This is a genomic window from Terriglobia bacterium (genome assembly GCA_020072815.1).
Classification (GTDB): Bacteria; Acidobacteriota; Terriglobia; order Terriglobales; family Acidobacteriaceae; genus Angelobacter.
Genome location: JAIQGE010000022.1, coordinates 1 through 57,671 on the forward strand (window position 1 = coordinate 1; position 57,671 = coordinate 57,671).

Annotated in this window: 50 protein-coding genes (1 of these 50 running past the window's edge); 17 read left to right on the top strand and 33 right to left on the bottom strand. The window is 58.5% G+C overall.

What is annotated here, in order from left to right:
- Positions 1 to 467: copper oxidase (locus LAO20_21120; protein ID MBZ5533939.1), on the bottom strand; the 467-nt coding region annotated here is incomplete at its 3' end.
- A gap of 772 nt (positions 468 to 1,239) precedes the next feature.
- On the bottom strand, positions 1,240 to 3,558 hold the full coding sequence (locus LAO20_21125; GenBank protein MBZ5533940.1) for a multicopper oxidase domain-containing protein: 2,319 nt from the start codon (positions 3,556 to 3,558) through the stop codon (positions 1,240 to 1,242).
- Between the two features lie 570 nt (positions 3,559 to 4,128).
- Here LAO20_21125 and LAO20_21130 point away from each other — a divergent pair.
- A complete protein-coding gene (locus LAO20_21130; GenBank protein MBZ5533941.1) occupies positions 4,129 to 5,355 on the top strand; it encodes an MFS transporter in 1,227 nt (408 codons plus the stop codon).
- Between the two features lie 94 nt (positions 5,356 to 5,449).
- Here LAO20_21130 and LAO20_21135 read toward each other — a convergent pair whose 3' ends face one another.
- Complete coding sequence (locus LAO20_21135; GenBank protein MBZ5533942.1) at positions 5,450 to 5,698, bottom strand: hypothetical protein; 249 nt, start codon at positions 5,696 to 5,698, stop codon at positions 5,450 to 5,452.
- Between the two features lie 182 nt (positions 5,699 to 5,880).
- Between LAO20_21135 and LAO20_21140 the strand changes: the two genes are divergently transcribed.
- Complete coding sequence (locus LAO20_21140) at positions 5,881 to 6,861, top strand: VWA domain-containing protein (protein MBZ5533943.1); 981 nt, start codon at positions 5,881 to 5,883, stop codon at positions 6,859 to 6,861.
- A gap of 139 nt (positions 6,862 to 7,000) precedes the next feature.
- Here LAO20_21140 and aqpZ read toward each other — a convergent pair whose 3' ends face one another.
- On the bottom strand, positions 7,001 to 7,687 hold the full coding sequence (gene aqpZ, locus LAO20_21145; protein MBZ5533944.1) for an aquaporin Z: 687 nt from the start codon (positions 7,685 to 7,687) through the stop codon (positions 7,001 to 7,003).
- A 465-nt stretch (positions 7,688 to 8,152) separates the two neighbouring features.
- Between aqpZ and LAO20_21150 the strand changes: the two genes are divergently transcribed.
- Complete coding sequence (locus LAO20_21150) at positions 8,153 to 9,424, top strand: GGDEF domain-containing protein (GenBank protein MBZ5533945.1); 1,272 nt, start codon at positions 8,153 to 8,155, stop codon at positions 9,422 to 9,424.
- Positions 9,425 to 9,514: 90 nt separating this feature from the next.
- Here the strand turns inward: LAO20_21150 and LAO20_21155 are convergent, their stop codons facing one another.
- From LAO20_21155 to LAO20_21165, 3 genes are read right to left on the bottom strand one after another with little or no spacing between them, the layout of a single operon-like run.
- Entirely contained in the window at positions 9,515 to 10,264 is a 750-nt protein-coding gene (locus tag LAO20_21155; protein ID MBZ5533946.1) for an acyltransferase, read from the bottom strand.
- Positions 10,265 to 10,280: 16 nt separating this feature from the next.
- Positions 10,281 to 11,195: a glycosyltransferase family 2 protein gene (locus LAO20_21160; GenBank protein ID MBZ5533947.1), complete on the bottom strand. Its 915-nt coding sequence runs from the start codon at positions 11,193 to 11,195 to the stop codon at positions 10,281 to 10,283.
- Between the two features lie 12 nt (positions 11,196 to 11,207).
- The gene (locus LAO20_21165; GenBank protein MBZ5533948.1) at positions 11,208 to 12,020 is read right to left on the bottom strand and encodes a ribonucleotide-diphosphate reductase subunit beta; all 813 of its coding nucleotides are present in this window, start codon (positions 12,018 to 12,020) and stop codon (positions 11,208 to 11,210) included.
- 192 nt (positions 12,021 to 12,212) lie between these two features.
- Here LAO20_21165 and LAO20_21170 point away from each other — a divergent pair, with 192 nt between their 5' ends.
- Positions 12,213 to 12,710 (top strand): DinB family protein, encoded by a 498-nt coding sequence (locus LAO20_21170; protein MBZ5533949.1) that lies wholly within the window; start codon positions 12,213 to 12,215, stop codon positions 12,708 to 12,710.
- Between the two features lie 382 nt (positions 12,711 to 13,092).
- On the opposite strand, the gene LAO20_21175 is transcribed toward LAO20_21170, so the two are convergent.
- Positions 13,093 to 14,625 carry a leucyl aminopeptidase gene (locus LAO20_21175; GenBank protein MBZ5533950.1) on the bottom strand — a complete coding sequence of 511 codons (1,533 nt, stop codon included), beginning with the start codon at positions 14,623 to 14,625 and terminating at the stop codon, positions 13,093 to 13,095.
- A gap of 44 nt (positions 14,626 to 14,669) precedes the next feature.
- A complete protein-coding gene (gene smpB, locus LAO20_21180) occupies positions 14,670 to 15,197 on the bottom strand; it encodes an SsrA-binding protein SmpB (GenBank protein ID MBZ5533951.1) in 528 nt (175 codons plus the stop codon).
- A gap of 208 nt (positions 15,198 to 15,405) precedes the next feature.
- Between smpB and LAO20_21185 the strand changes: the two genes are divergently transcribed.
- The 7 genes from LAO20_21185 (at position 15,406) to LAO20_21215 (ending at position 26,211) form a co-directional block, all read left to right on the top strand.
- Positions 15,406 to 17,739, top strand: a complete 2,334-nt coding sequence (locus LAO20_21185) for a type II and III secretion system protein (GenBank protein ID MBZ5533952.1) — start codon at positions 15,406 to 15,408, stop codon at positions 17,737 to 17,739.
- A 109-nt stretch (positions 17,740 to 17,848) separates the two neighbouring features.
- A complete protein-coding gene (locus LAO20_21190) occupies positions 17,849 to 18,271 on the top strand; it encodes a type II secretion system GspH family protein (protein MBZ5533953.1) in 423 nt (140 codons plus the stop codon).
- Between the two features lie 5 nt (positions 18,272 to 18,276).
- Positions 18,277 to 18,684: a type II secretion system GspH family protein gene (locus LAO20_21195; GenBank protein ID MBZ5533954.1), complete on the top strand. Its 408-nt coding sequence runs from the start codon at positions 18,277 to 18,279 to the stop codon at positions 18,682 to 18,684.
- A 144-nt stretch (positions 18,685 to 18,828) separates the two neighbouring features.
- Positions 18,829 to 20,511, top strand: coding sequence for a urocanate hydratase (gene hutU / locus LAO20_21200; protein MBZ5533955.1), 1,683 nt, complete (start codon positions 18,829 to 18,831; stop codon positions 20,509 to 20,511).
- A gap of 174 nt (positions 20,512 to 20,685) precedes the next feature.
- Entirely contained in the window at positions 20,686 to 21,987 is a 1,302-nt protein-coding gene (gene hutI / locus LAO20_21205) for an imidazolonepropionase (GenBank protein MBZ5533956.1), read from the top strand.
- 224 nt (positions 21,988 to 22,211) lie between these two features.
- The gene (locus LAO20_21210) at positions 22,212 to 23,462 is read left to right on the top strand and encodes a CapA family protein (protein MBZ5533957.1); all 1,251 of its coding nucleotides are present in this window, start codon (positions 22,212 to 22,214) and stop codon (positions 23,460 to 23,462) included.
- A 70-nt stretch (positions 23,463 to 23,532) separates the two neighbouring features.
- A complete protein-coding gene (locus LAO20_21215; GenBank protein ID MBZ5533958.1) occupies positions 23,533 to 26,211 on the top strand; it encodes a M1 family metallopeptidase in 2,679 nt (892 codons plus the stop codon).
- Here the strand turns inward: LAO20_21215 and LAO20_21220 are convergent.
- From LAO20_21220 to LAO20_21235, 4 genes are all read right to left on the bottom strand, one after another.
- A complete protein-coding gene (locus LAO20_21220; protein MBZ5533959.1) occupies positions 26,208 to 26,651 on the bottom strand; it encodes a hypothetical protein in 444 nt (147 codons plus the stop codon). The genes LAO20_21215 and LAO20_21220 overlap by 4 nt on opposite strands.
- Before the next feature lie 4 nt (positions 26,652 to 26,655).
- Positions 26,656 to 27,279, bottom strand: coding sequence for a ribosome biogenesis GTP-binding protein YihA/YsxC (gene yihA, locus LAO20_21225; protein ID MBZ5533960.1), 624 nt, complete (start codon positions 27,277 to 27,279; stop codon positions 26,656 to 26,658).
- A 221-nt stretch (positions 27,280 to 27,500) separates the two neighbouring features.
- Positions 27,501 to 27,869, bottom strand: a complete 369-nt coding sequence (locus LAO20_21230; protein ID MBZ5533961.1) for a phage terminase large subunit family protein — start codon at positions 27,867 to 27,869, stop codon at positions 27,501 to 27,503.
- Positions 27,820 to 28,002, bottom strand: a complete 183-nt coding sequence (locus LAO20_21235) for a hypothetical protein (protein ID MBZ5533962.1) — start codon at positions 28,000 to 28,002, stop codon at positions 27,820 to 27,822. Before LAO20_21235 ends, LAO20_21230 begins: the two co-directional genes overlap by 50 nt.
- A gap of 430 nt (positions 28,003 to 28,432) precedes the next feature.
- On the opposite strand from LAO20_21235, the gene LAO20_21240 reads away from it, so the two are divergent.
- Entirely contained in the window at positions 28,433 to 29,386 is a 954-nt protein-coding gene (locus tag LAO20_21240) for a hypothetical protein (GenBank protein MBZ5533963.1), read from the top strand.
- A 184-nt stretch (positions 29,387 to 29,570) separates the two neighbouring features.
- Positions 29,571 to 30,347, top strand: a complete 777-nt coding sequence (locus LAO20_21245) for a SpoIIE family protein phosphatase (GenBank protein ID MBZ5533964.1) — start codon at positions 29,571 to 29,573, stop codon at positions 30,345 to 30,347.
- Between the two features lie 119 nt (positions 30,348 to 30,466).
- On the opposite strand, the gene LAO20_21250 is transcribed toward LAO20_21245, so the two are convergent.
- The 4 genes from LAO20_21250 to LAO20_21265 all read right to left on the bottom strand — a co-directional run bounded on the left by LAO20_21250 (position 30,467) and on the right by LAO20_21265 (position 33,636).
- Complete coding sequence (locus LAO20_21250) at positions 30,467 to 31,051, bottom strand: hypothetical protein (protein ID MBZ5533965.1); 585 nt, start codon at positions 31,049 to 31,051, stop codon at positions 30,467 to 30,469.
- Between the two features lie 629 nt (positions 31,052 to 31,680).
- A complete protein-coding gene (locus LAO20_21255) occupies positions 31,681 to 32,463 on the bottom strand; it encodes a hypothetical protein (GenBank protein MBZ5533966.1) in 783 nt (260 codons plus the stop codon).
- 43 nt (positions 32,464 to 32,506) lie between these two features.
- Positions 32,507 to 32,950 carry a hypothetical protein gene (locus LAO20_21260; protein MBZ5533967.1) on the bottom strand — a complete coding sequence of 148 codons (444 nt, stop codon included), beginning with the start codon at positions 32,948 to 32,950 and terminating at the stop codon, positions 32,507 to 32,509.
- A gap of 377 nt (positions 32,951 to 33,327) precedes the next feature.
- Positions 33,328 to 33,636, bottom strand: coding sequence for a hypothetical protein (locus LAO20_21265; protein ID MBZ5533968.1), 309 nt, complete (start codon positions 33,634 to 33,636; stop codon positions 33,328 to 33,330).
- Between the two features lie 22 nt (positions 33,637 to 33,658).
- Here LAO20_21265 and LAO20_21270 point away from each other — a divergent pair, with 22 nt between their 5' ends.
- The gene (locus tag LAO20_21270) at positions 33,659 to 33,940 is read left to right on the top strand and encodes a hypothetical protein (protein MBZ5533969.1); all 282 of its coding nucleotides are present in this window, start codon (positions 33,659 to 33,661) and stop codon (positions 33,938 to 33,940) included.
- 245 nt (positions 33,941 to 34,185) lie between these two features.
- On the opposite strand, the gene lon is transcribed toward LAO20_21270, so the two are convergent.
- From lon to tig, 4 genes are all read right to left on the bottom strand, one after another.
- Positions 34,186 to 36,606, bottom strand: a complete 2,421-nt coding sequence (gene lon, locus LAO20_21275) for an endopeptidase La (GenBank protein MBZ5533970.1) — start codon at positions 36,604 to 36,606, stop codon at positions 34,186 to 34,188.
- A 148-nt stretch (positions 36,607 to 36,754) separates the two neighbouring features.
- A complete protein-coding gene (clpX, locus tag LAO20_21280) occupies positions 36,755 to 38,023 on the bottom strand; it encodes an ATP-dependent Clp protease ATP-binding subunit ClpX (GenBank protein ID MBZ5533971.1) in 1,269 nt (422 codons plus the stop codon).
- Between the two features lie 65 nt (positions 38,024 to 38,088).
- Positions 38,089 to 38,676, bottom strand: coding sequence for an ATP-dependent Clp endopeptidase proteolytic subunit ClpP (gene clpP, locus LAO20_21285; protein MBZ5533972.1), 588 nt, complete (start codon positions 38,674 to 38,676; stop codon positions 38,089 to 38,091).
- Between the two features lie 30 nt (positions 38,677 to 38,706).
- Positions 38,707 to 40,107, bottom strand: a complete 1,401-nt coding sequence (tig, locus tag LAO20_21290) for a trigger factor (protein MBZ5533973.1) — start codon at positions 40,105 to 40,107, stop codon at positions 38,707 to 38,709.
- A gap of 289 nt (positions 40,108 to 40,396) precedes the next feature.
- Here tig and LAO20_21295 point away from each other — a divergent pair, with 289 nt between their 5' ends.
- Both LAO20_21295 and LAO20_21300 read left to right on the top strand, forming a co-directional pair.
- The gene (locus tag LAO20_21295; protein ID MBZ5533974.1) at positions 40,397 to 40,768 is read left to right on the top strand and encodes a hypothetical protein; all 372 of its coding nucleotides are present in this window, start codon (positions 40,397 to 40,399) and stop codon (positions 40,766 to 40,768) included.
- A 137-nt stretch (positions 40,769 to 40,905) separates the two neighbouring features.
- A complete protein-coding gene (locus tag LAO20_21300; protein ID MBZ5533975.1) occupies positions 40,906 to 41,592 on the top strand; it encodes a uracil-DNA glycosylase in 687 nt (228 codons plus the stop codon).
- A gap of 22 nt (positions 41,593 to 41,614) precedes the next feature.
- Here the strand turns inward: LAO20_21300 and LAO20_21305 are convergent, their stop codons facing one another.
- From LAO20_21305 to LAO20_21350, 10 genes are all read right to left on the bottom strand, one after another.
- Positions 41,615 to 42,871: a metallophosphoesterase gene (locus tag LAO20_21305; GenBank protein ID MBZ5533976.1), complete on the bottom strand. Its 1,257-nt coding sequence runs from the start codon at positions 42,869 to 42,871 to the stop codon at positions 41,615 to 41,617.
- Between the two features lie 208 nt (positions 42,872 to 43,079).
- Positions 43,080 to 44,018: a hypothetical protein gene (locus LAO20_21310; protein ID MBZ5533977.1), complete on the bottom strand. Its 939-nt coding sequence runs from the start codon at positions 44,016 to 44,018 to the stop codon at positions 43,080 to 43,082.
- A 26-nt stretch (positions 44,019 to 44,044) separates the two neighbouring features.
- Positions 44,045 to 44,986 carry a hypothetical protein gene (locus tag LAO20_21315; GenBank protein ID MBZ5533978.1) on the bottom strand — a complete coding sequence of 314 codons (942 nt, stop codon included), beginning with the start codon at positions 44,984 to 44,986 and terminating at the stop codon, positions 44,045 to 44,047.
- 106 nt (positions 44,987 to 45,092) lie between these two features.
- On the bottom strand, positions 45,093 to 45,821 hold the full coding sequence (locus LAO20_21320; protein MBZ5533979.1) for a hypothetical protein: 729 nt from the start codon (positions 45,819 to 45,821) through the stop codon (positions 45,093 to 45,095).
- A gap of 26 nt (positions 45,822 to 45,847) precedes the next feature.
- Positions 45,848 to 47,461: a tetratricopeptide repeat protein gene (locus LAO20_21325; GenBank protein MBZ5533980.1), complete on the bottom strand. Its 1,614-nt coding sequence runs from the start codon at positions 47,459 to 47,461 to the stop codon at positions 45,848 to 45,850.
- A gap of 60 nt (positions 47,462 to 47,521) precedes the next feature.
- Positions 47,522 to 47,809, bottom strand: a complete 288-nt coding sequence (locus LAO20_21330; GenBank protein ID MBZ5533981.1) for a hypothetical protein — start codon at positions 47,807 to 47,809, stop codon at positions 47,522 to 47,524.
- Positions 47,810 to 47,855: 46 nt separating this feature from the next.
- On the bottom strand, positions 47,856 to 51,047 hold the full coding sequence (locus LAO20_21335) for a glycoside hydrolase (protein MBZ5533982.1): 3,192 nt from the start codon (positions 51,045 to 51,047) through the stop codon (positions 47,856 to 47,858).
- Positions 51,048 to 51,300: 253 nt separating this feature from the next.
- Positions 51,301 to 52,005, bottom strand: a complete 705-nt coding sequence (locus LAO20_21340) for a sigma-70 family RNA polymerase sigma factor (GenBank protein MBZ5533983.1) — start codon at positions 52,003 to 52,005, stop codon at positions 51,301 to 51,303.
- Positions 52,006 to 52,171: 166 nt separating this feature from the next.
- Positions 52,172 to 52,675, bottom strand: coding sequence for a hypothetical protein (locus LAO20_21345; GenBank protein ID MBZ5533984.1), 504 nt, complete (start codon positions 52,673 to 52,675; stop codon positions 52,172 to 52,174).
- A gap of 178 nt (positions 52,676 to 52,853) precedes the next feature.
- The gene (locus LAO20_21350) at positions 52,854 to 53,381 is read right to left on the bottom strand and encodes a hypothetical protein (protein ID MBZ5533985.1); all 528 of its coding nucleotides are present in this window, start codon (positions 53,379 to 53,381) and stop codon (positions 52,854 to 52,856) included.
- A gap of 15 nt (positions 53,382 to 53,396) precedes the next feature.
- On the opposite strand from LAO20_21350, the gene LAO20_21355 reads away from it, so the two are divergent.
- On the top strand, positions 53,397 to 55,232 hold the full coding sequence (locus tag LAO20_21355) for a TOMM precursor leader peptide-binding protein (protein ID MBZ5533986.1): 1,836 nt from the start codon (positions 53,397 to 53,399) through the stop codon (positions 55,230 to 55,232).
- Here the strand turns inward: LAO20_21355 and LAO20_21360 are convergent.
- A complete protein-coding gene (locus LAO20_21360; GenBank protein MBZ5533987.1) occupies positions 55,206 to 57,362 on the bottom strand; it encodes a protein kinase in 2,157 nt (718 codons plus the stop codon). The genes LAO20_21355 and LAO20_21360 overlap by 27 nt on opposite strands.
- Positions 57,335 to 57,671: the 3' portion of a sigma-70 family RNA polymerase sigma factor gene (locus LAO20_21365; protein MBZ5533988.1), read on the bottom strand. Its footprint extends 233 nt past the window's final position; the window shows 337 of its 570 coding nt (coding positions 234–570); its start codon lies off the right edge, out of view; its stop codon occupies positions 57,335 to 57,337. The genes LAO20_21360 and LAO20_21365 overlap by 28 nt, the downstream gene beginning before the upstream one ends.

Genomic DNA, 57,671 nt, shown 5'->3' on the forward strand with positions numbered 1-57,671 from the left:
AGGTTGAACTGTTGGTGCGCCCAGATGTCTCCCGGAGGACGGCCTTCAATGGGACCCGTGCCGCCGCCCAGAACCGCTGGAACAGGCTGCTGCGTCTGGTTGGACGACGCAAGCGGAACCGGCGTGAGGTCTCCGCCCAACGGATTGTTTCCACGGGGAATCAGGTCAAACCGCGGCATCGGTGTGCTGAAAGGCTGAACATTGCCCAGCGGACTCGGCGGCATTCCGGTGGGAACACCATTGAGGTCAGCATAGGCGGAGGAAATAAACGGGTTCAAGCCGTGGATGGGAGCAAATGCCCCTGCCGTGGTAATCAAGCCCCATTTGATCAGATCGCGCCGGGAAACCTTTCCCTGCGAGTAGGCTGCCAGGATTTCGGCCCGGTTTTTGCGGGCGTTTTCGGCCTCACGGATTCGTGCTTTGGAGGCCTTTTCGGACAGAAAAAAACCATCTTCTCTTTCACTCATTTTGGCTGCGCTCCTTAGTATTGACGTACAACCGGCCGAAGCCTGAGGCTTACGGTCGCGGGAAACTTACGCGCGGGCTGCCCGGAAGTGGCAGTCCAGATAGGTTCTCTGGCCTTTTGCGCATTATCGCCGGGCAAGATCAAAATCTTTGGGTACGATTCGAACCGGTAAACCGCAGATTTTTGCCTAGCGACACCAGCCTTTGTGGGATTGAGAATAGCGCCCGATCTATTAGAATCTGAACAGAAGAAGATTAAAGTTGTTAATACTCTCACCAAAGTAACGGTTCGATTGCACTCATTTCGGCTAGACGTTATGGCTGGCAGCTTTTCGCGAATGGGGATTCGCCGGGTTATCGCTCTGCCGGGAAACTGCGGCGCGGACAACGGGTGAAGGCCAGCTGCGGAAGCGGCGGAAAAAATAGTGGCCGCCAGCGCGCCAATCGCCAGCGGCCTGTCGCTTAAACCCGAACAATTGGTAGACGCAGATCCGGGATCAGAGCGAAGCCCGTAAGAAAGCGATGGTTGCGGAACCATCACTGTCCTAGGAGGCTAGGTGACCACAGAGTGCGCGTTTCGCATTAAAGCCCAAAGAGAATCAAATTAAAATTTCTAATTTACTCACCGATGAGGCTCCTGGAATGCACGCAGTCTTGGATGTTTAAGGTTCATCGGGTTTTCCAGTAGTGGTACGCCGCAAACGAAAAACCGGCGAGCCCACCGTGGTAGCGGCTCGCCGATTGGTTTTGCTTCGATCCACCTGCCTTCCTGTCTTAGAAGGCGGTGGGAGCGATCTCGTCCGGAGGAACGAAGGTGACGCCCTGCGGAGTGCAGATCGGAGTCGGGAGCGGTGACAGGAACGGAGTTCCCGCGCCGTTGGTCTCCCAACGAACCAGCATGGCGTTGTCTTCGTGGACCGTGTTATGGCAGTGCTCCATGAACATGCCGCCCCAATCGCGGAACTGCATGGTGATGGTCACGCTGCCGCCCGGGCGCAGACGATACACGTCTTTGCGGCCCTTTTCCCACGCGGGAACGTTAGCAGCGCTGCCGTTACGGGCCAGGATCTGGCCTTCTTCAAAGTGGATGTGGATCGGGTGGTCCCAGCCACCGCCACCGTTGACCAAGGTCCAGACCTCGCGGCTGCCGAACTTGGGAGAAGCCGAGATGCGGCCGAAGCTGGCGTTGCGCATGGGACCGCCATCGGTGGCCACGCCCCAGGGGCCTTTCTGACCACCCGCGCCCGTAACATAGGCTGCGGGGTCGCTGGCGGGCAAGTTTTGACTTGCGCCACTGCCGAACACGAAGGTACGTTGCCGCGAAACCGGGATGCTCGACAGATCGGGGTTGGGGATCAGTTGGGCCGGGATCTGGCTCTGGTCCGGTTGCGCCGGGTTACGCACGATGCGGAACTCCAGCATCTTGCCTACGCAAGGATCGTTGGACTGGCCGGCAAGCGCCTGGGCCAGCGTGAGGTCCTTGTTGGGCTTCTTGCCGTCCTTATGCTCGCAGACGTTCACCAGCCACACCTTGGTGCCGATGGAGTAGCGGGAGAAGTCAATGACCCAGTCGTAGCGTTCGGCGATGCCTTGCTCGTCCGACAACGATTGCACAACGGGTTGCGGCATGAGGTTGCCGTCATTCCCGATCTGGACCATGGGTGAGCCGTCAGACAGCCCGTACTTGAAGAAGCGGGACACGCTGGCGTTGAGGATGCGGAAGCGGTACTTGCGGCGCTCCACTTCGAAGTAAGGTCTGTAGGCCAGGTTCACGGTCACTACGTCGCCCAGGAACCCGTCAAAGTTGAAGATGTCAAAGGTCAGTTGACCGCTGGCATCGAACGCCTTGTCAGAGAGCATCAGGTTGACGTCGTAGTCCAGGTTGCCCCAGTCATTCGCGGTGCCCGAGGGCAGGCGCAGGTTGACGCCGTCATTGATGGCTTCATTGCCGCGATCCAGGCCGCTGTAGATGTTGAACATCGCGGCGTTGCCTTTGTACACGTTCTGCGAAGTGAAGCTGAACATGTGATCGTGGAACCAGTGCGTGGACATGGTCTCGCGCCAGTCACCGGGGACTTTGGTCAGGCCGCCGCTGCCGTTGGGACTGGAAGCCCGGGGATCGGTTGCGGCAGTGTTCACGCTGAAGTGGCCGGCAAGCACTACAGGCCAGTGATAGTCGTAGAACTGACCGGGGAAGAAGAACGCACCGGTAAAGCCGTCGTTCTCCGCGCCGTGGTGGCCGTTGTGCTCGTGGGTGGAGATGGTGTGGCGGCCAAAGCCGTTGTTCTGCGTCACGTCAGCCGGCAAACGGTTGTGGTGCCGGAACAACAGCGGTTCGCCGTAACGGGCCTGGACCAGCTTGGGCGGAACCGAGCCTTGGAAAGTCCACACTGAGTTCGGCTGCTGAACTGGCATCGCCGGATGGAACACCAGCGGAATCGGCTGCGTGGGGTCAATGCCGGAGTTGAGGCTGGACGCAACGCCAGGGTTGTACGCGGTGTTGGTCTGGGCCCCGGCTTGCGACATTTCCACGGCAACCTGCGGCGCAAATTCGGTGAAGCGCTGGTGCGCCCAGATTGCCCCTGGGGGACGGCCTTCAATCGGGCCGGAACCTCCGCCCAACGCCGGATCCACAGGTTGCAAAGTCTGGTTGGATTGGGCCTGAGGCGCGGGGGTCAGGGCTGAAAGCGGCTTGCGCGGTTGCAGATCAAAACGCGGCATGGCCTGGGTAAATGGCTGCGCGCCGAACAACGGGCTCAGGGGAACTGAGGCTGCGGCGTTGGGTGCAGGAGCAGCGGCGGTAATGGGTGTCGCCACATCGTCGGCGCCGCCCCGGCCACTTCCGCCTCGGCCGCTGCCGCTGCTGCCCTTGCCTTTGCCGCTAGCTTCAGCAAAAGGACTTAGGCCGTGGATGGGAGCAATGGCGCCTGCACTGGTGATCAAGCCCCACTTAATCAGGTCGCGGCGTGAAACCTGGCCCTGTGAATACGCTTTGATGATTTCCGCGCGATTTTTGCGAGCGTCTTCCGCTGCTTTGACGCGTGCTTTGGAGGCCTTCTCCGTCAGGAAAAGCCCTTCTTCTTTGTGACTCATTTTGGCTGCGCTCCTTGTGTTGTAGACACACGACTCGCTGCCATTTCGTCCCGAATGCGGCGCGGTCGCATGTTGGCTGTCCGGAAGTGCTTGTCGGATAAACCGAGCACCACCGCCGAATGCGCTATATAGGAGCTAAACGAGAATTTGACAGAGGATGGAGCTGTCCGCAAATGTCGTTGAGAACGTGTATATCGCTTGGCGTGTGATAACCCGTTAAACGATCAATCAGCCTGGTAAGAGATTCGCAGTAGTGGATTAGAAGACAACGAGAGCTGGATTAAATTCGTTAATGAACTGACTAATCTTATTGTCAGGCTGAGAATCCATTTGCTGTTGTTATGTTTCTTGATCGGGCACTAGCGCTTTATGAAATGCAGGGGAGAGAACGCTCCTGAGCCTGCCATCTTGGACGCTTGATGGAAACAACATGATTGCTATCAATCGCTTAACTGAATTCAAGACACGAATCCACTCCACCCAACAGGCGGAAAAGTTAGGGTTTTAATGCTAGTAGGGTAAGACACCATCTGTTGTAAGGTCCAGCACACCATTGTGTACCCTTAAGAGATGGCAACCGGCCCACGTCGCGACCTGGCGCTGTTGTACGCGTCCGCATGGCTCCGCTCTTTTGGCATTGGATTGCTGGGCGTGGTGCTGGGCGTATTTCTCTTCCGGGAAGGGTTCTCCTCCACCGCCATCGGACTGGTGATTGCCGCTGGGCTGGCCGGCGCCGCTGCGGGAACAGCGCTGGTCACGGTGCGTGCAGACCTTTTTGGGCGCAGGCGAACGCTCTTTGTCCTTTCCATCCTCACCGCAACGGGCGCGGTTGCACTCATCTTCCATCCCGCAACGCCCGTGCTGGTGGCGCTGGCTTTCGTCGGGATGATCAACGGCATGGGCACGGACCGCAGCCCGTCGTTCGCATTGGAGCAAGCGGCGTTGCCGGGACTAATCGCCGACCAGCACAGGACGTGGGCGCTGGCCTGGTACAGCGTGGTGCTGGATTCCGGGGGTGCGTTGGGCGCGCTGGCTGCCGGCATTCCTCTCTTGGAACAGCGCTGGTGGGGGATGGACTTGGGCGCCGCTTATCGAACTCTGTTTCTGGGTTGTGCCGCGCTGAATCTGCTGAGCGGCTTGCTGGCCTTGTTTCTCTCCCACGGAGTGGAAGTAGCAGGCGCGCATGCGCCCGCTGGCGGAGTGCCGGCTGTGTCGGCTGAGGCCAAATCCACGGTGGCGCGGCTTTCCGCTCTCTTTGCGCTGGACGCCTTCGGCGGAGGCTTTCTAACCGACGCGCTGGTGGCTTACTGGTTCTTTCGCCGCTTCGGAATCGCCGAAAACAAGCTGGCGCTGCTGTTTTTCCTGGTGCATGTGCTCAACGCGCTTTCTCATCTGGGCGCCGCCTGGCTGGCCAAGCGGATCGGCCTGGTCAGGACCATGGTGTTCACGCATTTGCCATCCAGTATTTTCTTGATCGCCGCATCCGTGGTGCCGTCAGCGTCGTGGGCGGTAGCCCTGTTCTTGCTCCGCGAATCACTGGTGGAGATGGACGTTCCCACCCGCCAATCGTACGTGGCGGCGGTGGTGCGGCCCAGCGAGCGCACCTTCGCCAGCGGGGTGACCAACCTGACGCGCAACCTGTCCTGGGCCACGGCATCATCCGTGGCGGGTTGGCTGATGCAGCGGATCGCCTTTTCCGCGCCGCTATTCCTGGGCGGAGGAATGAAGATCGTCTATGACGTCCTGCTGTGGCGCGCGTTCCGCCATCTAAAGCCGCCGGAAGAACGAGAGGGCTAAGGCTTGCCCGTCGCACGTAAGCGCCGATTCATACGTGCATCTTTATTTGAGACGTAGCAGTGCTGCGTCTCTACGTTGGGAAATCGGACATCGCTCACGATGGCCCGTCCGCGCGTCTTGCGGCTTTGTCTGGGCGAACAGCCTGGTAAATCTCATCCAGCCGCTGCTCCATCATTTCGGTGTGCGCGGCCTGCTTATGGCTCATGATGATCAGCTTCACTGAGACCAGGAACACGCCGGCTTCCAGCAACATGTCATGGGTAAAGCCTTTGATAAACAGCGCAGTCAAGAAAAGAATGAACGTGAGGATGACCACCAGCAGAGACCAGGGATCAAGGTTCATGAAGAATTTCTTGGGCATGTGCCAGAAAGTCCTTTCAGTTCGTTGGGGCTTTGCGCGCCTGCATCGCAAAATTGTATTTGCGAACGCGGCGGAATCGGCGCAAAATCCAGCTTATCGTCATGCCTTCGTATTTCTCAAGTACCAGCCGGATTATGCGTCGGCAGCTTCTTTTCGTTGCCGCTATGGCATTCTTACTGGGTACGACTTGCATCCAGGTCTGCGCCCAAAGCCCTGAGCCGGTGGGCGGCGTGTACCGGGTGAGCGTGCGCTTGGTGGTGGTGGACGCGCAGGTGGTGGAGAAGAAGCGCGGCCAGGCGCTGAAGTCGCTCAAACAAGATGATTTTCAAGTGTTCGAAGACGGTGTGCCGCAGCAGCTCAGCTCCTTCAGCCAGGACCGACTGCCGCTTTCCGTGGTCCTTCTGTTTGACCTGACCGACAGCGTGCGCCCGGTGCTCAGGTCGCTGGCCGAGGGCGCGCTGGAGGCGCTCCAGCATCTGAAGCCGGAAGACGAAGTGGCGGTGATGACCTACGCCGCGTCAACCCAGATGATTCAGGACTTCACCACGGACCGCGCCCTGGCCATCGCCGCCATCGAAAAAGCCAGCCGCATGGAAAGTCCGGAAGCGGCTTTCTTTAATGAAGGGATATTCCAAGCGTCAGCGCACCTGGCGCGCTCGCCCAACCGGCGAGTGATCATCTGGCTGACGGACGACGTCCCCAACATCCCGGACTTTGAGACCAAAGCCCGCTACGGGCGAAGCTTGAAAGACTCGTCCCTCCACACCAAGAAAGAAGCCATGACTCAACTGCTGGAGACCGGGACCGTGGTTTGCAGTCTTTTGCGGCGCAGCGACATATCAATCAGCGAAGACAGCAACCGGAGCTCTGCCAAAGTGATGGGGCAAATGCTTCATCCTCCAGGTGAAGTATTTGAATACGCCCGGGCCACCGGCGGACAGGTAGTGGAGTCCAGCGGCAGAAAGATGAAGGAAAAACTGGCGGAGATGATTGACGATCTGCGCATGCGCTACAGCCTGGGATACCATCCGTCCACTCCCAAACCGAAGGGGAAATTCTGCGCCATCAAGGTGAAGCTCACGCCGGAAGCGCAGAAGTCTGCGGGAAAAGTCACAGTGGAAGCCAAGCAAGGATACTATCGGTAGAGCGGGACGCAGATCTGTCAAATTCGTTCCAGAACGCAGGCGGAGCGAATGTTTCGCCGCCAGCTTTAGGCGCAAAAAACGAAGGGCTCGGCACGCGCCGAACCCTTGATCTGTTGGTCTTTGGAAACCAACGCCATCCCTACTTTTGTTCTGCTGGCGGCTTCAGTCCCAGATACACGCGCGACGCCAGCACAGCGCCGACCATGGGAGCGACGATAAACAGCCAAAGCTGCTGCAATGCCCATCCGCCAACAAACACGGCCGGGCCGATGCTGCGCGCAGGATTAAAAGAGCCGTTGGTCACGGGCACGCCAACCAAATGGATGGTCGTGAGAACCAGCGCGATGGGAATTCCGGCAAAACCGGCGGGAGCGCGCTTGTCGGTTGCGCCGAGCACGGTAACCACCAGCAGCATGGTGCAGAACATCTCACTGACGAAGCCGGCAAGCCAAGTGTAGTGGCCTGGCGAATAATCCAGATAGCCGTCAGCGGCCAGACCGGAGACAGAAGCGCTATATCCGTCAGGTGCTCCCTTTGCGATGTAGAGCACAACGCCTGCGGCGACAATGGCGCCCACGATCTGGGCAATCATGTACCCCAGAGATTCTTTCGCCGAGATCCGCTTGCTCAGAAGCATTCCCAAGGTCACAGCGGGATTGAGGTGACATCCGGAAATCGGGCCGATGGTGTAGATCATGGCCATCAGGGAGAGTCCGAACGCCAATCCGATTCCCAAGATACCAACTCGCCCGCCATCCAGGACCGCGGTGCCTAGACCGGCGAAGATCAAGACGAATGTGCCGAAGAACTCTGCCCCGTATTTCATGTTATCCACCTCTCTGAGATTTCAAGATCTGCTCCGGAACAGCGGAGCAGAGTGAGCAATCCTTGACCACCGCGTGGGTCACCCGCGCGGGTCTCCATGAAGCGCGGCCATTCTACATGGCAGCTTGCCATTTGGCAGTAGTTTTCTCACTCCAGAAGCTCAAATAACGTAACTTTGAAACTTCCCTCCGCACCTCAAGAAAGAGCGCTCAATCGACGCAAGGGATCGAGAGCCAGGTTCGCGATGCCCGCTTGCTTTTTCATCCCGCAAGACCCCAAGGCTTAGGCAGGCTAGAAAAAGGCCATGGAACCAATGGTATCTACTCGAAACAGGCGCTCCCTTTATATAGTGAGGGGCGATTCGTTCCGATTCTCAGCCTAAGTAACCTGATGTAACTAAACATCTTAGCAACGAAACCAGCCGGTTCCCCCGGCGGAGACGCGATCTGTGTTGGCAAAGTGGAGAGTGTTTCAGATTCTTTACCGCCTCACCCTGCCCGGAGGCTTGCTGGTGGTGATTTCCGCCATGCTGATTCGGGTGGGCGTTCTGGCCGACCCTGATCTGCCGCTGGTGCGCGTAGTCCCGCTGGTGATCTTTGCCGTGGGGCTGGGTGTGTGCGCGTTCTTCCGCCGCAGCCGGCTGTTCTTTGCCATGCTGGCGCTCACGCTGGCCCACGTTGTGCTGGCCTGGGTAGCGCCGTATCTCTCCGCAAACGCGTCGCGCGTGGTGGTGAATGCCATTGCGATCCTCCTGCCGCTGAACCTTCTGGTGGTGGCCTTCCTGGACGAGCGTGGAATCATTTCTCCCACTGGCCGTAAACGGCTGGCTGTGCTGGCTGTACAGATCATCGCGGTGTGCGTGCTTAGCACGCCATGGCTGGCGTCACCGGCGGTCATGCCGTCGAAATACCTGGACAAGAGCTTTGCTCCCGACGTGTTCTCGGCCTGGAGTCTCATTCCACAGCCCGCGCTGCTGGTGTTTGTGCTGGCGACGGCCATCATGATGGTGCCGCTGTTCAAGAGCTATCGCGCGGTGGAGAGCAGCCTGCTCTGGGCGCTGCTTTCGTCGTTCATCGCTTTCCGCATCGGCGCCACCAACCATCTGGCCGGAACGTTCTTTGCCACCGGCGCGCTGGCGCTGATCGTGGCCTTGATTGAAACCTCCTACCGCATGGCCTACCACGACGAGTTGACGCAGCTGCCCAGCCGCCGCGCCCTCAATGAAGCGCTGATGAAGCTGCCCGACGCTTACACCGTGGCCATGCTGGACGTGGACCACTTCAAGAAGTTCAATGACTCCTACGGGCACGAGTCGGGCGACCAGGCGCTGCGTCTGGTGGCTTCAAGGCTGGCGCACATCGCCGGCGGAGGCCGCGCCTACCGCTACGGCGGGGAAGAATTTGCCGTGATATTTCCCGGCAAATTGTCCGATGAAGTCTTCATCTATCTGGACCGTATGCGCAAGATCATTGAGCAAAGCAAATTCATTGTGCGGGGCAAAGACCGCCGCCGGAAACATGGCATCGGCCGCGGCGCCAAGAAACAGACTAGCGTGACGGTGAGCATCGGCGTGGCATCCTGCAATGGAGATAAAGTTCCGCCGGCTGACATTCTGCGCATGGCCGATCAGGCGCTCTACAAGGCCAAAGAACGCGGCCGCAATTGCACCGTGACCGCCAAGTCCGGCAAGAGCGTGGTGGCGGTGGAGCGCGGCATGAGGATATTGAGTGTGAGCTAGAAGAGCGGTAGTTAGTTCTTGGTAATTGGCTTGTGCGTGGAAGTTCCCACCTGACCCGCCTGAGCCGGCGCACAATCAACACCAAACCAGCTAGTTTCCCTTTCCTGCCGCCAAGTCCGCAGGTATCGCTTCCTGCGGCGCTCGGGTTCGGACCACACGCGCGGGGATTCCTACAGCAATTGAATAAGGTGGAATCGCGCCTCGAACCACCGAACCCGCCCCGATGACCGATCCCCGGCCGACAACGGCCCCATCCAGGAAAGTCACGTTGGCGCCGACCCAGACATCGTCCTCAATGGTGATGCCCTGGCGGGTCGTCCCCTGAAGGCGAATCGGAACGTCGGTTCGTTCAAAGTTGTGGTTCTCGGGATGAAAGCACACGTGCTGGCCCATGATCACGTTGTCGCCGATGGCCACAAAGCCGGAACTCCCGATGAAAGAGTAAGCATCCACGGCGGAATTCGCGCCCATGCGGATGCCTTCGCCCAGATTGGAGACCGGTGCGCCCACCAGGGTGGAGTAGGGGCCGATCTTCACGTGATCGCCCAGCACCACGCCCTTGCGCATCAGTCCGTCAATAGTGACTCCGCGTTCCAGCGTGACGCCTTTTCCCAGGCGAATAAGCGAAGCCCCGCGGAGGTTGACGCCAGGGGCGATAAACGCCATGACGAACCGCCGCTGCAGCACCAGTCCTTTTACAAACCCGCGCATGAGCCAAACCGCCCGGCGTAGGAACATTCCCGCCAGCAAGGAAAGCGGCACGGCCCTGTCCAAGCGATAGGGGCTGCCCTTGAGCCTGCTCAGGAGAGCTTCAACCGACTTGTAGATGGCTTCTTTCAAAGTTGATTCCTGAGAATCAAACCGACAAGTTGCTGTGCGGGATCGGCGTCCTCCAGCCGGTCCAGGCGCCGTGGTAAAGCGCGGCCACCCGTTTCCAATCGGCCGCAAACAGCGACCGCAGCGTGCCATAGGCAATATATTTCCCCAGCGACAAGATGAAAAGCGGCACCTGCTTGGGAAGGATGTGTTTTCTGGCGCAGAGCACGGTGTTGCGCATGTTGTAAAACTCGCGGCGCGCCAGTCCCAGGCTTTTTTCCGTGACGTAAGAATCGCGGTGCCAGACCACCGATTCCGGAACATAAACGCCTTTGTAGCCGGCCTCCAGCGCGCGTATGGACCAGTCAGCGTCTTCAAAGCTGAGGAAAAAGATTTCGTCCAGCAGGCCGATTTTTCTCACCACTTCGGCCTTGATCAGCAGGGCGCAGCCGGTGATAAAAGACACTTCACGCTTCTGGTTGTAGAGTCCAACGTCGCGCTGGCGCAATCCAAAGTGCTTGGGAAAAGTTCGCCATGGTTCGTACTGGCCTCCGGCGTACCAAATTCGGTCGGGCGGCTCGTAGTAATAGATTTTGGGATTGATCATCCCGAAGGCCGACTGGCTTTCCGCGGTGGCGACCAGCTTGCTCAGAAAATCCGGGGCGACGATGGTGTCATTATTGAGAAGCAAGAGATAGTCGGCGCCGCGGCTGAGCGCATCGCGCATGCCCACGTTGTTGCCGCCGGTGAAGCCCAGGTTCTGGGCATTGCGCACCATACGGATTTCCGGAAACTCCCGCTGGAGCTGGTCAGCGGACGAATCCACAGATCCGTTGTCCACGATCAGTACTTCGTAGTTGCGATAGTCAATTTTCCTGAGCGAGAGAAGGCAATCGCGGGTGACCTCGTAGCTGTTCCAGTTCAGAATGATGATGCTGACCTTGGGTTGGTTCAACGGTGCATCCATCTATCCCAACCCAGCTTCCCGCATGCGCTGTTCAATGTGCGCGTAGCCGATCTGCAGCATTTTTTCTTTGTCCAGCCCGAAAGCGTTGGGAGTAAAGATGAATTCCGTGCGCGCCGGGATGGTAATGGCCTGCTTCATGAAGAGTTCGCGGACCGGCGGCGCGTATTCCGGGTGCGCCGCGAGCATTTCCCGCAGATAATCCAGTCCGTGGACGATGTGGCGGCCTTCGTCGGCGCGAATCAGGCGAATGCCTTCGTGCAGGCGGGGGAACATCTGGGTGGTGGCCAGCAGGTCGTCAAAAAAGTCGTAGCCCGTAACGGCCATCACGCCTTCGATGATGCCCATGTAATGGGCGGCGAACATGGCCAGCTCCAGGCCTAGCTGCGCGGCGTCGCCGGAAATCAGGGCCTTTCCCATGGATTCGCCACGGCGCTTGAGCTCGTCAATCAGCACGCCTTTGTATTCCGGGACCAGGTAGGCCGACGTATCCACGTTGCCCAGCACGTTGCGGAAGTAAAGCTCAAAGAACTCCGCGTGTTTTACCTCTTCATACACCTGCGTGGAGAGGAACATGCGCCGGTCGGTGTCAGGGACGGCCAGCAGAAACCAGGCCAATGTGTCCGCCACGCTGACTTCGCCTTCATAGAACAGCGCGCAAACCTTGATAAGTTGCTCGCGCTGGTCAGCGGTGAGCTTGTCCCAGTGGGCGCGGTCTTCGGCCACGGGGATCTGCTCCGGGTTCCACGTGCCCAGATGCTTGGCAACGGAATAGAGTTCGCGGGGCGACTTGGTAGCGCGTACTGCCGTGGACATAGGTCCTCCGAAAACTCCCCTACATTAGCAAAAGCCAGAAGGGAATTCGAGTGGGCAGACGTTCATCGCACTGCCAGACGAAAACCCCGCTCCTGCACGCTTCACCGGCAAAATGTAGAATGCTCCCGACCGCAATTTATGGCCAAGGAGGTATCTATGGCCGCGAAAGCGCAAACTTTTCCAGGAGAGAATATGGCAATCAGCCAAGCACTGTTACCGGAATTCGACCACGAAATGAGCAACACCCGCCGCGCTCTGGAGCGCGTCCCCGACGGAAAACTGAGCTGGAAGCCGCATACCAAATCCATGAGTATGGGCGGTCTGGCCACGCACCTGTCCACCATCATGCAATGGACGGGAGCGATTGTGGGCGGGGACTCCTTTGACGTCGCCAGCGCGCCGCCGACCCCGGAGTTGAAGTCGCGCGACGAAATCCTCAAGACGTTTGACTCCAGCGTTGCCAGCGCGCGCAAAGCCATCGCTGGCGCCAGTGACGCGGACCTGATGAAACCCTGGTCCCTGCTCGCAGGCGGAAAAACGGTGTTCACCATGCCCAAAATTGCCGTGCTGCGGAGCTTCATCATGAACCACCCGATCCACCATCGTGGACAGCTCACGGTGTACCTGCGTTTGAACGATGTTTCGGTACCTTCGATTTACGGGCCGTCCGCGGACGAAGGGCAGATGTAGAAGCCTACCGCGGATTGGCGCGGATGAACGCGGATCACGCGAAAGCGGCTGGATCGAGCAAAGGCAGGCGTAGAGACGTAGCACCCCTGCGTCTCAAACAACCGGTCTCTTGAGTCTCAGGCTACCGCAAGATGCGCCGGCTCCGTTGGCTCGTCCAAAAACAACAAGCCTCGGGTTTCCCCGAGGCTTGGTTGATTTGAACTCCATCTGACCAGCGGCTTTTCCCCCGAAAACGCCGGCCAGATTACTGATGTCAAGCACGCCCATCATGCCAGCCCGGGCGATAAGCGACAAGGGTACGATGGTAACTGGGGAAGCGTGCGCTGGATGCGCGCTTTGTAAGCAGGCCAGAAGCGATTAGCCGCAAGCCAGTTGCTAGCTGCTAGTTGCTGCTACCCTCGTAGCTCTTCACCCACTCCACCAGGCTTCTCACCGCGATGCCTGTTGGGCCCTTGGCGATCCACGGTTTGTTTTCTTCCATCCACGCCGTGCCGGCGATGTCCAGGTGGATCCAGGGCGTGTCGCTCACGAATTCGCGCAGGAAGGCGGCCGCGGTGCTGGCGCCGCCGTAGCGTCCGCCGGAGTTCACAATGTCGGCAATACTGGAGCGGATCATCTCCAGATACTCGTCGTCCACGGGCAAGCGCCAGAACTTTTCGCCGGAACGTTCCAGAGCGCGGGTGAAGTGCTGGTAGGCGTCTTCATTGTTGGCGAACACGCCGGCGTTCGCGGTTCCCAGGGCGACCATGCAGGCGCCGGTGAGCGTGGCGGCGTCAATCAAATGCGTGCAGCCAAGAGTGCGGGCGTAGTGCAAGCCGTCGGCCAGGACCAGGCGGCCTTCGGCGTCAGTATTGATGATCTCAATGGACTTGCCGGACATGGCGATTTGCACGTCGCCCGGTTTCTGCGCTTTGCCGCTGGGCATGTTTTCCGTGGCGCACACAATGGCGATGACCCTTACTTTGGGCTTGAGCTGGGCGATGGCCCGCATGGCGCCCAGCATGGCGGCGCCTCCGGCCATGTCATATTTCATCTTCTCCATGCCGTCGGCTGGTTTGATAGAGATGCCGCCGGTATCAAAGGTGACGCCTTTGCCCACCAGTCCCAGCACCGGCTTCTCCGGCGCGCCGTGTGGTTCGTAGCGGATTACGATCAGCCGTGGCTCTTCGTCCGATCCCTGGGAGACGCTCCAGAACGCGCCCATCTTCAAGGCTTTGATTTTGTCCGGACCTAGAAGCTCGCACTTGAGGCCCACGCTGTCGCACATTTTTTTGGCGCGGTCTCCCATCATGGTGGGCGTGAGGCGATTGCTGGGCTCGTTGACCAGTTCGCGCGTGAAATTCTGAGCCTCGCCCATGATGCGTGCGCGATCCAGCGCGCCTTGCAGCTTGGCTTGGTCCGACCCGGCAGGAACCACTACGGTCACTTCTTTCATGCTGAAGTCTTTGCGATCGCTGCGGTAGGTGTCAGGGTCAAAGTCGGCGACGTAAGCGCCTTCGACAACCGCGCGGACGGCGTCTTCCGCGCCGGAAGGCAGCCCGGGCAGCGCCAGGGCACAGCTCTTGATCATCTTGGGCTTGAGCGCGCGCAACGCCGCCCCGGCGCATTTGCGCAGCTCCACGTGAGTAAAAGTCTTGGCCGGGCCTCCGCCCACGACCAACAGGCGTTTGGCTTTCAGTCCTTGCGGACGATGCAGCATCACCGTCTCCTGCAACTTGGCGGCGAATTCACCTGACGCCAGGACTTCAGCAGCGGCCTTTTCGACGGCTGCATCCTTCTCCGCTAGTTTGGGGTCCGGCTTTTTATCGCCAGCACTGCTGCTCGGGGACTCTTTGCTTTGAAAATCCAAAGCGAAGACCACGAGGCATTCGGTATCTACGTCTGGAAGATTGGCAACGATCAATCGCGTTTCCATAATGGCGCTTAAACTCCTGAGATTTGTTAGAGTTTTTAACCTCTTCAAGCTTTTCGTGAGCGGGAAATGGCCTCGCGGGCCTCTTTGTCCGCGGTGCGGCGGCGTTCGGTCTCGCGTTTGTCCCAGGCCTGTTTGCCCTTGGCCAGCGCGATCTCACATTTTATCTTGCCATTCTTAAAATACATGCGCGTGGCGATCAAGGTGTAGCCGCGCTGCTGGGTCTTGCCGATCAACTTGCGCAACTCCTCCTTGTGGACCAGGAGCTTTCGCGTGCGCTCCGGCGAGTGGCCGGCGTAGCCAGCGTTTTCGTAAGCGCCAATGTGGGCGTTCAAGAGCCATAATTCACCGTCTTTTACAAGGGCATACGCGTCTTTCAAATTGGCGCGGCCGGCGCGCACGGACTTGACTTCACTGCCGCTCAGAATGATGCCCGCCTCGATGCGGTCTTCCAAAAAATAGTTATGACTGGCCGCGCGATTGAACGTGGCATCGCGTTCGCCCGACGCGACAGGATCGCGCTTGATGTTTTTGGGCTTGTTGGGCTCAGTCTGATGGGTGACTTGGCGGGCCATAGCAACTTCTTGACGCGTGCAGCAAAATTTTTATGCTATCACAGCGCAAGGGTGGTTACTAAAGACGTTCTAGGGATAGCCGGTATTCAGTGTATAATCTGGCATTCTGAAAGCTCTTTTCCGGGTATCGTCGTAAACGGCAGACCTTCAATCAACCCCCTGAAAAAGAAGGAGTTGGGCGGTCCGGAATTTAAAGAAGCAGGAGATTATGAGGAGAGTCGCAAGTACCCTCTTAGTTGTATTGTGTTTTGTTGCCTTGTTGCCGGCGGAGTCCGCAAAGTCTCTGCATGCGAAAGGCGTCAAGGCCGAGGCCCGGCAGGACTACGAGGCCGCCTACGAGTATTACAAGGCAGCTTACAACCAGAAGCCGGAAGAGCTGAAGTTTCGCGTGTCGTTTGAACGCTCGCGCTTTCTGGCTTCTTCGGTGAAGGTCCATAAAGGGCAGAGGCTGCGCGATATGGGCCGGCTGCAGGACGCTCTGACGCTGTTCCAGCAGGCCGCTGAGATTGACGGCAGCAATGATCTGGCGGCGCAGGAAATCCGGCGCACGCAACAGATGATGCAGAAGACGGCTCCTGGAACCGGAAAGGGCGCAGCGAAGGAAAAGGATGAAGAAGACCCTTTGCGGCGCCGGCTGGAAAACGCGACGGCTCCCGTGGAGCTCTCGCCCTTTTCCAGCCAGTCCATTGACGCGCTGGAAATAGGCCCGGAAGACACCAAGATCCTTTATGAGACCATCGGCAAGCTGGCCGGAATCAACATCCTCTTTGATCCCGATTACACTTCGCGCCGCCTGACGATCCGCTTGCGCAAGGTCACGTTGCAGGAAGCGCTGGATATTGTGGCCCTGGAGTCGCGCACCTTTTGGCGCCCCGTTACCCCCAACACAATTTTTGTCGCCCAGGACACGCAGGCCAAGCGCCGCGAACTGGAGCAGAACGTAGTCAAGACCTTTTATCTGGGGAACGTCTCCGGGCCCACCGACCTGCAAGACATTGTTAACGCCATCCGTACCGTTCTAGAAGTGCAGCGCATTCAGCAGATTCCTTCGCAGAGCGCCATTGTGATCAAGGGCACGCCGGACCAGCTGGCCTTGGCGCAGAAGATGATTGACGATATTGATAAGGCCAAGCCGGAAGTGATTGTGGACGTGTTCGTGCTCCAGGTGCGGCGAGACAAGCTGCGCGATTTCGGCCTGCTGCCGCCGCAAAATGCGTCAGTTACTTTGCAAGGCAACAACGTAGCTTCCACCGGCACCGGTACCGGCACCACGGGCACCACCGGGGGAGGCCTCAATTTCAACGACCTGCAGCACCTGAATTCGACCAACTACGCGGTCACGCTTGATAACATGAAGGCCACCGCGCTGTTCTCAGATAGTGACGCCAAGATCCTGCAGAGCCCGCGCATCCGGGCCACCGACAACGAAAAGGCCCGCGTTTCCATCGCCGACAAGATTCCCATCGCCACCGGCTCCTTCGGTACGCCTCTAGGCGTGGGTACCGCGGTGGGCGCGGTGGGCGTGAACACGCAGTTTACCTATACCGACGTGGGCGTGATCCTGGAAATTACTCCGCGCGTGCACCCGGATGGTGAAGTCACCCTGAAGACGGTGATGGAAATCTCCAACCTGAACGGTTCGCAGACCATTGGCGGCATCACCCAGCCCATCATCAGCCAGCGCAAGGTGGAGCACACCGTCCGCCTGGCGGATGGCGAAGTGAACCTGCTGGGTGGAATCATGGAGATTCAAGAGACCAAGTCCACCAGCGGCGCGCCGTTCCTGGGCGAAATTCCGATCCTCAAATATCTCTTTACCGAAGAGAAAAAGGAACGGATCAACAACGAGATCGTGTTTCTTCTGGTGCCGCACATTGTCCGCGGCCAGGAACTTTCAGAGCTCAACCGGAAGGCGTTTGACGTAGGCACGGGCAGCGGCATTGATCTGCACGTTGCAACCAAGCAGCCGGTGCGTCCGGAAAGCGCGCAGCCGGCCGCGGCAACTGTTGCTCAGCCGCCGGCGGCTACTCGTCCGGCTCCGGCCCCGGCAGCACCTGCTCCGGTAACTCCGCGACCGGCAACAACGCAGCAGCCCGCGGCGCCGCCAAAACCAGCAGGGACGCCCGGCCAGATCACGCTAAAACTTGATCCCAGCGCGGCGACTCCGCAGGCGGGGACCACGTTCACGTTGAATGTTACGCTGGCCAATGGGCAGGACATTTCGTCGGTCCTGACGCAGATCAGCTATGACGCCAGAGTACTGCAGTTCGTCAGCGTATCGAACGGCGAGTTCCTGGCCAAAGACGGCCAGACTGCGGCCCTGGTGTACCGCGATGATCCCTCCACGGGCAAGCTGCAGATTACCGCGCAGCGTCCCGTCGGCAGCACCGGCATGTCCGGGGACGGCACGGTCTTCAGCCTGCTGTTTACGGCCAAGGTAAAAGGCACTGGATCGGTATCTGTTTCCGCGGCCGGCGCCCGCAACAGCCAGAACCAGCCGCTGGAAGTTGGCGGCTCGCAAGCATCGGTCACGGTGAACTAAAGCATAGGAACTTGATAGGCGCTTGACGAACCAATTTGTGGGCCGCTGTGAGGCGCGTCCACTGGAAGGAGGATGATTGCGATTGCGCCGCCAACACGGCTTTACGTTAATGGAAATGATCGTGGTAATCACCATCCTCCTGGTCCTGATGGGGGCTGCGGTTCCGGTCATGCGGGTGAGCATCAAGCGCCAGCGCGAAACCGAACTCCGCCGCGATCTGTGGGAGATGCGCGCCGCCATTGACCGCTACAAAGACGCCGCGGACAAGAACACGTTCCGAACCAAGCTGGGATCGGAAGGCTATCCTCCGGACCTGGACACCATGGTGAACGGCGAAGAAGGGCCTGCAGGCAAGAAGATTCGCTTCCTGCGCCGCATTCCCGTGGATCCCATGACCGGCAATAAGGACTGGGGACTGCGTTCCATGCAGGATGACCCGCAATCGGACTCCTGGGGCGGACAGAACGTGTTTGATGTTTACACCAAGTCCAACGACACCGCCCTGAACGGCACCAAATACAAGGATTGGTAATGGAGATGAAACGCCTAACTTGCAGACGTAACCAGAAGGGCTTCACGCTGATCGAAATGGTGATCGTGATGGCCATTATTGCGATTTTGCTGTCCGTGGCCGCGCCTATTTACAGCTTTCACCTGCGTCGCGCTAACGAAGCCGCCCTCAAAGAAGACCTCTTCAACATGCGTCAAGCCATTGACCAGTACTCGCAGGACAAGATGAAAGCTCCGCAGTCCTTGCAAGACCTGGTGAGCTCCGGGTATCTGCGCGTTCTGCCCAAAGATCCGTTTACCAATTCCGATTCCACCTGGCAGACCGTCCAGGAAGACGTGTTAACCAGCATCGACCAGAAAGAGCCGGGGATCAGCGACGTCAAGAGCGGATCCAACCAGGTCAGCTCTGACGGCACGGCGTACAGTACCTGGTAAGGGATGTTGCAAGATTGGTAATCCGGTGAATTGAAATTGGCAATTGTGAAGCCCCCCGGGTTCAATTACCCGATTACCAAATTACTCATTTTCCAATCTTCCTCTGACGTCCGCAAAGCGGCGTAATCCTGCTACCATTCTCCTATGCCGGTAGAGACGGAAATCCAGACAACCCATCTCCCTCCCCTGAAGGCCCCGCGCGGAACTGAGCTCACCTGCAAAGGCTGGCCGCAGGAAGCCGCCATGCGCATGCTCATGAACAACCTGGACGAAGAAGTAGGCGAGCGTCCGCGCGACCTGGTGGTTTACGGCGGCACCGGCAAAGCCGCCCGCAACCAGCGATGCCTGGAGACGATTCTCGCGTCGCTCAAAGAGCTCGGCAACGACGAGACGCTGCTGGTCCAGTCGGGCAAGCCGGTGGGGGTTTTCAAGACCCATGACTACGCGCCGCGGGTGCTCATCGCAAATTCAAACCTTGTTGGGCACTGGTCGAATTGGGAGAAGTTCAACGAACTGGAGCGCGCCGGCCTGATGATGTACGGCCAGATGACCGCGGGTTCGTGGATCTACATTGGCTCGCAGGGCATTGTGCAAGGCACGTTTGAGACTTTTGCCGCAGCCGCGGAGAAAGCGTTTGGCGGCGAACTGGCCGGCAAACTGATCGTGAGCGGCGGCATGGGTGGCATGGGTGGCGCCCAGCCTCTGGCCGCAACCATGGCCGGCGCGTGTTTCCTGGGCATTGACGTTGATCCTGAGCGCATCAAGAAACGCCTGAAGACCGGCTATTGCGACTTCATGGTGAACACGCTGGACGAAGCGTTGCGCATCCTGAAGAACGCCGTGCGCAAGAAAGAAGCCATTTCGGTTGGACTGGTTGGCAACTGTGCGGATGTAATTCCTGAATTGGCGGAGCGCGGTGTACTGCCGGACATCCTCACCGATCAAACTTCTGCTCACGACCCGCTCAACGGCTATGTGCCCAACGGCATGTCTCTTGAGCAGGCACTTGATCTGCGCAAGGCTGATCCCAAGGCGTATCTGGAACTGTCGCTGGACGCGATGGCCCACCACGTGGAAGGCATGCTGCGCCTTCAGAAGATGGGCAGCGTGACTTTCGACTACGGCAACAACATCCGGACGTTTGCTTTCCAACGCGGCGTGAAGAACGCTTACGATTTTCCCGGCTTTGTGCCGGCGTACATCCGTCCGCTGTTTTGTGAAGGCCGCGGGCCGTTCCGCTGGGTAGCGCTCTCGGGCGATCCCGCGGACATCGCTGTGACCGACGACCTGGTCCTGGAAATGTTCCCGCAGAACCGTATCCTCGACCGCTGGATCAAGCTCGCGCGCAAGCGCATCAAGTTCCAGGGACTGCCGGCGCGCATATGCTGGCTGGGCTATGGCGAACGCGCCCAGTTCGGCCTGGCCATGAATGACCTGGTCAAGAAAGGCAAGCTCAAGGCGCCGATTGTGATCGGGCGCGATCATCTCGATTGCGGCTCCGTGGCGTCTCCATATCGCGAGACGGAAGCCATGAAGGACGGCAGCGACGCGGTGGCTGACTGGCCGCTGCTCAACGCGTTGCTCAACACCGCCAGCGGCGCCAGTTGGGTTTCCATCCATAACGGCGGCGGGGTGGGGATTGGCTATTCGCTGCATGCCGGGCAAGTGACCGTCGCCGACGGAACGGACGCCATGGCTAAACGCATCGAGCGCGTGCTAACCAATGATCCGGGGATCGGCGTGGCCCGGCATGTGGATGCGGGATACGACGAGGCAAAGAGCTTTGCCGAGAAGAGCGGAGTGAAGATACCGATGGGCGGTAGTTAAATCCCGAGCGGAGTGAGGGATCCCTACAGCTACAAAGGATGCGAAGGCTACACCGGCTTCAAGCCGACAGAATTCTGAACACTTTGTGGCACGACTGAAGCATGCCTTGATACTTGCAGAGGCTGAAGCCTACGCCAGACTAGTTTTCAAAAAGTGCCATAGGGCCGCCAATATTTGAAGGTCAAAGCCACATCTCCTTATCTCCTGCTGGCCAACATCGGCCAGCTGATTACCCTGCGTGGAGGGGTCACGCCGCGCCGCGGCCCCGCGCTCAAGGAAATCGGCCTAATAGAAGACGCCGCCGTGCTCTGCGGCGGCGGAAAGATCATCGCCGCCGGTCGCCGGCGTGATCTGCTGCGCGATCCCTGGATAAAGAAGAACCGGAAAAACCGGCGCAAGCTGCACGAGCTTGACTGCCAGGGCGGCGTTGTTTTGCCGGGCCTGGTTGATTGCCATACGCATCCGGCTTTTGTTGCACCTAGACTCGTAGATTTTGACAAGCGCATCAGCGGGGCATCGTATGAAGAAATCGCGGCGGCTGGGGGTGGCATCCGGTCAAGTGTTGCAGCGGTGCGCGGGGCTTCGCGTAAAGAGCTGGCTGCAAACGTACTCAGCGGACTGCAGGCGTTGCTGGAACATGGCACGTCCACGGTGGAAGCCAAGTCTGGCTATGGATTGAGCACGGAAGCTGAGATCAAGTCGCTGGAAGCCATTGGCCACGCGGCGCGGCGCTGGCCGGGGACGGTGCAGCCTACGCTGCTGGCGGCGCACGTGGTCCCGCCGGAGTTCGCCGGCAGGCCGGACCAATACGTAGAAAAAGTCTGCGACGAGATCATTCCCTTGGTCGCGCGCAGAAAGCTGGCGAAATACGTGGACGTGTTTTGCGAGCGCGGCGCGTTCACCGTGGAGCAATCCGAGAAAATCCTAGCGGCGGCGCGGCGCAGCGGGCTGAATACACGCGCGCACGTGGGCCAGTTTACGCCTTCACGGTTAAGTGGATTGCTCGTGCACATGCCGGCGTCGCTGGACCACATGGACTGCGTTGTCGCAGAAGATATTCCCGCTCTTGCTGGCACCGACACCGTGGCCGTCCTGCTGCCCGGCGCGAACTATTTTCTCGGACACAAGGAATTTCCGGACGCGCGGCGGTTGATTGACGCCAGCGTTCCCATAGCTCTGGCCACCGACTACAATCCGGGGACATCGCCCACGCCCAGCCTGCCGTTCGTCATGTCGCTGGCCTGCACGCACATGAAGATGTCGGCGGAAGAAGCCATCTCGGCGACGACCATCAACGCGGCGTGCGCAATGCGGTTGCAAAGCCGCAAGGGAAGCATTGAGCCCGGCAAAGACGCTGACTTGGCGATCTTCGGAGCGGGAATTAAGGACTACAGGGAAATCGCTTATTGGTTTGCCTGGAACCGCTGTGTTGAAATGGTGGTTGCGGGAGAACGGCAAAATTTTGCCGCGGATTGACGCGGATGTGCGCGGATCAGAAGGTCAGTTAGGAATCAACACAAGTAATTTTGGGTATGGCAAAGTTGCAGGCAAAACTCGGGTCTTTGTGTCTGCGGACGGCATCTGCCTTCGTCGCGCTTAGCCTTTGTGCGGTTGCCGGTCAGCCAAGCAGCGCTGAGATAGGCGCTGCACAACAAACTCAAAGCCCGCAGCAATCGCAAGCCGGTGCCGCGCCATCACCCATGCCGCCGGCAGAATCTTCACCAGCTCCGCAAGCGTCTTCTGCCGCGCAATCCACTCCCCCACCTTCGTCTTCGCCAACGCCGGAAGCCGGCTATGCGCCGCAAGAGTCACCCACCGCGTCTCCAGCTCCCACGCCTGTGCCGCTGCCCGCACGCTCTGGGCCGAGCCCGCTGCTTCCACCATTGAATGACCGCGAGATTGTGGTGACGGCCGTCGGCGATGTGATGCTGGGTACCACCTTCCCTGACGCAACCGGCGGCCTGCTGCCGCCCAACGATGCGGCTGATTTGCTCCAGGAAGTTACGCCACTCCTGAAACGGGGTGACATTGTCTTTGGCAATCTGGAAGGGCCGCTCACCGAGGGCGGCACCTCCCTTAAGTGCAGAGGCAAGGCGCTGGGCAATTGTTACGCGTTCCGTGTTCCGCCGCGCTATGCCGCGCACCTGAAAGCTGCGGGTTTCACCGCGATGGGCCTGGCCAACAATCACGCCATGGATTTTGGCCAGGAGGGCCGAACCAGTTCGCGCACAGCGCTGGACGCGCAGGGAATCGCACACAGCGGCGAGATTGGCGACATCGCCCACTTAACGGTGAAGGGCAGGAAGATCGCGATCATCGCATTCGCAACCTATCCCGGCGCATACAACCTTCTCGATCTTGACGACGCTCTGGCGGCAGTCCGGCAGGCGCGTGCGGAGGCCGACCTGGTGATCGTCTCTTTTCACGGTGGCGGGGAAGGCTCGGCGCGACAACACGTGCTGGCCGGCGACGAAAAATTTCTGGGCGAAGACCGCGGCGACCTTCGTCGCTTTGCCCACGCCGCGATTGACGCCGGCGCGGGACTGGTGGTCGGAAGCGGCCCGCATGTGGTTCGCGCCATGGAAATCTATCAGGGCAAGCTGATCGCCTATTCGCTGGGCAACTTCGCGACGTATGGGCCGTTCAACTTGAACGGCGAGAATGGGCTGTCGCTGATCCTGGAAGCCCATCTGGCGCCAGATGGTTCATTCCTGAGCGGCCAGATCTATCCCGTTCGGCAGCCCAAGCCCGGCGGGCCAAAGCTTGATCCGGCGATGAGCATCGTGCCGGTGCTGCGCAGCTTATCGCGCGCGGATTTTCCCAAAAGCGCGGTGGCCGTGGGTCCCCGGGGCGAACTGTGGCGTCCCGGTGCGGAGGTCCCCGAATGCAGCAACGCGCCGGACCAGCTTGAACAACTGTTTCACGCACGGGCCTGTGGTATCTTCCCCTAGCGGAATTCGCAACAAATTTGCAAAGGAACCCGGCTCACGCGGCTGTAGCGCAGTGAGTCCAAGAGAGTACATGCCTTCAAAAAAGCTCTTCATTCTCTTACTTCTCTTGCCGGCGCTGGCCGCTGCGCAACGGCTGCCCCAGGGGATTGCTCCGCAACACTACAGCCTGACATTCACCCCGGACCTGGCCCAGGCCACCTTTAGCGGCGACGCCACCATCCTGGTCCAGGTGCAGAAGCCAGGGGCCTCCATCACGCTGAACGCTGCGGAACTGGAGTTTCAGGAAGCCTCGGTCACGCAAGGGGAGAAGACGCAGCCGGCCCAGGCCAGCTTGGCTCCGGCGAAAGAACAAGTTACTTTGGCCGTAGCCACGCCGCTGGAGATCGGGCCGGCCAGCATCCACATCAAGTTCACGGGTATTCTCAATGACAAGCTGCGCGGCCTCTACCTGGCGCGCACGCCACGCCGCAGATACGCGGTCACGCAATTTGAGCCGACCGATGCCCGCCGCGCGTTTCCCGCTTTTGATGAACCGCAGTTGAAAGCCACGTTTGACATCACGCTGATTGTGGACAAGGGCGATACCGCGATTTCCAACGGGCACATAGTTTCGGACGATCCCGGCCCGGGCGAAGGCCAACATACGCTCAAGTTTTCCACCACTCGAAAGATGTCCACCTATCTGGTGGCGATGGCGGTGGGCGACTTTGAATGCAACGAAGGCGCCTCTGACAATATCCCAATTCGCGTGTGCGGCACGCCCGACAAGAAGCCGCTGGGAATTGCCGCGCTACGCTATGCCAAAGAAATTCTGAAATATTACAACCAGTACTATTCCACGCCGTATCCCTTCGGCAAGCTGGACATTGTGGGCGCGCCTGATTTTGAAGCCGGAGCGATGGAAAACACCGCGGCAATTTTCTATCGTGAAACCGATCTGTTTATTGACGGCCAGAATTCCTCCGTGCTTTCGCATCAAAACGTTTTTGAAGTTCTGGCGCACGAGATGGCGCACCAGTGGTTCGGCGACCTGGTGACCATGAAGTGGTGGGACAACATCTGGCTCAACGAAGGTTTTGCCACCTGGATGGAGCTGAAGCCTTCGCAGGCGCTGCATCCGGAATGGAACGCCAACTTGGGCGCGGTCACGGCCACCAACCGGGCGCTCAATCTTGATGCTCTGGAAAACACCCATCCTATCCGGGCCAAAGCGGAAACGCCGGACGAGATTAACCAGTTGTTCGATCCCATCTCTTATGAAAAAGGCGGCGCCGTCCTGCGCATGGTGGAGCGGTATGTTTCGCCGGAGGTGTTTCGCCGGGGCGTAAACGCGTACCTGCGCAAATTCGCCTACAGCAACGCGACGGCGGAAGATTTCTGGCAGTCCGTGGCGGAAGCTTCCGGGCGCCCGGTGGACAAGATCATGCCATCGTTTGTGGAACAGGCCGGAGCGCCGCTGATTACCGTGAAGCTCTCCTGCACCACGCCGCCGCCGGAGCCCAAGGTGCGGCGCAGCAAGAAGTCGCGCAGGCGGGTGATCAAGCCGGCCGAACCCAAGACGGAAATTGTCATCGAACAGGAGCGGAACTGGGCTGATCCATCAGCGGGCAAGAGCAACACAGTGTGGCTGGTCCCGATTTGCATAAAGACCGGCGCCGCCAAGCCATTCTGCCAAGTGGTGAGCCAGAAGAAGCAGATTGTCCCGGCCACCGGCTGCTCTCCCTGGGCCTTTGTGAATGCCGGCGCCACCGGCTACTACCGGACGGAATACAGCGCTGCCGCCATGCAGCAACTTCTGGCGGTGGCCGCCAGCGAACTCACCCCCGCCGAACGCGTTTCCTTGTTGAGCGACGTGACCGCCATGGTTGGCTCCCGTCCGGACAGCATGGCCCATTATCTGGACCTGGTAACCACTATGAGTGCGGACACGGTGTCTTCTGAAGCGGAAATCTACGCGCCCATGCTCGATCGCATCCACAGCTATCTGCTTACCGATGCCGACAAGCCGGCGTATCTGGCCTGGGTGCGTTCCACCTTCGGCCCCGTCCTGGCCAAGCTTGGCTGGACGCCGGTTGCCGGTGAGAGCGACGACCGGCGCACTTTGCGGTCAGGGATCATCAGGATACTAGGCGAACATGGCGAAGATCCTGAAGTGATTCGCCGCGCCACCGAGCTTGCCCGCCAATATCTGAAGAACCCGCGGGCCGTCGATCCCAGCATGGCAGAGGACGTCCTGGTGGTGGCGGCAGTCAACGGAGACGCTGATCTTTTCCAGCAGCTCGATGCGCTGCAGCGTGATCCCTCTACAACCCCGGAGCAGCGCGCCAACGTCGACCGAGCGTTAGGCAGGTTTTCCGATGCAGGCATCGTGCAGAAACGGCTGGAGACCATCGTGAAGGATGCGCGTAACCAGGATGCCGCGGGATTCATCGCCAGCGTACTGACCCATGTTCCTGTGCAGAAAACAGCCTGGGAATGGATCAAACAGCACTGGCCGGAAATCGAGCCCAAGCTGACTTCGGGCAGCGGGAGCGCCATTGTTGGAGCGACGCGCACCTTTTGTGAAGTCCCCCTGCGCGAGGATGCCCGGCAATTCTTTACCGCGCACCCGGTCCAGGCGTCAGAACGCGCGTTTTCCCAGTCGCAAGAAATCAGCAACGGGTGCATCAAGACTCGCGGCAAGCTCCAGGCTGACGTGGCCGGCTGGCTGCAACAGCGCGGCGCAGACGGCAAAGCAGGGAACCGCTAACGGCCAGGCGTTTCGTAGGTTATGGTTGCCGGCCCTGACCGCTCGGCGCGCTGACGCACCAGGGAAGCGCTGCACCGCGGGCATCGAATCGCAAGTTGGTTGGGCCCGGTCCATGCCAGTGCCACCCCGGCGTTCATCGCGTCCTGCTCCACCTCAAAGACCTCGCCTTCCGACGCCCGGCCGGAAAAAAATCCGTAACGCTCCGGCTGCGCGGCTGGACGGACGTTCACGTGCGTGAAAAAAGCCGCTTCTTCGCCGCAACGGCGCTCCATTACCGTCGCCGTCCATTGCTGGTCTGGGCTGATGGACGAAGAAACCACGCGATCTGAGCATCGCGGCCGGGCGTGAAAATACACCACGCTCAACGCGATCACCGCCACCAGCATGCCCGCAGCAAAGCCCAGGCCAAAGCGCCACATTGTGCGGGCAAAAGGGTCCATTCGTTTATTCGGCCGCCTGCGCGTGGGCCGCGTGTTCAGCCACGCGCGCACGAATCGCGCGCCAGAGCTCTGTGCGTCCCGCGCCGGTTTTAGAGGAGTAAGGCAGAATCTCACTGATGCCGTGGTCGCGCGCCAGCGTGCCCAGCGCGTTCCGTAGCTTGTTGGCGGAGAGCTTGTCCGCTTTGGTGCCGACTACCAGAAACTCGCGCTGCGTGTGCTGCAGGTAGCTGATGAGCTTGTGGTCGGGCGCCTGCGCCGGAATGTTGGCGTCAATCAGCACCACACAAAGCCGCAGCGTCTTGCGGTCCTGCAGGTAGGGCTCAATGAACTTGGGCCATTCGGCGGAGATTTCGCGGGAAATCTTGGCGTAACCGTATCCCGGCAGGTCCACCAGCAGCATTTCCGGATGAGGCTGGCCGGGATTGGAATAAATCCCGATGAAGTTGATGGTGCGCGTGCGGCCCGGCGTGGAACTCACATGCGCCACCTTCTCCCCCAGCAGGGAATTGATCAGGCTGGACTTGCCCACGTTCGACCGGCCCAGGAAAGCGAATTCCGGGGGACCTTCCGGTGGGAAGGCGTGGGGATCGGTGGTGGCGAAGAGAAACTTGGCGATGGAGGCCTTCATGCGGTAACCACCAGTGTAGCGGAAAAGCAGTAACAGGTTCCCGTGCGGGCTGGCCAATGCGGTAGGCGTCCGCCCATTCGCTTACGGTGAGATCAAGGGTCCGGGGTCCAGCCGCGCGCCCAGGCTTCAAGGTAGAGTGCCGTTCCCGCCGTTGCGGGAATGACCGTTTCCGTTTGCGGGGTTGGTGCTGAGTTCACTGCAAACGCGCCTGATTTCATCCGTCAGCAGCCGCCGGACCTCGGCTTCGTCTTGAGCAGCTCCACGTTGTCTTTGGCTTTGAGAAATTCGTCCACGCAGGACGCCCACGTGCGCCAGCCCAGAGGCGAGTAAAGCGAACTCAGATGGAAGCCGATGGTGCCGCCGTCGCCCTTTTGCGTGGCGCGCCATTCGCCTGCGGCCAGCATCTGCGTCTTGAAGCGCTCTTCGATCAACTTAAGGCAGCTCACGCATTGCAGCCGGGCGGTGAGCGGATCATTGTCGGTCCAGCGGATTCCGCCGGCTTCGCCCTTTTTGCCGCAGCGGTGGGCATGATGCAGGTTATCACTTGCCGCCCTTTTTTGCCGGTTTGCCGGCGACCAGTTGCGGGTCAAGGCCCATGTCGCGCATCCGCTGGAGCGTGACGGCCACATACTTCGGTTCAATGTCCATGCCATAGCAAAGGCGACCTGACGATTCACAAGCAACGTGTGTGGTTCCTGCCCCGGCGAACAGATCAGCAACCATATCACCTGGTAGCACCCTTCTCTTTCCTGCTTGTTAAAGGTCTCTAATCTGCCGTGCGCGAATCAGGTATCTAGGCCGGGAAATTCCCCATGTCACCTGATGGTCACACGACCCTGAGAGGTCCACACTCACCGCGTCGCATCAGTTTTTCATGCTGGTGCTCAAAGCAGCTTCCAAGTTGGGCATCGTGTGCTAAGTAGGAAAACAGCATACGCCGGAGGAGCGCCCCCCAAGTTCCGCCGTTAATTGAAACAAATGTCAAAAAGCTGTCGACCAGGAGAAGCCACCATGCTTACTGCGCTTCCACGGCGTACATTGCTGCCGCCCGTGGTGTCCCCACAGCTGATGACAGACGCTCGGTTTCGCCCAGCGTGGAGAGCACCGTGAGCGGAAGAGCAGAGTCCGCCCGCAAGAAAGGACTTTGACGGTCATGAACTACATCAAAGAAACAGCCTGCGCCACCCCGGTGTTGCCACCGCTCACCGGCGATCGCCTTTGGAGCGGACTCTCACGCGTGACCACCGCCGCGCGGCGTTTCGCCTGCGACTTGCGGGCCAGTGATCCCTTGCTCTTCCACCTGGGATGGATCATGCAGGCGCTGATACCGTTGTTTGCCGTCATGGCCGCCGCCTATCATTTTTCCGGACATGCGGCGAACGTGAATGGCATCAATCCCTCGGGCATCAATCCATGGACCAAGCCGATCAAGTTTGCCACGTCCTTGTCCACGCTTCTATGGACTCTTGCGCCCATGTTGCTGGCCCTGCGCGTTCCCGAGTGGCAGAGAAAGGCTGCGCGGCAGGCGATCGCCTTTGGCGCGGTGATGGAAATGGTCTGCCTGACGGCCCAGGCCGGCCGCGGCGCCTACTTCTCCGGTCCGGCCACGTTGACTGACGCGGTGGTCTTTCGCGGCACATCAGCCATGATCTCAGTCATCACCGCCGTCTGCCTGTGGATGACCGTGCTTTACTTCGTCAACAGCCGTGTGGCGCTGGCGGACAAGATGATGCTGGCCGCCATCCGCTTCAGCCTGGTGATCTTCATGATCGGGAACGCCGTCGGTGGCTACATGCTGGCGCGAGGATCGCATACCGTTGGCGCCCCCGATGGCGGTCCGGGCATGCCCTTCACCAACTGGAGCACCACGGCCGGTGACCTGCGCGTGGCGCACTTCATCGCCATCCACGCCATTCAAATTCTGCCCCTGTTGGCCTGGGGCTTGCGGGAACTGATGCCGCCTGCTCCAGAACGAAGGCTTCGCCTGGTTCTCTACGCCGCCAGCGCGGTGCTGTCACTGGCCGTTGCCGGAGCGTTTATTCAAGCCGCGATGGCCCACCCATTGATGCCGATGGCCCAGACGCAGCAAGCGGCGCGGATTCCCTAGAGCCGGGTTCAAACAGGGCTCAAGGTGATTGCGATCACCCAAAGTCGAGCCGAAAGGATGAAAGCCAGGGGACCTGGGTGCCCCTCATCCCGCGCCGGCGTACGCCATGGTCGCCGCAAACAGCACTGGTATAGCACCAAATTCTGTGCTAACGTGTGCTGCCTTTTTTCCCCCACGAATTTGAATGCGCCACCTCTTTCAATTCGCCAGGACGGAACCAGCGCCTGCCGTCCCTTTACACGCCCAGGCGCCTGAACTGCGCGAGGCCCAATTGGCGGCCATCTACTACGGTCGGCGCACCGGCGGCGACTTCTACGATTTTTGCCGTGTCAGCCCGATTCGCGTGCTGTTCGCTCTGCTGGACGTGGCCGGACGCCTGGATGAGAACCGCGGGATCATCGCCGCGGCGCAAAGCACTCTGCGCACCACGGGAGCAGAGTTGCTGGCCCAGGAAGAAGCCAACGAGCCCGACGCCATGATTGAAATCTGCCTGCAGCTGAACAAGAGCATCCTGAAAGCGGCGGGAGGCACCTGTCCCTGCCCGGTCTTTGCCGGCTGCTACAACGAAAATCTGGGAACGGTTTGTTACTTCAATGCCGGCCACACGCCCGGGTTGGTGCGCGACGACGTGGGAATCGTGGAGCTGCACGCCACGGGTCTTCCGCTGGGACTGTTTTCACACTGTACGCCGGATGCGTCCATTGTGGCCATTACGCCTGGTGCCGCCCTCCTGGTGGTTTCCCGCGGAACCATCAAAGCCAAGTGGAAAGAGGAAGAATTTGGCATGGAGCAGGTGAAGGACAGTCTGCAGCGAGCCAAGTCGCAAAGCGCGAAGGAAATCTGCTCGACCGTTGTCGAACAGGTCCAGGTACACATGCGCAAAGGCCCGGCGCGCGGTGATGTGACCGTCCTGGCCTTGGCCCGTCCGACGAGCGCGAAGTCGCTGGCTGCGGTGAGCTAACGCGCGGCCTAGCCGCGGTTGGATGGCACGGGTTGCGCAGACTACACACTAGGTTGTCAAAGATCATCCTCTGACTGGTATCAGCCAGAAACATCTAAATCATTGCTGGGAAGTGCGGATCACGCTGCTTCCTCTCGCTTTGCTGCGGACGCAGCCAACCCTATGCTTCGGTTGGTTCTGCGTTCGCCTGCGCAAATCTGCGGCGACACTTCCTGTTCCCGAATCGGCCTTGAACCAAGTCTGTGCGCGTCCTTTGAAGCTGGCTCTTTCTTCCTCTTTGTTCCTTTGTGCGCTCCGTGGTAAAGGGCCAACAGCTTCGCCGCCATCTGTATTGTCACAGCCAGTTTCCCCGCCGTCTTGCAATCCATCCGCCCGTCAATCACCGCCTCAGCCATTACCGCCAGCGTCACCTGGATCGCGTTGAAATCCATAGAGATGTCCGCCGGACCGAACTCCCCTCTGCCGCGGCTCCGCATCCGCCGGACCACTTCTTCCAGCACCGCCCGCCGTTCCCGCTCCCGCCTCGCCGCCAGCGCGTGCTGACCCGCGTGCGCGTAGCATATGTGCGCGCCTTTCTCCGCCGGGGCCTTGCACTGCTCGCCATTCTTGCGAAACACCTGGCACCGCCGGTAATAGGCATACCTCAGCTCCGGCGCCGAGTTCGTAGCTCCCGAATTCTCGTTTCTGTAAGTTAGCTGGCTCATCTCTGGCTTTCCGATTACGGGCGATGTCGGCGATGACGTGCGATTCCGGCGATCTCCCCCATCCCTCCCCCGGTGGACTCAACTAGGATTCCAAAGTACTTAGCTTGGGTCATCCCAGCAAATTCCCCTTCAAACGGGTATCAAACTGGCTTCAAATTGCTCCGGAGTCCGGGTTTTCTGCTTTTCTGTTTTCGCTAGCTGCTAGAAGCCAGCCGCCAGTTGCATGCGGCTACGCCGCATTCTACCTTATATTCGCCGACAAATCAATAGCGAAATAGGACAATGTCCCCTCCGAGACGACGGTCGCGTGGCTCAGCCGCCCCGGCTGTGCAGGGTGTAAGCCCAGGCCTTCAGAGCAATGGAACGACTTCCCAAAACGAGAGCCCATCAGGCTTAAATGAGCAGTCTGAGATACCAAAGCTCAGCCCCGTAGGCGCGTCACGAGTTAGCCCAGCACGGCCCCGAGGCGCGCATCGCGCGCTGAGCAGGTAAGTGCTGGGTAGCGGAACAAACGAATCCTTCCTCACGCCGTAGGCCCGCGCGCAGCGACGCGGAGCGCAGAATCTCGGTGCCCATGGAATTTAGTGGTCAATTAAATGGTCGATGATGGTCTAGAGCGAAAATGAAATCTATTTCAACAGACTCTCCGGGATCATATGAGCATTTTTTATGTTTTCTCGCTCCGAAATCAGGCGCTCTAACACGGAGTTGTGATACAGACCTGCCCACAGCCACTTCTGCCTTGCTCTCTCGTCGAGTTTGCGTCGATTCAGCTCGCGGTGGATTTTCCCCTTATGAGCGTTTAGAAGTTGGAGCCTGTTCGTGAAATTGACTTGCATGAACCCATTGGTTTCGGCATATCTGTAAGCGGCGTAGAGATAGTTCACAAAAGTGGCGCCATCCTCGCCTCGCTTGAGCGAAGGTGGCCATATCTTTTCTGTTTCCGATTCTGTCTGAGTTATGAGCTGCTTGTCGATTACGATCCTTGGATATGCGGCCACTTGGTGTTCCAACCGATAGGATTCATTGAGCGCTGGACCGAAGATGAAATCGTCATCTATATGACAATCCCTCATGCACACTCCTCCTCGTATCAGAATGCCATCTCTCGCAAGCAAATCGCACTGCATCTGAACCAAATACTGGATTTCAATGTTTACTCGCTCGATTAGATTCGTGTGATGCGGCGATATTTCGGTGTGTCGGACTATCAGGTCGGAAAAAGTGCGAGTCGTCGTCCATGTCTTAAAAGAACCATCTAGCTTCAAAACGCCTGAGCTTGCCTTGGTTTTTTGCGTCGTTTTGCGAAGGAGCTTGAGAATTGGGGCAGGACTTCTTGATTTCTCTACCCGTTGTCCAAATCCGAGCACATCCAAAAAGGTCAGGATCGCTCTCTTGTATTCAACTTTCATATTGCCTTCATTGTATTAACTGCGCTTTTTGTGACATTGCAGATCAATGTTTTAGTTTCAGGGCAGCATACGCGATTAGCAGAGACATGATGCTGATGATGAGGGCACCCAAGGGACTGATGATGTCCTTGACAATCGCCGTCACCGTTTCTCTGCGCTCCTTCCTTTCCTGCCTGATCTTGGACCGCAAGTCGGCATATGCCTTTGGCGTTAGAATTGTTGGCCCGAAGAAGTCATCCCATGCGTCCTTGTCTGAATGTGAGGGAATCGGCACCTTTAGATGGCGGGCCCGCCGTACTAGAGCGTCACTGTGAGCAATCGAGATATTCATATCAAGCTCACTTAACTCTGCCTCGTCATCAGCGATCATCAGTGCAACTTGTTGTTGAGTGTGATCCTGTTTGCGTAGACTTTCCACTTTTGTGTGATAAGCCCTCGTCATCTTGTTGAGGCGTCTCTGCATTCTCCAAATCTCATCGAAGATCATTTAATGCCTTTCTTTTGGAAACGACAGGTTTATTTGCCGTCGATGCGGCACTGATAAATCTTAACCGTTGTCAGTTGCTAGAGTGTGCCGCCAGTCGCAATTTCTGACTTGACACATCTCGGAATCTATCATATACATTGTATCTGAATGAAAGTTCTCTCAACCCGCGAGGCCGCCAAGAAATTGGGTATACATTTCACGACACTGGCTCATTATCTCGCTGCTGGGAAACTCCCGATGCCAACAATTCTTGATGTTGGCACTTCCAAACTCCACGCTTGGAGCGAGGAAGACATTGAACGGGCCCGCCAACTCCTGCCCAAGATCGCCAACGGCAGGAAGACCCGGTACAAGAAGAAGCAGTCAGCAGTCAGCAATCAGCCAAAGCAACGAAGAAGAAAAAAATAAGTAAAACCCAAAGCAGATTCCTCACCATTAAAGCGGTTCGGAATGACAAACCCAACGGACAGCGCCAGTGCTTCTAACACTGACGCCGCCCTAACCAACGTCACCTGACGAGAGGAAACGATGGCTACCAATAAAGCTAAACGCTCCACTTCTTTGGCGCAACCTGCGCGCCGCCGCCCGCCACACAAAACCGCCGCGTCCAAGACCACAAAACCCAAGACCAGAAAGCCCAAGACCAGAAAGCCCGAAGCCGCCCCAACCAAAACAACGAAGTCCAAGCGGTCGCTCCCGTCCCTGCCGATGCCCATCATCACCAAGCGCGGACAAACCACCATCCGCCGCTATGACGGACGGCGCTTCTACCGCTTTGAAGAAGCCAAGGGCAAACCCGTGGACTACGTCGAAGTGTTCACCAGCGGCGAATACCACGCCCTCGACGTCCGCTTTCAGGACAAAACCGCCATGCACTTTGTGATCGAACCGGGCTTCACCCTCGACACCGAATACTGCGATTGGAAAACCGGCAACTGGCGTCCCATCAAGAAATGGCCGCTTATCCGCAGCGCGACATTCAATTCCTGAATTACAACCAGCGGCGCCAGGTTGCCGTGATCGCAACGTGATCGCCGTCATCGGAAAACAGAACGGTTGCCGCGGATTTTCGCAGATGAACGCTGATATAGCGATTAGCCGCAAATCAGCGCGAAGGGCCGCGAATCAGATCACAAAGACGCGAGGCCGACTAGCGCGCCGAACCGCTTGCTTCAAGGGCTGATCCAACGCCGAAAAAGGAATGCTCGACGGCGGTGTGGAGCGAAGCGACAGGATTAAAGATACCGTTCGCGGTGAACTTCCTGCACGTCTGGGATCGGCTGGACCGCTTCCTCGGGAACTTCCGGCAACGGCCTTTCCAGCGCGAACTTCAGCACCTGGTCCATATTTTCCACCGGATGGATCTTCATCTGGCTGCGGATGTTCTCCGGCACCTCTGGCAGGTCGCGTTCGTTCTCTTTGGGGATGATGGTTTCTTTGATGCCGGCGCGCAGCGCGGCCAGCAGCTTTTCTTTCAGGCCGCCGATGGGCAGAACTTTCCCGCGCAGGGTGATTTCACCGGTCATGGCCACGTCGCGGCGGACGGCAATCTTGCTCATGGCGCTGGCGATGGCCGTCGCCATCGTGATGCCCGCCGAGGGCCCATCTTTGGGAATAGCGCCTTCGGGCACGTGGATGTGAATGTCCACGTTGCGGTAGAAATCTTTCGGCAGCCCCAGGCGCGACGCGCGTGAACGGACGTAAGACATGGCGGCGTGGGCCGACTCCTGCATTACGTCGCCCAACTGGCCGGTGATGGTGAGCTTGCCCTTGCCGGGCACAATCGCCACTTCCGTGCTGAGGATGGAGCCGCCCACTTCCGTCCAGGCCAGCCCGGTGACCAGGCCGACTTCATTCTTCTCATGGGCCAGGGTGTCACGGAACTTGGTGACGCCCAGAAAGTCTGAGATGTTTTTCTCAGTCAGCGCAACGCTGTAGCCGGGCCCTTCTTTCACTACCTTGCGCGCCACTTTGCGGCAGATGTTGCCGATCTCGCGCTCCAGGTTGCGTACACCGGCCTCCCGCGTGTACGAGCGGATCACTTCTTTGAGGGCGTCCTCACTAAATTCGATTTGCTTTTCTGTGAGCCCGGTGGCCGTGCGCTGTTTGCGCACCAGGAACTGCTTGGCGATTTCGATTTTTTCCAGCTCGGTGTAGCCGTGCAGCCGTAATACTTCCATGCGGTCCTGTAGCGCCGCAGGCACGGTGTGCAGAACGTTGGCCGTGGCCACAAAGAAGACCTGGGAGAGATCGTATTCCACGTCCAAGTAGTGGTCCTGGAACATCCAGTTCTGTTCCGGATCCAGGACTTCCAGCAGCGCCGCTGAGGGATCGCCGCGGAAGTCGGAAGCCATCTTGTCCACTTCATCCAGCATGAAGACCGGGTTCTTGGTGCCGGCCTTCTTCATCATCTGGATAATCTGGCCGGGAAGCGCGCCGATGTAGGTGCGGCGATGCCCGCGAATCTCAGCTTCATCGCGCACGCCGCCCAGCGACATGCGGACGAACTTGCGTCCCGTGGCCCGCGCAATCGACATGCCCAGTGAAGTTTTTCCCACACCCGGAGGCCCGACAAAGCAGAGAATCGAACCCTTGGGGTTCTTCACCAACTGGCGGACAGCCAGAAATTCCAGGATGCGGTCTTTGATTTTTTCCAGGCCGTAGTGGTCCTGGTTCAGGATTTTTTCCGCGTGCTCAATGTTGCGGATTTCCTTGGATTTCTTCTTCCACGGCACGGCCAGCAGCCAGTCCAGATAATTGCGCGACACCGTGGACTCGGCCGACATAGGCGGCATGGCTTCCAGCTTCTTGAGTTCCTGGATGGCCTTTTCCTGAACGTCTTTGGGCATGCCGGCGGTGTCAATCTTCTTTTTCAGCTCGTCAAATTCGCTTTTCTCGCCGCGGCCCAGCTCTTTCTGGATGGCCTTGATCTTCTCGTTGAGGTAGTACTCTTTCTGCGCGCGCTCCATCTGCCGCTTCACCCGCGTCTGGATGGTGCGGTCCATGTTCAACTTTTCAATTTCGATGTCCAGCACGTCAGCGATGCGGTTGAGCCGCTCCACGGGATCGAAGATTTCCAGCAATTCCTGCTTTTCTTCGATGGAAAGCTGCAGGTTCTGGGCGATGGTGTCACCCAGTTTGGCCGGGTCGCTCATGCCGGTGATGATCACCGGCTCCAGGTTCAGTGACTGGCACAGCTTCACGTACTGGTCAAACAGGCCGTGCACCCGCTGCATGGCTGCTTCCAGCACCGGGGTGGAATCGGTGGAGTACTTCACGGTACGGACGGTGGCTTCAAAATAGCCGTCATTGTTGAGCAGGGTGAGGACTTTACCGCGTTCCACGCCTTCCACCAGGACTTTGATGTTGCCGTCCGGCAGCTTCAGGTTCTGGACGATGTTGGCAATGGTGCCGACCTGATAAATTTCGTGGGGCTTGGGCTCGTCCACGCTGGCGTCATGCTGCGTGGCCAGGAAAATCTTCCGGTCAGAGGCCAGGGCCTCTTCCAGGGCGCGCACGCTGGACTCGCGGCCCACGATGAACGGCGTCATCATGAAGGGGAAAATCACCACGTCCCGGATGGGCATCATGGGCAGCTTGCGTGTCTCGAATTTTTCCTTGTTCTGGGTCACTGATTCGCCTTCTGCCCCGGACATCTGAACCCGTCCGGAAGCGCTCGTCTGAGCAAGGATATCATGCAGCGCGAGAGTATTTCTCCGTGCATTCTAACGCCCAACAGAATCAATGGGATAAGCAAAAAGCCCGCTATTTAAGCGGGCTGATTACTTACGTACTCAGGGATTCTTATCCGGCTTTTTCCATGGCCGGCAGGGAAACGTCGCGGCGGTCCACCATTTCCTTGGTGACTTCAAATTCCTTCACGCGTTTCTGGCTGGGCAGGTGGTACATCAGGTCCAGCATCAGCTCTTCCAGGATCATGCGCAGGCCGCGGGCGCCCACTTTGCGCTGCATGGCTTCGCGGGCGATGGCCGCCAGAGAGCCATCGGAGAAGCGCAGCTTCACGTTCTCAAACTCAAACATGCGCTGGTACTGCTTGATGATGGCGTTGCGCGGCCGGGTTAGGATTTCGATGAGCGCGGCTTCGTCCAGGTCGTTGAGGATGCCCACCACCGGCAGGCGTCCGACGAACTCCGGTATCAGGCCGAAGCGGACCAGGTCCTGCGGTTCGGCTTTCTGCAGAAGTTCGGTGTCCCGCTTGCTGGCTTCAGTGAATTCCTTTTCCTTCTGCTCGTTAGTGCGGAAGCCCATGGACTTTTTGCCGATGCGCCGGGCCACGATCTTCTCCAGGCCCACAAACGCGCCGCCGCACAAGAACAGGATGTTGGTGGTATCCACCGGCGTGAATTCCTGGTGGGGATGCTTGCGCCCGCCCTGCGGAGGCACGTTGGCGATGGTGCCTTCCAGGATCTTCAGCAGCGCCTGCTGCACGCCTTCACCGCTTACGTCGCGGGTAATGGAGGGGTTCTCATCCTTGCGGCCGATCTTGTCAATCTCGTCAATGTAGATGATGCCGGTCTGCGCGCGGCCCACGTCGCCGTCGGCGGCCTGCAACAACTTGAGCACGATGTTTTCCACGTCCTCGCCCACGTAGCCGGCCTCGGTGAGGGTGGTGGCGTCCACGATGGCGAAGGGCACATCGAGCATGCGGGCCAAGGTCTGTGCCAGAAGCGTCTTGCCGGTGCCTGTGGGGCCGATCAGCAGAATGTTGGACTTGGTGAGCTCGACTTCGTTGCCCTTGGTGCGGTTCATGTGGATCCGCTTGTAATGGTTGTAAACGGCAACCGAGAGCTTCTTCTTGGTCTGGTCCTGGCCGATCACGTATTCGTCCAGGAAGGTCTTCACTTCCTGGGGTTTGGGCAGGTGGTTGGGAGCAGCCGCGGCATGCGATTCGGTGCGGTCATCTTCCAGAATGGAATTGCAGACGGCCACGCACTCATCGCAAATGTACGCGCGGGGATAATCGCTGGGGGAAGAAATCAGTTTGGCGACGGCATCCTGCGACTTATGGCAGAACGAGCAACGAAGGGTCTCTTCCGGCGATCTAGGCTTCACGACTACTCCTCGATTTAAGGCAGGTTTTGGATTGCTGGCCAGCGGCCTGCCTCAGCTCCGGTACTCTATTTATGCTTGTAAATGATATCGTCAATAATGCCATATTCCTTGCCCTGCTGCGCACTCATTATGAAGTCGCGTTCCACGTCTTTTTCCACCTTTTCCAGCTTCTGACCACTGTGTTTCGAGATCAGCTGGTTGGTGATTTCCCGCATCCTCAAGATTTCACGGGCATGTATGTCAATGTCCGTGGCCTGGCCGCTCAAGCCCGACATGAGGGGCTGGTGGATCAGTATCCGGGACGTAGGTAAGGCGAAACGCTTACCCGCTGCCCCGGCGCAAAGCAACAGCGCCGCCATGCTGGCCGCCTGGCCACAGCAAATCGTCATCACGTCCGGACGCACAAACTGCATGGTGTCATAAATTGCCATCCCGGCGGTGATCGAGCCTCCAGGAGAATTTATATATAGTTGGATGTCTTTTTCGGGGTCTTCTGCTTCAAGGAACAATAGCTGGGCGATCACCAGGTTCGCAATGGTGTCATCAATAGGGGTGCCGATGAAGATAATATTGTCACGCAACAGGCGGGAATAGATGTCATAAGCGCGCTCTCCGCGGCTTGTCTGCTCAACCACCATGGGTACAAGTGCCATTTTGCAAGTTCCTCCGTGACAAAAATCTGCTTACTCTTCCGGCCGGTAATACAGAAAGTTTAACGCTTTTTCGCCGCGCATGCGGGCGCGTATGCGATCCAGGCCGTTGTCCTGGGACAGTTGCTTCCGCACTTCTTCCGGGGTTTGGTTGGTCTGCTGGGCCAGGGTCACTATTTCCTGGTCCAGCTCCTGGTCGCTTACCTGGATGTCTTCCGCGTCAGCGATCCGGTGCAGCAGAATGCCGGACTTGACCTCTTTGGTGGCGGCGTCACGCTGTGCGGCACGCAGGCGGGGAAAGTCCAGGCGCTTCATGTCTTCCGTGCGCATGCCCTGGGCGGCCAGGGCGCGCAGTCCGCGCTCCAGGCGCAGATCAATGTGGTGTTCCACCATGGATTGCGGCACGGGAAACGCGTGTTTCTCGATGAGGGCCTCAATCAGTTTTTCCTTGGCGGCATGCTCCGCCTCATGGAAGAGCTGGTGCTCCATGTTTTCCCGCATGCGCTGCTTCAGTTCGTCCAGGCCCTGGATCTCCTGGCTGAGTTGCTTGGCGAAGTCGTCATTCAACTCGGGCGTGGTCTTTTTCTTGATGACGTTGAGTTTCACGTGGTAGCTAAAGGTCTTTCCCGCCAGGCGCGGATCGTGGAATTCTGCGGGGTAAACCACGTCAAAGCTGCGTTCTTCGCCGGCCTTCATGCCGCGAATGTTTTCGGAGAACTCAGGAATGGTGTTGGCCCCGCCGATTTCCACCAGGACTTCATCCATCTTTACCGGCTTGGCTGCTTCGGCTTCGGGAGCCGCGGTGGATTCATCTTTTGGCGTGGCCTGGAATGATACCTGGGCAAAGTCGCCGTCGGCAGCCGCGCGCTCTTCGCTGATGGCGTCATAGCTGGCCTGGTTCTCGCGCAGCTTCTGCAGCTCGGCTTCCACGTCTTCGTCAGTAACTTTCACTTCCGGCTTTTCCACCGGGATGCTTTTGTAGTCGCCGAGTTCAAATTCGGGCATCACGTCAAAACGCGCGGTGAAGCGCACAGGCTCGCCCGGCTTGGCCTCCAGCTTGGTGATGGCCGGAGCCGAGATGGGTTGCAGGCCGTTGGACATGACGGCCACGCGGAAATACTGCGGAACCAGCCGCTCCAGCAGATCTTCCTGGATCTTGTCGGCGAAGCGGTTCTTCACCACGCTGCCCGGGACCTTGCCCTGGCGAAAACCGGGCACACGAGCCTGTTTGGTGTAGTTCTTCACCAGGCTGTCCCGCTGTTCTTCCACCTCTTCCGCGGGAATCTCCACGGTGATTTCGCGACGGCAGGCGGCATAGATGTCTTCGGCGGCTTCCTGAGCGCCGCTTTCCGCCGGGCTGGGCGAAGGGGCGTCGGGCGTCGCCTGGGATTCTGGCTCTTCGGCCAGCTTGTTTTCAGGGTTTACGTTGTCCAAGTGTTTTTCCTTCAATCGTCTAGTGGGGGACGGCAAAATCGGGTCTCGACTGCCACAATCTTCCAAACTCCCAGTGTAAGAGAGTTTTCTCCTGCTGGTCAAACCCGGGCCGGGTTCCGGCCGGTTACCATCGTGTTCAAAAAGCCTCGAAAGTTAGGCATTCTTCAGGTTTTAAGGGCGTCCAGACCTTCGAAATTGGCCCGGAATTAGCATTTTTTTACTTGCTTTCGCCCCGCTTCCGGGGAATACTTTGTTGTAACAGCAAGACATTATTCAGACGACGGATAAGATGAGACTCGCAATCCTTTCCATCTCGACGGATAGGGTGTTGACACCCATCCGCAATGCGGTGTTGGCCCACGCCGGCTACGGCGTAATTCCCGCCACCAGCATCGAATCAGCCTTGAAGATTCTCCGTGGCCGCCACGTGTGTGCGGTGATTGTGGGCAACTCCATTCCAGCCAGTGAGCGGCGCATGCTCTGCTCGGAAGCGCAAAGGCGCGGCGTTCCGTCCGTGGTCCTGGACCCCTACGAGCAGGTGGGCGACGACAAATCTGAATTGCACATCAACCCGCTCGAAGGCCCGGAAGTCTTCCTGGACGCCCTGGCCAGCCTGGTGCAGCGCGACCACCTGGAGTGCGCCGGGGCCGCCCACGCATAAGCTGGAGTTCTGCTCAAGAATCAGCCAAAGTAGCATGGACCGCATTGCGCCCTGGTTTGCGCATGACTTCCCGATGACAGCGATCACGTTGCGATCACGCGCGATCACGGCGATTCTTCCGTTGTACACTGGGCTTGATGTCCCGCACCCTCGCCTTACTCAATCAGGAAATCACTGCGTGCACCAGTTGTCCGCGATTGGTGGAATATTGCCAGAAGATCGGTCGCGAGAAGCGCCGCGCCTACCGCGAGTGGGACTATTGGGCCAAGCCGGTCCCCGGCTTCGGAGATCCCAAAGCCCGTGTGCTAATTCTTGGTCTTGCGCCGGGTGCGCACGGGTCCAACCGCACCGGGCGGCCGTTCACCGGTGATGGCTCCGGTCACTTTCTTTATCGCGTGCTGCACAACGCCGGATTCGCTTCCCAACCCACGTCATTGCAGCGTGACGACGGCATGCAACTCCACGATGCTTACATCACCGCGGCCGTCCACTGCGCGCCGCCGGCCAACAAGCCCAGTCCGGAGGAAATTGCCAACTGCTCGCGCCATCTTGACCGCGAGATCGCGGCGCTGAAAGACCTCAGGCTGATGGTGGTCCTGGGCAAGATCGCCTTTGATGCCTACTTGAACCATCTGAAACGCCACGGCCTGCTCAAGACCAAAGCGGAGTTTGTGTTCGCGCACGGCGCGCACTACTCGATGCCCGATGGCAAGATTCTCCTGTGCGCGTTCCACCCGTCACTGCAAAACACCAACACCGGCAAGCTGACGGAGAAGATGCTTCTGGATGTGTTCCGGAAAGCCAGGAAGCTGGTGGAAAGGTAAGCTTTTCTGCAAGCCCGGCTGTTCAGGGTTTCTTGTTCTTTGCGGCTGGCGCTGGCGTTTTCGACTGCGCAGGACCGTTTGCCGGTGCGGGCGCAGCTTCGGCTTTGGGCTCAGGGCACCTGGTGGTGGTTTCCACTGCGTTGGGGTCAATGTCCTGAGAATTGTGGGCAAAACACCAGTCCACAAAAGTCCGCTGATATCGGCGCCAAACCGGCGGGGGAACGTCTTCTTCTTTCACTTCCTGGAATTCAAACTTGATCTCGCCATGCTTGTTGACCGTGCCCAGCAGATATCCGTAAACGTTGGTTCTTGGGCCGATGCTCTTGGATTTATCTTTAGGAAGGGAATAACGGACCGCGCCGGCTGTTCCCACGATCCATCCTTTCAAGTGTTCGGGCTCCGCACGGCTATTGAAGATTCCTTCCATGTAGTAGTGAGAGTGACTCGCCAGTATGTACACGGGCTTGTTCGGGTATTTCTTTTGAAAATCCAGTAATGCTTTGTACACCTGCTCGCCGTCATTGCAGCTGGCTGTCCAGGCCGCATCGTGTTTTTTCGTTACATCGCACATGGCATGGTCGGCGGAAATGCTGCCCGGCAGCGCTTCATGCATGCCCACCACCACGCTGCGGACGTTCTCATCGTCAGCGGCAAATTGCAGGATGGCGGTGAGCCAGTCCCTCTGTGTCGTGCCAAAGAGATCGCTCGCATTGTCCAGGTAAATGAAATCTACTCCACCCTGGATCCAGTGATAGTAATTCCTGGCCTCCTTTACGCACCCCGCTTTGGCTGAGGTTGTTCCCTTGGCCGCCAGGGCGTCAGCCGCTTTGCAGTCTTCGGTCTGCTGCTTTTCCACCGCCGGCGCCAGCAGCCAATCTTTGAACTGCGTGGTAAACTGGGCGCCCCTGATCTCAGGAGGAACTACTTCGTCCTCTTTGGGTCTTTTGCTTTTGGGCGGGACCACCTCATGATTGCCGATTCCCACGTAGAAAGGAGTTGAGCCGAACGGCGCGATCTGGTTTTCGATGAAATCGGGCCAGGCGCGTTTGACGTAGTTCTCGCAGCCCAGGTACCGCCCGTTCTTAAGCTCGGCGTACGCCATGTCCTCGTCAACTTTGTAGATGGCGCGCAAATCGCCCAGGTGCCAGTAAAAGGAAGGCTGATACCGTGCCGCGCTGTCGGCCGCGATTGCCGGCATCACCACGTCGCCACAGTTGCGCGAGTCTCCGGAAGCGATGAAGCGCCACGAGCCTTCTTCGGGCGGAACAAACTTCGCCAACTTCTCCTCATGCCCAGAATCCTTCCCAAAAGCCCTTTCGATAGACGCCCGATTTAGAAAAACGAGTATGAGCAGGGCCAAGCTGGCCAAAAGGAGAACAACCATGGCCGGCGAGCGCAGGGCCCGTGCAAATTTGGCTGCAATCGTTGGTTCCTGTTGAGTTGGTTCAACTTTCGCTGGATCGTTTTCGGCCATAATAGTTTTGGTCTTACTTCCCCTGGGGCTTTCCGCCAGGAGAGTTGGTTCCCGCTTGCTCATTTTTAGCGTCCGACAAAAAGTCTCGCCAAACCGTAAGCGAAAAAGTCTCGATAAAGCTCCGGTATGTGCTGTAAGACCGCAACGATCCCAGAAGCGCCCCGCCTGCGAATAGAAGCAGCGCGGCGGCATGCCGGGAAGTGACTTGGTAGCGCTGGCCGAGTCCGTATCCAATGCCCAGGGAGGCCGCAAGCAGCCCCAGCGCGCAAAGCAACTCCAACCTGCGGGTCCACTCGGGAGGCAGTGACAGCGATGTCATATTCAGGAGCGCGGACGCATTAATGGCCGCCAGCAGGCCAAGCGTAACGGCGATGACCGCGGCAAATCCCGCCCAGCTTACTTCCATCACTCGGAACGCCCATCCCAGGTAGTAGGCAACGGCCAGACCCATGGCGGCCGCCATGCCGCGCGCGAGCGCGTACATGGATTCAAACTGCTCGGCATACCCGGCGTCTTTGCCCAGGATAAGAGAATGGCGCGCCAGATAAAAGGCGTCACGACGGACCTGATCAAGCGCCTTGCTTTTCGATGGCTTATCTTCTTTCTTGCCTATCGCCACATCAAGAGTGAACTTCTTCTTGATAAGGTCAGCGATCTCGGTCTTGGCCTCAAACGACATCTTGCCGTTGTCGCTATCCAATAAGCGCTCAGACGGGAAACGGTCCTGCTTGTCCGCCCCTTTTTCAACCGAGGACGGAAGGACTTTGCCGGCAAACATTTGCAGCATGTGACCGGAGATGTACGCCAGGACCACACCGATGACCGCTGAACTCCAGTCACCGGCCGGCCAGGCGTTGCTCACCAGCCCAATGGGCAACCAGACCAGCAGCAGAAGCAGGGTCCCTGGCAGCAGGTAACCGTAGATATCGTAAAAATTAAACTTATCGAGCAACCGATCACACTCTCACTTGCGGGTATTCAAGACATCTGGGAAAGCAGAGACTCTACCACATCTGGAACATGCTGCCCTTGGTTTTTGGGAATCAAGACCGAGCCCACGCGCTGGTGTCCGCCGCCGCCGAATTTTTCAAAGATCCGTCCCAAGGGAATGCTTGGAAACTCTAGCCAGGGGTTTCGCATGGCTGTGATGGCCGTACCTTCGTCCGAGCGAATCACTCCGATGGAGTAGCGCGCTGTGGGGACAAAATGATAGGCCGCATACCGGTTGATGATTTCATCCTGGTTCTTCTCGGCCTCAAAGGTCGCAATTCCACCTGGGGCCACCCGCAGGCGCTTCTCAACCTGCTTCAGGCCGGCCAGGGTGCGGCGCAAGACTTCGTCATGGCGCAATTTGACTTCAGAAAGCCCGGCCACTTGCCCCAGATCATGCTCACGCAATGCCTTCAGCAGAAACCGGCCGTACTCCGGTCCGTTTGTCTGCAAGAGACTGCGGTTGATCTGCAGCGCGGGAGCTTCACCCAGAATGGCTTCCTGCACGGAAGCGTAACGGGCGGAATCAATCTTCTCCGCCCACTCAACCATCTCCGGGAAGTGCGGCCTTCCGGGCGCGTCTTCTTGAAGATTGCGGTACAACAGAGAAGCGCAGGAACCGGCGAGATCGTCATACAGCAAGATGGCGGAACTTCTTCGCTCACAGAAATCCGCTTTTGCTTCTGGGGTCAGAAACGCAGTCTGGTGGTGGTCGGCCCAGAACTCGGCGCTGGGATGGTAGAGAAAATCTACGACCCCGCAGGGTATCTTCAACCCAGCGGAGAGCCAGGTTTGGCGAACATCGTAGTTAACTGGCTCGAATCCTTCGATCGTCCAGGCCTTCCGCCGTTCCAGAAAATCCCAGGCCAGAACGCAGGAAACAAGTCCATCAAAGCAGGGAAAATGAAAATAGAGCGTTGCGTTCTTCATGAATAGAAATCCGGCCAAGGGCAGGAACCAGCGAAACTCTTCCGCGCAGTCGATTTTACGGGTCGAAACGCAGCTAACCAAACAATCTTTTCAGCGTGCCCACGAACTAGGTGCGAATCCGTGACGCCCTGCCGCGCTTCTTGCCAGCAAAGTAAGCACACTCAGAACTCACCGGACATGCTTCGCACTTGGGATTGGTGCGCTTGCACAACTCCTGGCCATGCCGCTTCAGCAACAGGAAGGCGCGCATGCGGGCGCTGAACTTCTCCGGGACCTCCGCGGCCACGGCCTCTTGCGCTTCACGGTAATTGACCCCATAGTTTTCGCGCTCCATCCCGCTGCGTACGCGGACCAGCACATGCGGACAGTTGGACGGGACAGCGGCCACCGGTGCAATCTCCGCGAACAGCAGGATGCGGTCCGCTCCGGGATCGGCGATGTTGGGGAACTTCTTCAGCGTCTTCCGCACCTGGGCGATTGGACCCACCATTCCTGAGCGCAGATCACCGCCGAACTCATCCTTGATTCGCGCGGCGATCTCCTTGAGCCGCATGGCGCGCAGTTCTGGCACCATGCCGCCGGACTTCAGCGCGTGGGCAAGGGAAGCGGGCGCGGCCGCCAGAATCTGCTCAGGTTCCGTGCCGACTTCTTTATTCAGCGCGTCCCAGCCTTTGGCGCAGGCCGCGTCACTGGCCGGATACCCGCAGTGCCACCACACGATGAACAGATAAGGATTAGTCGGACAGCCGGTTTTCTGGCGTCCGTAGTGGGCCTCCAGTTTGTCGAGGAGTTGTGGAACGGCGATTTTTGGAACTGCGAGCTTTGCTTTGTTCATGCTCGGCAAAACTTTGAGCTTGCAATCTACTTGGCCGCTACCAGCGTCTTGGCCCGCGCCAGCTCCGGGCGGTCCGAATCAATGCCTTGGCAGTTCTTCAGCAGCTGTGCGTAATAGCCGGAGGCTTTTTCCTTCAGGCTGAGTTTCTCCGCTGCTTGCGCTGCGCCGGCCAGTCCGTTGAAGCGGTTGGGATCGGTCTTGAGCGAAATCTCATATTCCGCCAGGGCCTCTTTCGGCTTGTTCATGTCCAGCAGCATGTCCGCCAGCATTTCCCGCGCGGGGATTTCAACTTCAAACTTGCCGACTTTGTCCTGGCGATCGGCGATGGCACGCAGTATGCGGAGGGCGTCATCAGCCTTACCCTGGGTGTAAAGCGTCCAGGCCTGCACTTCTTCGTGTTCGTCCTTCAGGCCGTTAGCCAGGTAAGCTTTTGTTCCCTTGCGCAGGGCCTCAAGTCCTTCTTCGTAGTGCTTTAACGCGTCCTGAGCGGCGCCCGGGTCGTGCAGATGTCCGGCGCCGACAGCGCGTGCCCAATAGGTTACGGCCTGAATGTTCGGCTTGGCCCCAGCCACCGGCTGCAAAGCCACCGCGTCTTTCCACTGGCGGCGTTCCACGGCATAGAGGGCTGCGAAGCCAGAGAGCATTTCGTCGTAGTAATCCTGATAGTCCTCTTCAACGTCCGCACGGTTGTACTTGGTCATGGCGTCGTACATGCTCTTGGCGCTGGCGTCGTCGCCAATCTGGAGATACGCGTACTGCATGAAGTCCATGGAGTGCATGCGATGGTGCATGGTGTGCAAGTGCATGCCGGCCATTTTGTCGGCGGCTTTGAGCGCTGCGGTGTTGGAGGCGATGCTTTCCTGCCACAATCCCAGCCGGGCAAAAATGTGTGACGGCATGTGCACGGCGTGCGGCGACGAAGGCGCAATCGCGGCATACTTGCGCGCGGCCGCCAGTCCCAGGCTGGCCATGGCTGGATTGTCGCACGCGTGAATAATGTAGTGGGCAATGCCCGGGTGGTCAGGCTGCTCGTCGTAAAGCTTGTTGAGGATGGCAACAGCCTTGCGGCCATTGGCATGCGTCTCGTCGCGCTCCGGACCTGACCCGAGCAGGGCCAGTGCATAGAAAACCGCGGCTTCGCGGTCTTTAGGATTGCGTTCATGAACGCCCTGCATGGCTTCCGCGTAAGCGTCTACGCGCGCGTGATATTCCAGGTCATTAGGCAGGCGATAGAGCACGGATACAGCCTTGATGTAGTCGCGCTCGCGCTGCGTCGTCTTCGGGTGGGCTTGCGACGCTTTTTCCAAGATGGCGCGCCCTTTGCTCAAATCCTCTTTGCGCAACCGGGCCCACAGACTGTGATACAGGCTCATGGCCTGGCCCCAATACGCCATGGCGCACTGCGGATCACGCGCCGCCACTTCCTTAAACGCGTTTTCTGCCGGCTCGTATTCAAACGAATGCATCAGCGCCACCCCGCGCTCAAAGGTCTTCTGCACTTCAGCCGCACAGGAAATCGGGAAGCTCACGCTCCCGAGCTTTTCGTTGGGATCCATCCCGTGGTGGTGGTCGTCATCGGCGAGCAAGGACAAGGAGGAAAACACGAGCACAAAGCAAACGGTGAGAGAACGCAGATTCATAGTGACTCCAAACGAAGGTTACTTTGAGTGGATAAATAGTGTCAATCAGCTTTTGCTGACTCAGCGTAGCGTAGAACCGCGCGATTTCTTGCCTGTGCTTCCGAAGAATGCGCCATACGCCGCAAACACGATCGCACCGTAACAAACAGCGTCAACCACAACCATCACGACATGAAAGGGCTTCATGGGCCCATGGACACCAACTGTAAACATCGCGACCAGAAATCCCGGGAGTTCCAGAAGACTGGGCCAGTCGCCTTGAACCTTGTACTCGAGCCATACAAACAGCAATGACAAACAAGCTCCAACTATCAAGGAGACGAATATTCTTTTTGCTGACGAAGTCATGCTTTTTCTTTTTCAGCGTGGACGTACACGATCGCGTCAACCGCTGTTATTCTTCGTCCTTGTCCCTCGCCGTCGCGGTCGCCCGCGCTGGGAGCGAAGCCGACTGCAGCTTTACTTCCGGCAGGTTGGCTTTCTTCAACTGTTGATTCAGCGCGGGAATTTCTTTCTCTTCGATCTCCCGCCACTGTTTCATGAGTGGCGCAACTTGCTTTTCAAGTTCAGGGATGGCGGCGGCCGCTTGCGTGGTGGGCGTGTCGTCGGCTTCCTGCAGCACGTTAAGCAGCGCCAGATAGCGCGTCTTCAATCCTCCCAGCGACGGAGCGTCCGTCCCGGCGCCAGGCCTGCGGCCTCCGCCACCGGCCAGCGTTTGCAGCTTCTGGTCAAGCGCGTTGACCGCGGCCAGCGTATCACCCTGCGCGGTTTTCAGGACGTCTTTAAGTTGTTTGCGAATCGCTGCAATTTCCTCCGCTGCCGGCGACAACGCCAGCAACTGTGTGTAAAGCTGCTGGGAAAGCTTGAACTGCTGCTGCAATCCAACCAGAGGCGTTTTCACCCGCGGGTCCATTTTGAGAGTAAGGGGCTGCGAGTAGCTCTTGCCGTTGGCGGTGAGCACAACCGTGTACTGGCCCGGCATGGCCCACGGCCCGGTAGGCTGGGGCACAGTGTTGTGGGCCACGGCGGCAATGGGATACTCAGCTTCAACGCCGGGTAGCGGCGCATAATGTATGTCCCATAGCCAGCGATGCATGCCCGCCGCGGCGGACATCACCTGGGACGGCCGCACCCAGTACGTGGGAATGTTGAGCATCGGATCAACCGGATCTGGTTTGTCCGCGCTCGAATACTTGCGGACAGCTTTGCCCGCCGCGTCCTTAATCTCAATAGTCACCGGCCCGCTCGCCGCTGACTGCAAGTAGTAGTTGATGACCGCGCCGTCCGGCGGATTTTCTCCGGCAGGGAAGTCCGGCGGCAGCGGCGTGTCAGTATTCATGTTCCAGCGGACGCGAATCGCGGTTTGCGGCTTGAACAGGTGCGCTTCCGCCGAAATCGTCTTCGGCTCGATTTGCCGCAGCGGCGTGATGTCATCCAGGATCCAGAAGCCGCGGCCATGCGTCGCGGCGACGAGATCATCATTCTTGATGATGACGTCGCGCACGGAACTGGGCGCCATGTCCAGCCGCAGTGACTGCCAGTGGTCGCCATCGTCAAACGAAACGTGCACGGCGCGCTCCGTCCCGGCGAACAGCAGTCCGCGGCGGACGGGATCTTCTCGCACGGCGTTCACGTTTTCATTGGCCGGAATGCCGTTGACGATCTCCGTCCACGTCTTGCCGCCATCGCGCGTGCGCAGGATGTGCGGACGCAGATCGTCCAGGCGAATGGTATTGATGGCCGCGTACGCGGTCTGTGCGTCAAAATGGCTGGCCTCAATGATGGAAACTTTCTGGAACGGCGTCATGCCAAGCGGCGTGACTTCCGTCCAGTGGGCGCCGCCGTCGGTGGTCAGGTGGATGCGGCCATCGTCCGTGCCCGCCCATATGCGGTTGATGTCCAGCGGTGACGGCGCAACCGCGTAAATCACGCCGCGCTGCGTGGCTTTGGCCGTGGGCTCGGAGCGAAACTTGCCGATGGTTGCCGGGACTTCAAAGTCCTTGCGCGTCAGGTCGGGCGAGATCTGCTGCCAGTTGCGTCCGCCGTCGGCGGTCTTCCACAGAGTGTTCGTCGCGAAGTAAAGAATGTGCGGATTAATCGGAGAGAAGACGATTGGCTCAGTGCGCAGCACGCGGAAATCCGGTCCGCGAAACGGCTTGGGCATGATGTTCTGTGCCTGGCCGGTGCGGCGATCGTAACGCGTGAGCTTGCCGCCATAAATTATGTCGGGATTGAGCGGGTCGGGGACCACGTATCCATATTCTTCCGCTGCCACGGGATGCCACTCGCGGATGGTCACCTGCCCGTCATCGCCACGGCTGGAGACGCATGCCGAACCGCTCTCCTGCTGGCCGCTGCACAGGCGATAGGGAAACGCGTTGTCGGCGTTCACGTGATACATCTGCGCGGTGGGCTGGTTGTACCAGCTGCTCCATGTTTCGCCGCCGTTGACGCTGACAATGGCGCCCTGGTCGCTGGTGAGGATGATTGTCTTGGGATCGTTGGGATTGATCCAGATGCCCTGGTAGTCGTCGCCACCGGGAGCGCCGCGGAAGCCGGTCCACGTCTTGCCGCCGTCGGTGGACTTCCAGGTGACCGTGCTGGTGACGTAGACGGTGTCAGGGTTCTTGGGATCAAAACGCGGGACTGACAAGTCACCGCCGCCGATGCGTCCCGCCGGACGCGTGTCCGTCGTCGCTTGCGTCCAGGTCGCGCCGGCGTCATCCGAGCGGAACAGCGCCACGCTCGCCGGCTTGAATCCCACCGACGCGAACAGGCGTTTGGGGTCGCTATCTGAAATGGCGATGTGCGCCTGAATGATTTCTTTCGGCAGGCCGCCCGCAAGCTGCTGGAAGGTGGCGCCGCCGTCAGTGGATTTGAAGATGCCGCCGCGCGAGCCGTTCCACGCGCCGTTCTCCCACGGCCCCTGGCGCGCTTCCCACAGCGTGGCGTAAACAATGTTGGAGTCCGTGGGATCAATCAGGACGTCGTCAGCGCCGACGTTTTCGTTTACGTCTTTGTTCTTGCCCTCTGAATTCTTGGCGTCCGCGTTTTTGTCTTCTATCGGCAGCACCTTTTGGAAGCTCTGGCCGCCGTCGGTGGAGCGATACAAGCCACGCTCAGCGTTGGGCCCGTAGGGATGCCCCGCGACCGCCGCAAACACCTTATTCGGATCGCGCGGATCAACCGCGAGGCCGGGTATCTGCTGGCCATCGCGCAAGCCGAGGTGCGTCCACGTTTTGCCGGCGTCAGTGGATTTGTAAATACCGTCGCCGACGGAGAGATCCGGGCGATGCAGCCCTTCGCCGCTGGCGACGTACACCACATTCGGGTCCGACGCCGCCACTGCGACAGCTCCGATCGACCCGGAGGGCTGGTCGTCAAAGATCGGCTTCCAGGTGCGACCGTAGTCGTTGGTCTTCCACACTCCGCCATTGCACACGCCGATGTAAAACACGCTGGGCTGACTCGGCACCCCGGCAACGGCGCGCGTGCGTCCACCACGGTAGGGCCCGATGGAGCGCCAGTGGAGGGATTGCAGCAGATCCGGGGCGACCGTGGCCAGCGGAGCGGGCTGGGGCTGCATAGTGGCATGAGGGGTGCGCTGTGGAGATGATAGCTTCGCCGAGGCTTGCGGCGGTTGCTTGGGCTGCGGCGGCTGCTGGGCAAAAGCAGCTACGGCAAAAAGGGCTGTGATGGCGAGCACGCGGTGTAGAAATGAGGGCACGGTATCCTCCTGGGGGGAAGGAGGAGGATACCGCAAAGCAGGGATGCCGCAAAGGCGCGTTGCGGGCTTGTTGCCAAGCTGAAGGGGAGAACGCGCTTGGGTAGTTGGGTTTCTAGTCGTCGTCCGTGGAGGACTTGCCGGTCAGTCCTTCGCGCACCAAGCGAGTCAGGCGCAAGAGAGTGCTTTCCACTCCCTTGACAGTCAGCCCGATGCGAGGAAGGCGGGCGATGGCCCTGGCCGTGAAGCCCTGAACGTAATACAACCAAAAGATGGCGTAGTCTCGCGCGAAATTTGGGCCGGCTGCGCGGACTTCAAGGCACTCGCTGATTTCCTGGAACAGGATTTCCCGCTCCATATTACGCATGGATGCGCTGCCGTCAGCGCGGCTCGTGCTCGCTGGCTCCAATTCCTCGGCTTCCTTGCCACTACCACGCTTCTGGCTGTAAGAGCTGCGGAAGTAGTCGTGGACAACATGGGATGCCACGACCTTCAAAAACCCATACAGCGCGTTGTCATGCTCACAGTCGAACTCGCGCAGGGCCTTGAAATCGTTGGCGCAGAGCTTGAGATAGGTCTCCTGGACCAGATCGTCGACCGTGGCGGGGGAAGGACTTCTCCAGCGACGCATGGCCTTGACGATGACGCCGGCAATCACCGGCTGGGTACGGCGGACGAATTCGGACCAGGAGGCTTGGTCATTGGAGTGTAGACAGGTGTGCAGCAGACGAAAAACCTCTATACCCTGAAGGGCGGGGTAACCAACCGAGACGGCGAATTGAAAGTCGCGCAACTTTCCATATGCATCATGGTCTTTCATGGCATTTCCTTTTTTGGCCCAGACCGTCCTCGAGGGGAAAGTGGCCGCCCCTGATAGTTGATCTGTGGCTTCTAGTCGGAAATGCGCAATTTCAGCGCAAAAAGGGACACGTCCGGCCAAAAATGGGACGCGTCCCTTCAATCGGGATCAAACTACGGGTTACGTGCTATCTTTTGGTTGAATCCGGCGCAAGACGTGCTGACTGCGTTACAAACTTGCGCGTTGCTGCAACCCAATCCGGCCATAGTCCCGGAAGGTTTCTGATGTCCGTGCCATAAGGAAGGATTTTGACGGCGTAAGCGTAGTAGCGTTCTTCGCCCTGGTATTGGCCGTCAATTCCCTCGCATAAGGTCAGGCAGTACGACACAGAGCCGCTCCTGCCGTTAGCATCCCATCGAACCGTGACCATCTTACTCGCTGCAGACGTTAACAGGATCCCGGTCTGAGTTAGCGGCATCTGGGCCAGCTTAGCGGGGTTGTCTACAACGATAATATCGGTAAGCCAGTCCGGCGACCCGTGGATCGGGTCTGTATCATTGGGCGCTTCAGGCCTGGGAAGAGAGAAAAAATAGGCAAATTCGCCAGTAACTCTTGGCTTACTTGTATCCGGCGTACCGTCTGCCTTCAAGAACTGCAGTGTTACTCCAGCTTGACTTGCTCTAACACCCATTTTCGACTCCTTTCTGGGCTAGGTAAAGGCCTGCCTTAGCACAAAAGATTTCTTGCAGACGCAACATGATACTTGCCTGTACCGCCAAATGCTGAAGTACCAGAGAAATGGGGACATTTTGCGCAGAAAGAATTACTCCGACGACTGATGTCCCCGATCCCTTCATCTGGCAGCGTGCTTAGGGTTTCTTGGCGGTGGCTGCGCTGCTGGTCTTAAGAGCTTTGAAGGCTTTGAGCGCATCAATTACAACCCCGTTGCTGGGGTCCACGCTTAACAGAGCAATGTCAGCATCCCCAGGAAGCACCAGCAATGTGTCGGTAATGGCGCGATCGTCACCTGGATGCTGTGTGAGGTTCTGCAGTGGCGCCAACGTAACGCTTTCTTGTTCTTCTCCCGAGCTGTCATGGGTGTCCCACAGGACATGCACCTGCAAACTCGAAGTTGACGTCATTGCGTCGAGCGTGTGGTGGGCCTTCATAGCGGCCAGCTTTGCCGAGGTATCCGCGACAAGCACGTCTGTCAGCCAGTCTTTGGAACCGAGCCCTGGCCCCGGGCTTGGCGGGTCCGGCTGTCCTCGGAGTTGTACACGCGGTGTGGAGAAAAACTTCACGTGCTTGGCAAATACACTGCCAGGGCCCCTTGGCGTCACTCCATCCTTTTCGACGAACTTGAGCGTTACTCCATTGGGGTGCGGTAGTAATCCCATTTTCTGCCTCCTCTCATGCCTTTTCTGGTCTTGCGATGGTTGCTTTGTGCGCGGATACCGCTTACTATCACCGATCAACCGGGGTCAAAATCGCAAGTTTTCCATGCGGATTTTTCATCAACCTCCGCACTGCACTCGTTTATGTCGATCGTTATCTTTTTGAACGAAAACCGAGGTGCTTTACCTTTTCGCGAAGAGCTTCTTCGTCGAATAGCCTTCATTGAGCCCTATCTGCGCATCATCATTGGGTTTGGTTTGGCTGACCTCACGGGCCTACAGGCGACGGGAAACGCTGCTGCTCTTCTGGTCATTGCAAGGAAAGGCTTTATCACGATTGGTCCGCTTTATCAGCCGGGAGCGTCCGCGTGTTTTGCCTGTTTGGGCCATTGGCTTTCGATCTCAAACACCGATCTCAACGTTTCCTCTTCTTCCTGGCCCGGCCGGGCTGAGGCGCGCGCGGCGGCAGACTTGATTGATCAAGTACTCTCGACACGCAATGCTCAACAGGAGTTGCGGTGCGCGATCCGGACCTTTGACCTTTCCCAACAGAGTCGTTCGATCCATCCCGTTTATCCCTTGCGTGACTGCCCAAAGTGCTCTGCAGTTACGGTCTCTGGGGCTTGGGGGTTGCGAATTCATTGCAGTTCCCTTACCGGGATTGTTAAGAAAATGGAGATCACCACAACCCGCACGGCTGGCGCCTACAGGGCGCTGGCAACCTGGGCAAGTCCACTTCCCTTAGGCCACGCCCGGCCTTTACTAAAAGCGCAGGAGTCTCATGGACGCGGCAGGACTCGCGAAGAAGCGGAACAGGGATGCATCGGAGAAGCGCTGGAACGTTACAGCCTCATCTATCGCGGCGATGAACCATTGCAGCGCGCCCGCCTCGGGGATGTTCCCGGAGTGGACCCTCGAGAAATCCTGCTTTACAGCGAACAACAATATGAATCCCGGGAGGAATGGAATCGCACAGCCGACGAGCGCTACTTCGTCGGCGAACGCTTTGATCCCACGCAAGCGATCGACTGGTTCCCGGGGCTCGATCTGACAGGTGGCACCGAGATCCGGTTGCCCGCCGCTTGCGTCCTGATGTGGTACATGTTTCGCGCCGGAGAGCCCGAATATGCGCGCGCGGACACCATTGGATGTGGCAGCGGATGGACTGTCGAGGACGCCCTGGTCCACGCTCTATTGGAATGGATTGAGCGCGATGCGATGGCACTCTGGTGGTATAACCGCATTAGGCGCCCTTCGGTCAAACTTGAATCGTTTGACATGCCGGAATTGGTCGGCGTGCGCGATGACCTGCGCAGAATAGGCCGCGACTTTTTCCTGTTGGATTGCACAACGGACCTCGGCATTCCGACTTATGTTTCTGCTGCACCGCGCTTTGACGGCACGGAGCTATTGTACGCAGGAGCCAGCCATCTCTCGCCGCGAATCGCCGCCTGGAAAGCCGCCAGCGAAGTGGGCCAACTCTGGTTCGGGGCGGTTCATAAACAGGCGGTCGACGTGGAGCTGAAAGCTTGGCTGGCTCACTCCATTGATAAACAGAATTACCTGTCACCCACCTCCGAAATCGAAGCACCCCAAGAACCGACACCGCTAAACCCAGGGGAACAAGTGAAGGTGATTATTGATCGCATGAAAGGAGCTGGGTTGCGTGTCTGCATGGCCGATTTGAGCCGGAACGACGTGATTCTAAAGACGGTTCGAGCAGTTGTTCCTGGAATGCGCCATATCTGGAACAGACGCGCTCCCGGACGACTTTACGATGTTCCAGTGCGCCTTGGCTGGCTGGACTCGCCGCTCCAGGAGAGCGAACTAAATCCCATCTGTTGTATGATCTAATCCGATAAAATGAAGACGCTTGAGTAATGAGGTATAGCGAGGATCTTTTCGCAGCGGCTCGATCACCGGACTGGTTGCGAGTGAGAGCAAAGTATTGTCCCTTCGCTGGTACGCAGTTTCGAGAACTGCGAAAGCGGCGTCATTCTCGTGCAACCCAGCGTAAACACCCGCCAGTAACAGGCCATCAACTTCATTCCCCGCGGACGCGGCTTCAATTTGCGACGTAAGGTCCCGCGCGGCCACAAAATTGCCTTCGTACTGTTTCAAGGATGCTCGCTCCACCAGAACGGTTAGCGGATTGAGTTTCAATTTTTCGGCTAAGGTCAATTCGTCGTCCGCCTCGTTGAAACGTCCTTCTAGCTTTAACAATCGAGCGTACAAATATCGAGTGAGGTTAACATTTGGAAAACTTATCAGTTGCTCGTCCATGTGTTGGTGAAATCTCGACAATTGGCCAGACGTCCAGTATAAAAAGGCCAACTCGCACCAGATGTTCGGATCGCGCTGATGAGTCAATCTAAGGGCCAGTTGATCATGCTGTTCTGCTTCCTTAAACTTGCCTTTTTTACGCAGATGCACACCGAACCAGTAGTGAATCTGACCGTCATCCGGACTCGACCGCAGTGCCGCCTCAAATGAGCCTTCTGCTTTGGGCCATTCGTCAAAATCAAGTGACTGCGTCCAGCCCAACGCGCCTTGCGCTTTGCCCAGCGTGGGATCAAGTTGAATGGCGATGTTCGCTGCCTTGCGTGCTTCTGGTAATGCGATATTGCCATCAATGAAGCGTGCGTTGCTGGCTGCCGCATACGCGTAGGCGAGCTCGGCCCATGCCTGCGCCCATCTTGGCTCCAAAGCGGTGGCGCGCTTGTACTCGCTGATCGCCTTGGTGAACCCGTCCTTCGATAGATTCTCGATTGCAACTCGGGCCAAATCCACAGCGGCCTGGGCCTCGGGGTTGATGTGGTGAGGACGGAAGACGAAGATTGCGATTACTACGGACAACACGAGTGCCATCGCCATAAGAAGCCGTAGGGGCCACTTACGTGGAGGCGAAGTAACTAGCAACTTCAAGACCTCCGCTACAGAAGATGGACGTTCTGCTGGGTCTCTCTGCAAGCAACACTGGATTGCCCACTCCCAGCTTCTGTTCACATCAGGAGCCGCCTTTCGGAGGTGCGTAGCTGGCTTCGACAGCCTTTTCCAAGCTCCACCGTAGCCAAATGGTTTAGTCCCGGTGACCATTTCATACAGCACCAATCCCAGTGCATAAATGTCGCTCTGGAGGGTAGCGCGGCCCTCCTCCAACTGTTCCGGGGCCATGTAGTCCGGCGTGCCAAGCATTTTGCTGGCCTGGGTGAGAGCGGGTTGGGCCGGGTTCTCTGGCAAGCGGCCGGCGATGCCGAAGTCGGTGATCTTGACCTGGAAGCCGTCTCTCTCGGGAACCAGCACAAGGTTCGAAGGTTTAAGGTCGCGATGGATGATTCCGGCCGCGTGCACGGCGCCCAGGCCGGCGATGATTTGCCGCGCCAAGGGAAGCGCTTCGTCGGTACTGAGGCGGCCCTTGGTTTTGAGATACTCACCCAGGGTCTGGCCCTGAAGCAGTTCCATGCTCAAGACGGAGATGGTTTCGTTTCCAGCCTGGTGGCGCAGGCTTTCAAAGATCCGGCACACATTGGGATGAGTTACTTTTCGGGCCAACTGGATCTCACGCCGGAAGCGCGCGGTAAACATCTCATTGGAAGAGACTTCAAAACGCAGGGTCTTCAGGGCGACCCGTTCGTCCAGTTCCTGATCGAAGGCCTCATAGACCTCCCCCATACCGCCCTTGCCGATCAAACGAACGACCTTGAAGCGATTGCAAAGGACATCCCCGGGAGAAAAGCGCTGGGGCTCTTCGAGATCATCGAGAAAGTTGGCGACGAAAATCAGGGGCTGATGCAGAAAATCGCCAGCCTGCTCCTGGGAAGCGAGCAGCCTGGAGACCTCTTCAGCCAGTGAAGGGTCTTCCTCGCTCAGCCGTGACAGGAACGCAGCGCGTTCAGGCGGAGCGAAGGCCAGGGCTGATTCAAAGAGTTCTTTGACCCGTTCCCATTCCTCGGCAACTATTTTGTTATCTCTGCGTAAAGCCAAGCTCGAGCCACGCTCCAATCGCGTTTGACAGTACGGACTGAAATCCCTAATAGATGGCTGATTTCTTCTTCTGTGAGCCCCCCAAAGAACCTAAGCTCAACAATCCGGCTTAGGCGGTGGTCAAAGGCTTCAAGTTTGGAAAGCGCGTCGTCCAGGACAATCAACTCCTCCGGGCTCAGGATGCCGGGGGCAGCAACCTCAAAATCATAGAGCGAGACCGGCTGTTCTCCCCCTCCACGCTTGCCGGCATTGTGTTTCCGCGCATGATCGACCAGAATCTGGCGCATCAAACGTGCCCCGATGCCTAGA

Bases quoted from the DNA above. Each gene is read 5' to 3' on its own strand.
- LAO20_21350 (MBZ5533985.1), bottom strand. From the start codon at position 53,381: ATGGGATTACTACCGCACCCCAATGGAGTAACGCTCAAGTTCGTCGAA.
- clpP (MBZ5533972.1), bottom strand. From the start codon at position 38,676: ATGGCACTTGTACCCATGGTGGTTGAGCAGACAAGCCGCGGAGAGCGC.
- LAO20_21170 (MBZ5533949.1), top strand. From the start codon at position 12,213: ATGGCAATCAGCCAAGCACTGTTACCGGAATTCGACCACGAAATGAGC.
- LAO20_21210 (MBZ5533957.1), top strand. From the start codon at position 22,212: ATGCCGCCGGCAGAATCTTCACCAGCTCCGCAAGCGTCTTCTGCCGCG.
- lon (MBZ5533970.1), bottom strand. From the start codon at position 36,606: ATGTCCGGGGCAGAAGGCGAATCAGTGACCCAGAACAAGGAAAAATTC.
- smpB (MBZ5533951.1), bottom strand. From the start codon at position 15,197: ATGGCCCGCCAAGTCACCCATCAGACTGAGCCCAACAAGCCCAAAAAC.
- LAO20_21330 (MBZ5533981.1), bottom strand. From the start codon at position 47,809: ATGACTTCGTCAGCAAAAAGAATATTCGTCTCCTTGATAGTTGGAGCT.
- LAO20_21135 (MBZ5533942.1), bottom strand. From the start codon at position 5,698: ATGAACCTTGATCCCTGGTCTCTGCTGGTGGTCATCCTCACGTTCATT.
- LAO20_21125 (MBZ5533940.1), bottom strand. From the start codon at position 3,558: ATGAGTCACAAAGAAGAAGGGCTTTTCCTGACGGAGAAGGCCTCCAAA.
- hutU (MBZ5533955.1), top strand. From the start codon at position 18,829: ATGCCGGTAGAGACGGAAATCCAGACAACCCATCTCCCTCCCCTGAAG.
- LAO20_21140 (MBZ5533943.1), top strand. From the start codon at position 5,881: ATGGCATTCTTACTGGGTACGACTTGCATCCAGGTCTGCGCCCAAAGC.
- LAO20_21335 (MBZ5533982.1), bottom strand. From the start codon at position 51,047: ATGCAGCCCCAGCCCGCTCCGCTGGCCACGGTCGCCCCGGATCTGCTG.
- LAO20_21220 (MBZ5533959.1), bottom strand. From the start codon at position 26,651: ATGGACCCTTTTGCCCGCACAATGTGGCGCTTTGGCCTGGGCTTTGCT.
- LAO20_21185 (MBZ5533952.1), top strand. From the start codon at position 15,406: ATGAGGAGAGTCGCAAGTACCCTCTTAGTTGTATTGTGTTTTGTTGCC.
- LAO20_21295 (MBZ5533974.1), top strand. From the start codon at position 40,397: ATGAGACTCGCAATCCTTTCCATCTCGACGGATAGGGTGTTGACACCC.
- LAO20_21320 (MBZ5533979.1), bottom strand. From the start codon at position 45,821: ATGAACAAAGCAAAGCTCGCAGTTCCAAAAATCGCCGTTCCACAACTC.
- LAO20_21345 (MBZ5533984.1), bottom strand. From the start codon at position 52,675: ATGGGTGTTAGAGCAAGTCAAGCTGGAGTAACACTGCAGTTCTTGAAG.
- aqpZ (MBZ5533944.1), bottom strand. From the start codon at position 7,687: ATGAAATACGGGGCAGAGTTCTTCGGCACATTCGTCTTGATCTTCGCC.
- LAO20_21175 (MBZ5533950.1), bottom strand. From the start codon at position 14,625: ATGGAAACGCGATTGATCGTTGCCAATCTTCCAGACGTAGATACCGAA.
- LAO20_21190 (MBZ5533953.1), top strand. From the start codon at position 17,849: ATGGAAATGATCGTGGTAATCACCATCCTCCTGGTCCTGATGGGGGCT.
- LAO20_21315 (MBZ5533978.1), bottom strand. From the start codon at position 44,986: ATGAAGAACGCAACGCTCTATTTTCATTTTCCCTGCTTTGATGGACTT.
- LAO20_21245 (MBZ5533964.1), top strand. From the start codon at position 29,571: ATGCGCCACCTCTTTCAATTCGCCAGGACGGAACCAGCGCCTGCCGTC.
- LAO20_21355 (MBZ5533986.1), top strand. From the start codon at position 53,397: ATGCCTTTTCTGGTCTTGCGATGGTTGCTTTGTGCGCGGATACCGCTT.
- LAO20_21235 (MBZ5533962.1), bottom strand. From the start codon at position 28,002: ATGGTTGCTGATCTGTTCGCCGGGGCAGGAACCACACACGTTGCTTGT.
- yihA (MBZ5533960.1), bottom strand. From the start codon at position 27,279: ATGAAGGCCTCCATCGCCAAGTTTCTCTTCGCCACCACCGATCCCCAC.
- LAO20_21250 (MBZ5533965.1), bottom strand. From the start codon at position 31,051: ATGAGCCAGCTAACTTACAGAAACGAGAATTCGGGAGCTACGAACTCG.
- LAO20_21165 (MBZ5533948.1), bottom strand. From the start codon at position 12,020: ATGTCCACGGCAGTACGCGCTACCAAGTCGCCCCGCGAACTCTATTCC.
- LAO20_21255 (MBZ5533966.1), bottom strand. From the start codon at position 32,463: ATGAAAGTTGAATACAAGAGAGCGATCCTGACCTTTTTGGATGTGCTC.
- LAO20_21240 (MBZ5533963.1), top strand. From the start codon at position 28,433: ATGAACTACATCAAAGAAACAGCCTGCGCCACCCCGGTGTTGCCACCG.
- LAO20_21340 (MBZ5533983.1), bottom strand. From the start codon at position 52,005: ATGAAAGACCATGATGCATATGGAAAGTTGCGCGACTTTCAATTCGCC.
- LAO20_21260 (MBZ5533967.1), bottom strand. From the start codon at position 32,950: ATGATCTTCGATGAGATTTGGAGAATGCAGAGACGCCTCAACAAGATG.
- LAO20_21270 (MBZ5533969.1), top strand. From the start codon at position 33,659: ATGCCCATCATCACCAAGCGCGGACAAACCACCATCCGCCGCTATGAC.
- LAO20_21215 (MBZ5533958.1), top strand. From the start codon at position 23,533: ATGCCTTCAAAAAAGCTCTTCATTCTCTTACTTCTCTTGCCGGCGCTG.
- LAO20_21195 (MBZ5533954.1), top strand. From the start codon at position 18,277: ATGAAACGCCTAACTTGCAGACGTAACCAGAAGGGCTTCACGCTGATC.
- LAO20_21130 (MBZ5533941.1), top strand. From the start codon at position 4,129: ATGGCAACCGGCCCACGTCGCGACCTGGCGCTGTTGTACGCGTCCGCA.
- LAO20_21325 (MBZ5533980.1), bottom strand. From the start codon at position 47,461: ATGAATCTGCGTTCTCTCACCGTTTGCTTTGTGCTCGTGTTTTCCTCC.
- LAO20_21300 (MBZ5533975.1), top strand. From the start codon at position 40,906: ATGTCCCGCACCCTCGCCTTACTCAATCAGGAAATCACTGCGTGCACC.